Annotated in this window: 57 protein-coding genes and 3 tRNA genes (1 of these 60 running past the window's edge); 25 read left to right on the top strand and 35 right to left on the bottom strand. The window is 69.8% G+C overall.

Features of this window, described 5'->3' with window-relative positions:
- Together NON19_RS20280 and NON19_RS20275 are read right to left on the bottom strand one after the other, a co-directional pair.
- A protein-coding gene (locus tag NON19_RS20280) for a DUF1707 and DUF4190 domain-containing protein (protein WP_308213709.1) crosses the window boundary here: on the bottom strand, window positions 1-257 show its 5' portion. Its footprint begins 265 nt before the window's first position; 257 of the gene's 522 nt are visible here — the first part of the coding sequence; its start codon is at window positions 255-257; its stop codon lies off the left edge, out of view.
- Window positions 258-407: 150 nt separating this feature from the next.
- Complete coding sequence (locus NON19_RS20275) at window positions 408-815, bottom strand: hypothetical protein (RefSeq protein ID WP_255930049.1); 408 nt, start codon at window positions 813-815, stop codon at window positions 408-410.
- A gap of 216 nt (window positions 816-1,031) precedes the next feature.
- On the opposite strand from NON19_RS20275, the gene NON19_RS20270 reads away from it, so the two are divergent.
- From NON19_RS20270 to NON19_RS20255, 4 genes are all read left to right on the top strand, one after another.
- Entirely contained in the window at window positions 1,032-1,517 is a 486-nt protein-coding gene (locus tag NON19_RS20270; RefSeq protein ID WP_255930048.1) for a hypothetical protein, read from the top strand.
- A 4-nt stretch (window positions 1,518-1,521) separates the two neighbouring features.
- A complete protein-coding gene (locus NON19_RS20265) occupies window positions 1,522-3,189 on the top strand; it encodes a hypothetical protein (RefSeq protein WP_255930047.1) in 1,668 nt (555 codons plus the stop codon).
- An 83-nt stretch (window positions 3,190-3,272) separates the two neighbouring features.
- Window positions 3,273-4,166, top strand: coding sequence for a hypothetical protein (locus NON19_RS20260; RefSeq protein ID WP_255930046.1), 894 nt, complete (start codon window positions 3,273-3,275; stop codon window positions 4,164-4,166).
- A gap of 33 nt (window positions 4,167-4,199) precedes the next feature.
- Entirely contained in the window at window positions 4,200-4,442 is a 243-nt protein-coding gene (locus tag NON19_RS20255) for a hypothetical protein (protein WP_255930045.1), read from the top strand.
- 121 nt (window positions 4,443-4,563) lie between these two features.
- Here NON19_RS20255 and NON19_RS20250 read toward each other — a convergent pair whose 3' ends face one another.
- From NON19_RS20250 to NON19_RS33740, 8 genes are read right to left on the bottom strand one after another with little or no spacing between them, the layout of a single operon-like run.
- Entirely contained in the window at window positions 4,564-4,938 is a 375-nt protein-coding gene (locus tag NON19_RS20250) for a DUF4913 domain-containing protein (protein WP_255930043.1), read from the bottom strand.
- Window positions 4,938-6,704, bottom strand: coding sequence for a type IV secretory system conjugative DNA transfer family protein (locus NON19_RS20245; protein WP_255930042.1), 1,767 nt, complete (start codon window positions 6,702-6,704; stop codon window positions 4,938-4,940). The genes NON19_RS20250 and NON19_RS20245 overlap by 1 nt, the downstream gene beginning before the upstream one ends.
- Window positions 6,701-8,179 (bottom strand): putative type IV secretion/conjugal transfer ATPase, encoded by a 1,479-nt coding sequence (locus NON19_RS20240; protein ID WP_255930041.1) that lies wholly within the window; start codon window positions 8,177-8,179, stop codon window positions 6,701-6,703. The genes NON19_RS20245 and NON19_RS20240 overlap by 4 nt, the downstream gene beginning before the upstream one ends.
- A gap of 10 nt (window positions 8,180-8,189) precedes the next feature.
- Window positions 8,190-9,686, bottom strand: a complete 1,497-nt coding sequence (locus tag NON19_RS20235) for an SCO6880 family protein (protein WP_255930040.1) — start codon at window positions 9,684-9,686, stop codon at window positions 8,190-8,192.
- Complete coding sequence (locus tag NON19_RS20230) at window positions 9,687-10,988, bottom strand: TrbL/VirB6 family protein (RefSeq protein ID WP_255930039.1); 1,302 nt, start codon at window positions 10,986-10,988, stop codon at window positions 9,687-9,689.
- A gap of 29 nt (window positions 10,989-11,017) precedes the next feature.
- On the bottom strand, window positions 11,018-11,788 hold the full coding sequence (locus NON19_RS20225) for a DUF8175 domain-containg protein (RefSeq protein WP_255930038.1): 771 nt from the start codon (window positions 11,786-11,788) through the stop codon (window positions 11,018-11,020).
- Window positions 11,789-11,814: 26 nt separating this feature from the next.
- The gene (locus NON19_RS20220) at window positions 11,815-12,105 is read right to left on the bottom strand and encodes a hypothetical protein (RefSeq protein WP_255930037.1); all 291 of its coding nucleotides are present in this window, start codon (window positions 12,103-12,105) and stop codon (window positions 11,815-11,817) included.
- Window positions 12,098-12,526 (bottom strand): DUF6668 family protein, encoded by a 429-nt coding sequence (locus NON19_RS33740; RefSeq protein ID WP_372514206.1) that lies wholly within the window; start codon window positions 12,524-12,526, stop codon window positions 12,098-12,100. The genes NON19_RS20220 and NON19_RS33740 overlap by 8 nt, the downstream gene beginning before the upstream one ends.
- 459 nt (window positions 12,527-12,985) lie before the next feature.
- On the opposite strand from NON19_RS33740, the gene NON19_RS20215 reads away from it, so the two are divergent.
- Genes NON19_RS20215 through NON19_RS20205 form a run of 3 tightly spaced genes read left to right on the top strand, consistent with a single transcriptional unit; the run spans window position 12,986 to window position 15,413 of the window.
- Entirely contained in the window at window positions 12,986-13,966 is a 981-nt protein-coding gene (locus tag NON19_RS20215; RefSeq protein WP_255930036.1) for a C40 family peptidase, read from the top strand.
- On the top strand, window positions 13,963-14,568 hold the full coding sequence (locus tag NON19_RS20210) for a hypothetical protein (RefSeq protein ID WP_255930035.1): 606 nt from the start codon (window positions 13,963-13,965) through the stop codon (window positions 14,566-14,568). The genes NON19_RS20215 and NON19_RS20210 overlap by 4 nt, the downstream gene beginning before the upstream one ends.
- A gap of 20 nt (window positions 14,569-14,588) precedes the next feature.
- Window positions 14,589-15,413 (top strand): hypothetical protein, encoded by an 825-nt coding sequence (locus NON19_RS20205; protein WP_255930034.1) that lies wholly within the window; start codon window positions 14,589-14,591, stop codon window positions 15,411-15,413.
- A gap of 39 nt (window positions 15,414-15,452) precedes the next feature.
- Here NON19_RS20205 and NON19_RS20200 read toward each other — a convergent pair whose 3' ends face one another.
- From NON19_RS20200 to NON19_RS20150, 11 genes are all read right to left on the bottom strand, one after another.
- Window positions 15,453-16,118: a DUF4097 family beta strand repeat-containing protein gene (locus NON19_RS20200; protein ID WP_255930032.1), complete on the bottom strand. Its 666-nt coding sequence runs from the start codon at window positions 16,116-16,118 to the stop codon at window positions 15,453-15,455.
- Between the two features lie 153 nt (window positions 16,119-16,271).
- A complete protein-coding gene (locus NON19_RS20195; protein WP_255930030.1) occupies window positions 16,272-20,171 on the bottom strand; it encodes a DNA-directed RNA polymerase subunit beta' in 3,900 nt (1,299 codons plus the stop codon).
- 95 nt (window positions 20,172-20,266) lie between these two features.
- Window positions 20,267-23,752, bottom strand: coding sequence for a DNA-directed RNA polymerase subunit beta (rpoB, locus tag NON19_RS20190; protein WP_255930028.1), 3,486 nt, complete (start codon window positions 23,750-23,752; stop codon window positions 20,267-20,269).
- Window positions 23,753-24,387: 635 nt separating this feature from the next.
- Complete coding sequence (gene rplL, locus NON19_RS20185) at window positions 24,388-24,777, bottom strand: 50S ribosomal protein L7/L12 (RefSeq protein WP_255930026.1); 390 nt, start codon at window positions 24,775-24,777, stop codon at window positions 24,388-24,390.
- A 110-nt stretch (window positions 24,778-24,887) separates the two neighbouring features.
- Window positions 24,888-25,418 (bottom strand): 50S ribosomal protein L10, encoded by a 531-nt coding sequence (gene rplJ / locus NON19_RS20180; protein WP_255930024.1) that lies wholly within the window; start codon window positions 25,416-25,418, stop codon window positions 24,888-24,890.
- A gap of 282 nt (window positions 25,419-25,700) precedes the next feature.
- Complete coding sequence (locus tag NON19_RS20175) at window positions 25,701-26,567, bottom strand: SCO4651 family lipoprotein (RefSeq protein WP_255930022.1); 867 nt, start codon at window positions 26,565-26,567, stop codon at window positions 25,701-25,703.
- A 154-nt stretch (window positions 26,568-26,721) separates the two neighbouring features.
- Window positions 26,722-27,438, bottom strand: a complete 717-nt coding sequence (rplA, locus tag NON19_RS20170; protein ID WP_255930020.1) for a 50S ribosomal protein L1 — start codon at window positions 27,436-27,438, stop codon at window positions 26,722-26,724.
- 168 nt (window positions 27,439-27,606) lie between these two features.
- Window positions 27,607-28,041, bottom strand: coding sequence for a 50S ribosomal protein L11 (gene rplK / locus NON19_RS20165; protein WP_255930019.1), 435 nt, complete (start codon window positions 28,039-28,041; stop codon window positions 27,607-27,609).
- Between the two features lie 156 nt (window positions 28,042-28,197).
- Window positions 28,198-29,073: a transcription termination/antitermination protein NusG gene (gene nusG, locus NON19_RS20160; RefSeq protein ID WP_255930018.1), complete on the bottom strand. Its 876-nt coding sequence runs from the start codon at window positions 29,071-29,073 to the stop codon at window positions 28,198-28,200.
- 77 nt (window positions 29,074-29,150) lie between these two features.
- Window positions 29,151-29,465, bottom strand: coding sequence for a preprotein translocase subunit SecE (gene secE / locus NON19_RS20155; RefSeq protein ID WP_255930017.1), 315 nt, complete (start codon window positions 29,463-29,465; stop codon window positions 29,151-29,153).
- A gap of 103 nt (window positions 29,466-29,568) precedes the next feature.
- Window positions 29,569-29,641, bottom strand: a tRNA-Trp gene (locus NON19_RS20150).
- A gap of 226 nt (window positions 29,642-29,867) precedes the next feature.
- On the opposite strand from NON19_RS20150, the gene NON19_RS20145 reads away from it, so the two are divergent.
- Complete coding sequence (locus tag NON19_RS20145; protein WP_255930016.1) at window positions 29,868-31,103, top strand: pyridoxal phosphate-dependent aminotransferase; 1,236 nt, start codon at window positions 29,868-29,870, stop codon at window positions 31,101-31,103.
- A 127-nt stretch (window positions 31,104-31,230) separates the two neighbouring features.
- On the top strand, window positions 31,231-32,244 hold the full coding sequence (locus NON19_RS20140; protein WP_255930014.1) for an adenosine deaminase: 1,014 nt from the start codon (window positions 31,231-31,233) through the stop codon (window positions 32,242-32,244).
- Window positions 32,245-32,279: 35 nt separating this feature from the next.
- Here NON19_RS20140 and NON19_RS20135 read toward each other — a convergent pair whose 3' ends face one another.
- The 9 genes from NON19_RS20135 to NON19_RS20095 form a co-directional block, all read right to left on the bottom strand.
- Window positions 32,280-33,461 (bottom strand): hypothetical protein, encoded by a 1,182-nt coding sequence (locus tag NON19_RS20135; RefSeq protein ID WP_372514205.1) that lies wholly within the window; start codon window positions 33,459-33,461, stop codon window positions 32,280-32,282.
- 169 nt (window positions 33,462-33,630) lie between these two features.
- Window positions 33,631-34,686, bottom strand: a complete 1,056-nt coding sequence (locus NON19_RS20130) for a UDP-N-acetylmuramate dehydrogenase (RefSeq protein ID WP_255930010.1) — start codon at window positions 34,684-34,686, stop codon at window positions 33,631-33,633.
- A 90-nt stretch (window positions 34,687-34,776) separates the two neighbouring features.
- Entirely contained in the window at window positions 34,777-36,201 is a 1,425-nt protein-coding gene (locus NON19_RS20125; protein ID WP_255930008.1) for an MFS transporter, read from the bottom strand.
- 83 nt (window positions 36,202-36,284) lie between these two features.
- Window positions 36,285-36,866: a TetR/AcrR family transcriptional regulator gene (locus NON19_RS20120; protein WP_255930006.1), complete on the bottom strand. Its 582-nt coding sequence runs from the start codon at window positions 36,864-36,866 to the stop codon at window positions 36,285-36,287.
- Between the two features lie 70 nt (window positions 36,867-36,936).
- Entirely contained in the window at window positions 36,937-37,371 is a 435-nt protein-coding gene (locus NON19_RS20115) for a MaoC family dehydratase (protein WP_255930004.1), read from the bottom strand.
- A 1-nt stretch (window position 37,372) separates the two neighbouring features.
- Window positions 37,373-37,849: a MaoC family dehydratase N-terminal domain-containing protein gene (locus NON19_RS20110; RefSeq protein WP_255930002.1), complete on the bottom strand. Its 477-nt coding sequence runs from the start codon at window positions 37,847-37,849 to the stop codon at window positions 37,373-37,375.
- Window positions 37,850-37,966: 117 nt separating this feature from the next.
- Window positions 37,967-38,131, bottom strand: coding sequence for a 50S ribosomal protein L33 (gene rpmG, locus NON19_RS20105; RefSeq protein WP_004571794.1), 165 nt, complete (start codon window positions 38,129-38,131; stop codon window positions 37,967-37,969).
- A gap of 84 nt (window positions 38,132-38,215) precedes the next feature.
- Window positions 38,216-38,288: transfer RNA gene (locus tag NON19_RS20100), tRNA-Met, on the bottom strand.
- Between the two features lie 49 nt (window positions 38,289-38,337).
- A tRNA-Thr gene (locus NON19_RS20095) sits at window positions 38,338-38,410 on the bottom strand.
- A gap of 326 nt (window positions 38,411-38,736) precedes the next feature.
- Between NON19_RS20095 and NON19_RS20090 the strand changes: the two genes are divergently transcribed.
- The 4 genes from NON19_RS20090 to NON19_RS20075 all read left to right on the top strand — a co-directional run bounded on the left by NON19_RS20090 (window position 38,737) and on the right by NON19_RS20075 (window position 45,197).
- The gene (locus tag NON19_RS20090; protein WP_255930000.1) at window positions 38,737-40,038 is read left to right on the top strand and encodes an amidohydrolase family protein; all 1,302 of its coding nucleotides are present in this window, start codon (window positions 38,737-38,739) and stop codon (window positions 40,036-40,038) included.
- Between the two features lie 68 nt (window positions 40,039-40,106).
- Entirely contained in the window at window positions 40,107-40,766 is a 660-nt protein-coding gene (locus NON19_RS20085) for an SDR family oxidoreductase (RefSeq protein WP_255929998.1), read from the top strand.
- A 211-nt stretch (window positions 40,767-40,977) separates the two neighbouring features.
- On the top strand, window positions 40,978-43,449 hold the full coding sequence (locus NON19_RS20080; RefSeq protein ID WP_255929996.1) for an ArnT family glycosyltransferase: 2,472 nt from the start codon (window positions 40,978-40,980) through the stop codon (window positions 43,447-43,449).
- 146 nt (window positions 43,450-43,595) lie between these two features.
- Complete coding sequence (locus tag NON19_RS20075) at window positions 43,596-45,197, top strand: protein kinase domain-containing protein (RefSeq protein WP_255929994.1); 1,602 nt, start codon at window positions 43,596-43,598, stop codon at window positions 45,195-45,197.
- A 50-nt stretch (window positions 45,198-45,247) separates the two neighbouring features.
- On the opposite strand, the gene NON19_RS20070 is transcribed toward NON19_RS20075, so the two are convergent.
- Both NON19_RS20070 and NON19_RS20065 read right to left on the bottom strand, forming a co-directional pair.
- Window positions 45,248-46,321 (bottom strand): S1 family peptidase, encoded by a 1,074-nt coding sequence (locus NON19_RS20070; RefSeq protein ID WP_443729341.1) that lies wholly within the window; start codon window positions 46,319-46,321, stop codon window positions 45,248-45,250.
- 627 nt (window positions 46,322-46,948) lie between these two features.
- On the bottom strand, window positions 46,949-47,185 hold the full coding sequence (locus NON19_RS20065; protein WP_255929990.1) for a CsbD family protein: 237 nt from the start codon (window positions 47,183-47,185) through the stop codon (window positions 46,949-46,951).
- 309 nt (window positions 47,186-47,494) lie between these two features.
- Here NON19_RS20065 and NON19_RS20060 point away from each other — a divergent pair, with 309 nt between their 5' ends.
- The 10 genes from NON19_RS20060 (at window position 47,495) to NON19_RS20015 (ending at window position 52,969) form a co-directional block, all read left to right on the top strand.
- Entirely contained in the window at window positions 47,495-47,824 is a 330-nt protein-coding gene (locus NON19_RS20060; protein ID WP_255929988.1) for a gas vesicle protein GvpO, read from the top strand.
- A gap of 39 nt (window positions 47,825-47,863) precedes the next feature.
- Window positions 47,864-48,298: a gas vesicle structural protein GvpA gene (locus NON19_RS20055; RefSeq protein WP_255930109.1), complete on the top strand. Its 435-nt coding sequence runs from the start codon at window positions 47,864-47,866 to the stop codon at window positions 48,296-48,298.
- A 3-nt stretch (window positions 48,299-48,301) separates the two neighbouring features.
- A complete protein-coding gene (locus NON19_RS20050) occupies window positions 48,302-49,015 on the top strand; it encodes a GvpL/GvpF family gas vesicle protein (protein WP_255929986.1) in 714 nt (237 codons plus the stop codon).
- 41 nt (window positions 49,016-49,056) lie between these two features.
- Window positions 49,057-49,320, top strand: a complete 264-nt coding sequence (locus tag NON19_RS20045) for a gas vesicle protein GvpG (protein ID WP_255929984.1) — start codon at window positions 49,057-49,059, stop codon at window positions 49,318-49,320.
- A gap of 30 nt (window positions 49,321-49,350) precedes the next feature.
- The gene (locus NON19_RS20040; protein ID WP_255929982.1) at window positions 49,351-49,902 is read left to right on the top strand and encodes an ABC transporter substrate-binding protein; all 552 of its coding nucleotides are present in this window, start codon (window positions 49,351-49,353) and stop codon (window positions 49,900-49,902) included.
- On the top strand, window positions 49,895-50,926 hold the full coding sequence (locus tag NON19_RS20035; RefSeq protein ID WP_255929980.1) for an SRPBCC family protein: 1,032 nt from the start codon (window positions 49,895-49,897) through the stop codon (window positions 50,924-50,926). Before NON19_RS20040 ends, NON19_RS20035 begins: the two co-directional genes overlap by 8 nt.
- A gap of 79 nt (window positions 50,927-51,005) precedes the next feature.
- Window positions 51,006-51,500, top strand: a complete 495-nt coding sequence (locus NON19_RS20030) for a gas vesicle protein (RefSeq protein WP_255929978.1) — start codon at window positions 51,006-51,008, stop codon at window positions 51,498-51,500.
- A 5-nt stretch (window positions 51,501-51,505) separates the two neighbouring features.
- Window positions 51,506-52,321 (top strand): GvpL/GvpF family gas vesicle protein, encoded by an 816-nt coding sequence (locus NON19_RS20025; protein WP_255929976.1) that lies wholly within the window; start codon window positions 51,506-51,508, stop codon window positions 52,319-52,321.
- On the top strand, window positions 52,318-52,581 hold the full coding sequence (locus tag NON19_RS20020) for a gas vesicle protein (RefSeq protein ID WP_255929974.1): 264 nt from the start codon (window positions 52,318-52,320) through the stop codon (window positions 52,579-52,581). The genes NON19_RS20025 and NON19_RS20020 overlap by 4 nt, the downstream gene beginning before the upstream one ends.
- The gene (locus NON19_RS20015; RefSeq protein ID WP_255929972.1) at window positions 52,565-52,969 is read left to right on the top strand and encodes a gas vesicle protein K; all 405 of its coding nucleotides are present in this window, start codon (window positions 52,565-52,567) and stop codon (window positions 52,967-52,969) included. Before NON19_RS20020 ends, NON19_RS20015 begins: the two co-directional genes overlap by 17 nt.
- A gap of 68 nt (window positions 52,970-53,037) precedes the next feature.
- On the opposite strand, the gene NON19_RS20010 is transcribed toward NON19_RS20015, so the two are convergent.
- The gene (locus tag NON19_RS20010; protein WP_255929970.1) at window positions 53,038-53,733 is read right to left on the bottom strand and encodes a lysophospholipid acyltransferase family protein; all 696 of its coding nucleotides are present in this window, start codon (window positions 53,731-53,733) and stop codon (window positions 53,038-53,040) included.
- A 210-nt stretch (window positions 53,734-53,943) separates the two neighbouring features.
- The gene (locus NON19_RS20005) at window positions 53,944-54,390 is read right to left on the bottom strand and encodes an Lrp/AsnC family transcriptional regulator (RefSeq protein WP_255929968.1); all 447 of its coding nucleotides are present in this window, start codon (window positions 54,388-54,390) and stop codon (window positions 53,944-53,946) included.
- A gap of 142 nt (window positions 54,391-54,532) precedes the next feature.
- On the opposite strand from NON19_RS20005, the gene NON19_RS20000 reads away from it, so the two are divergent.
- Window positions 54,533-55,006 (top strand): rhodanese-like domain-containing protein, encoded by a 474-nt coding sequence (locus NON19_RS20000; protein ID WP_255929966.1) that lies wholly within the window; start codon window positions 54,533-54,535, stop codon window positions 55,004-55,006.
- 350 nt (window positions 55,007-55,356) lie between these two features.
- Here the strand turns inward: NON19_RS20000 and NON19_RS19995 are convergent, their stop codons facing one another.
- Entirely contained in the window at window positions 55,357-56,193 is an 837-nt protein-coding gene (locus NON19_RS19995) for a universal stress protein (protein WP_255929964.1), read from the bottom strand.
- Between the two features lie 547 nt (window positions 56,194-56,740).
- Between NON19_RS19995 and NON19_RS19990 the strand changes: the two genes are divergently transcribed.
- On the top strand, window positions 56,741-56,981 hold a 241-nt coding region (locus NON19_RS19990), incomplete at its 3' end, for a hypothetical protein (protein ID WP_255929962.1).

The raw sequence follows: 56,981 nt of genomic DNA, 5'->3' as shown, positions 1-56,981 counted from the left end.
ATCCGCTGCGGCCCGGCCGTGGGCATCGCCATCGGCACCGGCCCCTGCGGCAGATCGGCGACCAGGCCGCCCAGCTCGCCGTAGGTCATCGCGCGGTAGGCCGCCCCCACCCGCTGCTCGTACTCCTGCTGGCCCAGGCGGCCCTCGGCGAACGCGGCCTTGAGCACGTCCACCGTGCGCTCGCGGTCGGCGTGCGAGGCGCGCATGCCCGAGTTCGGGCCGTTGTCCCAGGGCTGCAGCCCTCCGTAGTGCGCCATCCGCCCGCGAACCTCCCCCACTTGTAGGGACCATTCTCCCCCGCCAGGGATCGTGTGCCCCCCATAGTGCTTGACGCGGCAGCGCCGCGTGGAGTTCCGCGCGAACAGCCTCCCGCGGCGTTGACGGATATCGACGGATGTTTCCGCGGGCTACGCCCCCAGGCTCCCCAGCCGCCAGGTCTCCACCCGCCCCGGTCCCGCCGCCGTCACGGTTTTGAACTCCCCCCGCGCGCTGGCCACCCAGAACCGCTGCCCCACCATGGCCGCGGAAACCGGCAGGCCGCGCCGCCGCCCCTCGAAGGCCACCGCGGGCGCCCGCCCGTCCGCCCCCACCCTCCCCCAGGCCAGCGCCCAGGCCTCGCCAGGCCGCCGTCCGCGCAGCGCGCCGAGCAGCAGCCCGCTGAACGCGGTGTCGACGTAGACCCCCAACACCCCGTCACTGTCGAAGAGTTCGAGCGCGGCCCGGCCCCGAGTGCCGAGCGCCGGGCGGAAGGCGAGCCCTCCGGGCGCGGCCAACACCGCTGGCCGCGGCTTGAGTTCCAGGTGCTCCTGCTTCATCGGACCCCCCATTGGCAACGCGGCAACTGGCAACCAACAGCCTCCGCCCAGGTCGGCGCCCAGCAGATCCTCCCCAGGTACGGGCGAACCCTGAGGCTCACCCGGGGCAGGCGCGGTAGGGACACCGTCCGCCCAGCCCCGGCGCAACGCCGGTGGCCGTGCGGCGAGTTGCACGGGTACCGTGCGACCCGGAACCCCACACAGGAACGCGAGCGAATGGCAGACACCGACGACTTCCCGGAGCCGGACTTCGGGGACTTTCCGGAACCGGACTTCGACTCCGTCGCCGAGGAACACGAACAGCAGCGCAGGGCCGTCGAGGCCATGGCCCGCCAGGGCGACATCCCCGCCGACATCGCGGCGGCGCGCACCGCACCGGACGCCGGTGAGTGGCTGCTGTTCAACGGCTTCGAGGTCGTAGCGGACCTGGCGCTGCTGTGCGGCCCCGCCGAAGGCCCCCTGGACGTTCCGGCCCATCTCGCGGACCGGGAGCTGCCCGAGCACATCGCCGAGCCCACCGCGTGGCAGCGCGCCTCCCTGTACCGGCGGCTGCTGCTGGAGGGAACCGCCGCCGAGCAGGCGCGACTGCTCAACCGCGCCCAACTGCGCCGCCTGTGGCCGTCCCGTCTCGGGCCGCCGCAGATCCTGAAGGTGTGGGAGGAACGGTTCCCCGAACTACGCGCCACGGCCACGGACGGATAGGGCCATGGAGACAGCACACAAGGCGGCCATCGCCCGTACGGCGTTGGCCGCCTGCGCCGACCAGGGCTACGCGGTGGCGGGGAGTCTCGCCATGTGGCTCCACGAGGTCGACGGCGCCCGCGTCCCCGACGACATCGACCTGTTCACCAACAAGTTGGTGAATGGTGAGGAGGTACGGGGGAACGTCCGCGCGGCCCTGGAGGCCGCTGGTTACCGCACCGAGCAGCTCGTCGCCTGGAGCACCCACCCCGACGCCGTCGGCCCGCAGAACGCCAAGTTGCGTGTCAGCCACCCCGAACAGGGCTCGGTCGTCATCGACATGATCCGCGGCCCGCGCTACGTGCCCCTCACGGAACAGAGCGGTATGCCGGTCCGGGCGGTCCCGGAGCTGCTGTACAGCAAGCTGCAGACGCTCGACAACCGGGTGGCGGCCAAGGACTTCATCGACCTCGCCGCCCTGCACGCCCGCCTCGGTGACCGTACCGACCGTTACCTCGCCAACTACGTCAACGGCTACGGCACGAAGGTCCGGCGCCTGCCGCCGGAACGGTTCGCCGAGGAACTGCGCGGTCGGCTGGGGCAGATCCAGCAGCCGCCGGACGAGGCGTTCGCCGCCTACGGGCTCACGGCCGAGCAGACGTCGCGGGTGCGCGAGTCCGTGGGCGGCCTGGCGAACCGGCTCGCCCCCGCACAGGCGCAGCCGCAGCGCGGCGCCGACCAGGCGATCGACGCGAGCCGGGAGCCACGGCAGCACGACCAGGTCGCGGCCGCGCTGTCCGACCAGCAGTTGGCCGTCTGGCGCGAGCAGACCACGCAGACCCTGCGCCAGGCCGAAGCCATGGTCCGGCAGGCACCCGACGAGCACGCGCTGGCCCAGGCCCGGCAGTTCGTCGGCGCCAACCAGGCCCAGATACAACGGATCGACGGCGAGATCAGCCGCCGCGCACAGGCGGCAAGCCCAGGCCCGCACCCTGAACAGGCGGCACACGTCGCACAGGCCGCAAGCCCCGGCCCGCGCCCTGAACAGACGGCACACATCGCACAAGCGGCAAACCCCGGCCCGCGTCCTGAACAAACGGCACACATCGCACAGGCGCCGATCCCTCCCGGCACGCAGGCGGCACCGTCCAACGCGTCCGGCGTGTCAGCCGACGCACAGTGGCTGTCGCAGTACCGGGCCGCCGTGATCGGCCACGCCGTGGGCGGCCGGGGCGACGAGGCCGCCCTGGGCGCGATGCGACGCCTCACCGAACAGGCGGACGCCGTGGCCGCCAGGGCCTACCCGGATCCGCACAGCCCGCCACGCGTCGAGCACGACGCCGCGCAGCCGCTGCTGCGGATGCTGGCCACCGCGCCCCCGGTCGGGGCGAACGGCAGCCTGCCGCCCCAGCTCCTGACGGACGAGGCCCTCGCCCAACGGCACGCACGCCTCGCCCGCGCGTACCAGGCGGCCGGGCAGGCCGGGCTGCCGCAGCTGTGGCAGCAGGGGCAGTTGACCGACGCGGAGGTGCGACGCCGTCAGCAGCTCTCCCCGGCGCAGCGGGCAGCCGAGGACGGTGTCCGCCAGAGCCTGCAGGCCGCGCGGCAGACACGGACCACGATGGCCGGACCGGGCGCGGCCAGAGCGCTGGGACCGCGCGGCGTTCCCCAGGCTCGCGGCCTGTCTCGCTGAGCCGCCTGCCTGGTCGTTGGGCGAGGGTGTGGCGATATCCGGATCGCTAGGATCGGCCGCAGACGAACAGAGGGGGACATGCGGTGAGTGAGCACTCGACGGACGAGGTCCACCAGGCGATGAGCGCGGCTCTGCACAGCGGCATCAAGGCGGCCATGGAGGTCGCGGAGATGACCGCGATGCGCCGCATGGAGCGACTGCGCGAGGCACAGTCGAGGTCTGACGCGGAGCGGAACGAGTTCCTGTCCCGGCTGAGCGCGGAACGCGACAGGGCGTTGCCCACCATGCGCCAGCCGTGGGACGAGGCATGGTGGCAGCAGGCCCGTCCCCAGCAGATCGCCCAGACCTGGGAGGTCACCCAGGGGTGGGCCCAGGCTGGCGACCCGTACGCGCAGTCGACGTTGGAGCACATGAGTCAGCAGTTGAAGGAACGTCACGGCATCGAAGTCCCCCACCAGTGGCTCGCCGACCCGCGAACCGACCACCAGGCATCACGGACGAGCGGCGAACAACGCTCCCCGAACGCCGAGCGGACCACTGAGGACCGCGACGGACGCACGACCGACGCACCCGGCAGCAGCCAGGAACGCGACGCCCGCGACCGGAACCTCCCCGGAGACCGCGACGAGGACCGGCTGCGGGACCGGGCCCGCGGCGAGGACGCCGCCGCCCTCGGGTCGGACGAGACGGCCGCGGGCCTGGCGCAGATCCACGCCCCCGCCGAGGACGTGCGCGCCGAGGCGGAGCACGCGGACGACATGCGGGCCGCCGCCAGCCAGGACCGCGACGCGGCGGCGGCCCTGGCCACCGTGGAGGACGCGGAGGCGGCGGAGGCCGTCGCGGTCGCCGCCCAGGGCTACTCCGGCACCCCCTCGGCGCGTCTCACCGCCAGCCGGTCGGCGGCGCGGTCCCAGTCGGCGTCGCACAACGCCCTGCGGTCACGGATGCAGGGCGCCGCGACCGGGATCGCGCGCTGAGCCGTCGCAAGGCCCGCCGAGTGAAAGGAAGAAGTGGGCGAGAGCAACGACGACGACCGGACAGTGAGTGAACTGCGCGAGGAGTGGCGCAAGCGGGCGGAACTCGGCGAGAAGTTCCCGGAGTTCGCGGCCGCGAGTGAGCAACTGCGCAAAGCTCCCTGGCCGGAGGACCTGCGCAACGCGCCGCTGATCATCGGCACGGACATCGGCGGGGACGCCGACGACGCGCTGGCCGTCGCCGTGACCGCCCGCAAGGTGCCGCTGCTCTCCCTGTGATCACCGCCGACGGGACCGGTCCAGCGGCCGGTCCCGGCCACGGCGGTTGGGGCGCGAGGGCGGCGTCGAGCACTGACGACGGCGAGCCGGTCGGCGCCGCGCTCACCGCGGCGCCGACCGGTCAGTCACCAGCCGGATTGCTGAACGCCGACCCCAGCCACAGGCGGGCGTCGGACTCGGCGACCGGTAGGGGCTCCAGGGTTCGGTGGTCGCCCGGCTTGCAGGCCATGAACGGGCCCGCGTCCTTGGACATCAGGACGTTCAGGTGTGGATCGCAGTGGTAGAGCCACCAGTTGGACATCGTGGCCTCGGCGACGGCCGCCTCCCACTCCTGCCACATGGCGTTGAGGCGGCTGACCGCCTCGGCGTGCCGGTACCACTGGGTGCACCAGGTCAGGCTTCCGCCGAGGCGGCGCTGGACGAGTTTCGCCAGGTGCTCCTCGACCCATGTCGGCAGATCGGGATAGACCGTCTCGACACTCTCCGCCGGTTCCATCACGCCCTGCTTTCCGGCTCGTTGGCCAGTGTGTGGGCGTGCGCCTGCTCGGCCGGGGCGTACCGCGCCAGGGAGGCGTGCACCTGTGCCGCGTGCGGTCCACGCTGCCATGGCTCGGTCTCGATGAGGATCGGCCGGGTGCCGGAGGCGAACAGCACCGCCCGGCCCCTCGGCAGTGCGGCGAGGTCGGAGACCTCAAGGATCTTCTCCACCCTGGTCGAGACCTGTGTGGAGCGCGACCGGCCGTCGCCGCGCGATGTGCTGAAGCTGGTGGTCTCCGGCTCGAAGTCGCCCAGCAGTTGGCTGAGATCGCTGAGGAACTGCGTTTCGGAGACACCACCGCCGTAGACGCGGATGTTCGCCGCGCTCCACAGCTTCTTCATGCCGTTCTCGCCCCAGACCACGACGCCCTGCGCCCAGGACTGGAGGATCGTCATCAGCACGATGCCGCGTGAACCGTAGTGGCTGTAGAGGTCCGGCAGGTCCTTCCAGCGGCACACGTTCGCCGCCTCGTCCAGCACGCCGAGCAGCGGCGTGGTCAGGCGCCCACCGGGGCTGCGGGTGGCGAGTTCCTCGGCCGCCTCGATGGTGGCGACGGTCAGCGCGGTCACCAGCGGCCCGGCCGTGCCCTGGCCCTCACGGGACAGCGAGTACAGGGTGCCCCTGCCCGCCGCGAAGGCGTGCGGGTCGAACTGCAGGCGGTGCGGGTTGTGCGGATCCGGGGTCACCCATCGGGTCACCGACGGGTTGACCAGGAAGTTCACGGACTTCTTGCACGTGCCGTAGATGCCCGCCCGTTGCTTGTCCGGGGAGTTGATGACGCCCTGCACGCCGTCGGCGGGCAGATGGTGTCCGGCCGCCCGAAGGATCTCCACCGGCCTGGTCTCGGTGGGGTCCGCCGCCCAGCTGAAGACCGTGGTGATGGGTTCGTTCGCCTCGGCCGCCGCCAGCAGCAGGAAGGACAGCAGCGACTCGCCTTCGGGGTCGAAGTACGAGTCCGTCTTGGCGTCCGCGTCCTTGCCGTACGCCGTGAAGATGGCGGCGAGCCGGGTGGCCTTCTCGATGTCCGTCACGTAGGAGAGCGGATTCCACCACCAGGTGGGCTCCTCCCCCGCCACCTTCTGCGGGTCGAAGACCCACACCCCGCCAAAGCCCTCGCGGATCAGGCGGGTGGCGTCCACGATGTCGCGCTTGTTCGAGGTGACGAGAACGGATCCGGGGGCATCCAGGATCGCGGGGATGGCGCGGGACGTCGTCTTGCCGGTCCGGGGTCCCCAGACGTCTATCTGCATGTCCTCCCACGACCCGTACAGCGGCTGGCCGGTGCCCCGGGCCCGGCCGATGCGCACACCGGGATGGCTCTGCGGAGCGCCGAGCCGGGCGGCGGTGGCCGCCACCCCCTCGCGGGAGAGCATGGACTGCTCGTTGCGGTTGGCCAGATGGCGGGCGGCGGCGTCGACCCGGACGCGGGGGTTGCGGCCACGCCGCACCAGCGCCCGTACGGCAACGACCAGGGCCAGCACGACCACCAGCTCGGCGACGGCGATGAGCGTCGCGTCCGTGCCCGGCCAACGCTGCTTGCCCGCAGCCAGGTTGATGACCACGGCCACCGGATTGCCCGCGGGCTCGGGCTGGTTGGCGATGGCGGCACCGCCGAGCATCGCACCCCAGGTGCCCAGTACGGCCGCGATCAGCGTGGCCAGACCCACGACGACCAGGACCGGCGTGAGGTCGGACGGGCCACGGCTCTTGTTGGTGACGCTCATTGTCCAGTCCCCGTTCCCATCACCCATCGTTTGTTGGTGTTGTTGACGTCGAGTTCCGCGTTGGTCAGCTCGACGTGGAACGGGATGCCCGGCCGCCCACCGACCTTGACCAGGAACTTTCCGCGTCCCGGCGGATCGCCCTCCCGGCCGAGCAGGGAGTCCCAGGACGGTGGGGTGGACCAGTCGACGATCATGCGCTGTTCGCGTTGGGACATCCGCACCACCTGCGTCAGCGACGGCATCTCGGCCTCCGGCAGCCCACCGCAGACGACCATGCCGGAACGCTCCGCGAAACCACGGGCCTTGAGCCGGTCCGCCTCGTCCGGCAGTGCCAACAGGTCCGCCATGGTGTGCGTGATCATCGCCTGGCCGAGGCCCTGTTGACGGTTGAGGCGGGTCAGCGCGTCCACCCGGTCGACAAGCCCCTTGCCCGCGCGCAGCACGCGCCACAACTCGTCAAGCACCACGAAGAAGTGGCGCTGCGGGCCGAGCCCGGCGTCGGCAAGGGCGTGCGCCGCCTCGATCGCGCCGAAGCCGTCGCTCCAGCAGGCCAGCAGCACCGCGGCCTGGAGCTCGGCGTCCGCCTCGTCGATACCGCTGATGTCGATGCACACACCGCCCGGCGAGTCCAGACGGATCGGCGTCGAGGTCGGCCGCGCGAACGCCTCGCCCATCGGTCCGTCGAGAAGCCCGAGCAGGGAGGCGTGCAGACCGTCGACCGCCACCCGGTAGCGCTCCTCGCTGCCACGCGACAGGGTCACCGCGCGAAGCTCCTCCGGTCCCTCATCGATCACCCGGATCAGGTCCGGGAGGATCGGCACCCCCTTGTGGCGTTCTTCGAGCACCCGCAACGCGGTGTTGATGATCGTGCGTTCCTGGTCGACCACCGGACGGTTGCGCAGGATGGTCACCAGCGCCGTGACCATGTTCAGGCGTCGGCCCCGGCCCTGGGAGATCAGCCGTTCCCGGTCGGCGCCGGACAGCTTCGCGGCGGCGGCCGCGGTCTCCCCCGGGTCCAGGACGTTCAGACTCCCCAGCCCACGGCCGAGCTTGACGATCTGTCCGCCCATCGCCCGTACCAGGTCCGCGTAGTCCGGCTTGAGGTCGCCCAGGACCATCGGGTAGACGCCGTAGCCGGTCAGGCCCAGCACCAGGCGCCGCACCAGGGTCGACTTGCCGAGTCCCGGCTTGCCGAGGACCAGCATCGAGGGGTTGTTGATCAGGCCCGCGCGTGAGAACCACGAGATGGGGTCCATGCACAGCGTCGCCCCGTTGTCGAGCACCCGGCCGACCGGCACCCCGGACATCGGCGTACCCGACCCGGCCGCGAACGGCCACAGGCCGCACACCTGAACGGTCGTGCCACGCCACTCCGGCGGCGCCTCCACCAGGGAGGCCTTGCCGCCGCCGCGTCCCGGAAAGCCACGCGCCCCCGGCCGTGCGACCAGCGGCCTCGGCGCCTTCTCCTTCGCCACAGGTCCCCTCCTACGTCGCCTCGCGGATCGCCTGCGGAACCAGCAGGTGATCCGGAAGCACGATCCCGATCGGCAGGGCCGCCGCGAACGCCGACGCCTGCGAGCCATACATCCGCCGCAGTTGGACACGCGCCGGCGGCGCCAGCACATCGATCGCCGCCGCGGCGTTCGGCAGTTCCTCAAGGGAGTTGACCGTCGCGGTCACCAGCATCGCGAACCGGACCAGCCCCGCGCCCTTCGCCTCCTCCTGCGCCGACTGCTCGGCCGCGGCGACCGCCACCGTGTCGCGGGCGGCTGGCTTGTTGCCGCCCAGCTTGAAGCGCGCGTCGCGCCGGTCGCGCTCGACGAGTTGGGCGGCCTGTGCGGGGTCGTGCGGCCGGTACATGAGGGTGACGCGCTTACGGGCGATGTCGCGGTGCGGCGCGAGCAGGCCGGTCAACACGGTCGAGAGGACCTCACCGCGCGGCGCCTCCGACATGCCCCAGGTGATCGAGGCGGCCGAGTCGTGGATGTAGTGGCCCCACGCCTCCTGCGCGGCGACCGGCCCCGCGTCAGACCAGGTGAGCCCCGAACCCCCGGACGCCTGTGCCTGCTCGATCAGTACCTGCACCGAGGGGTCGTAGGCGACCCGCACCATCTCGGCCAACTGCTGGGGGGTCATGGGCCGTGCCTCACCCGCCCCGGTCATCCCGAGCCGGGCCGACAGGCCGGGCAGCCGGGTGCCGATCTCACGCGCCATCTCCGCCCGGTCGCGACGCTTGGCACCTGGCCGGGGCGCGGCGGAGTACGTCACCGAGACCCGCGCGCTCACCTGCGCCGAACCGGTGGGGTAGCTCTGCACGACCTCCTGGAGCATGGCTCGCGCCAGCGGGGGTGCCTCGGCCTTGAGGTTGGCCTCCACCTCGCGCGAGAGCCGGGTACCGGGGTCGGGCGCGGTCTCGATCGAGACCGAGGCCGCCACCAGCGACGGCTCGTGCGCCAGCGAGGCCAGCCACGCGCCCCAGTAGGCAACCCATGTGTCGACCTGGTCGGTGTCGACCAAGGCGGCGCCGTCCGCACCGCAGGCGAAGACCGCGGAGTAGTGGCCGGTGGAGGGCACCTCGATCAGACCGAACGGCCGACCGTAGGAGTCCCGGGCCTCGTGCACGGTGGACGCCGCCGCGAGCCCCGGCAGACGGAAGCTCCCCGAAGCGGTCAGACCGAGCGGGCCGGACCGGTAGATGTGCTGCCCGGCCGAACGGCCGCGGTTGAAGGCGATGCGTGCGATGGCGCGCTGCAACAGAGTCCTCCCATGGCGGTCACGAAAGAAGAGCGGCGCGAGCATGAGGCCGACCAGGCCGAGGATGACCACACCCGCGACCAGCGAGATCATCATCGCGATGACGGTGAGGACCAGGCCCCCGAGCAGGACGATCGTCCCCGCGAGGCCCAGACTCCCGATCCCCGGCGATGTCGGTTTGCGCCAGTTCCCGTATGTACGCGGCCCGGCCTCTTCGACGGCGGCCACTTACGATCCCTCCCCTGTCGTGTGCTGAACGGCGCCCTGAGCGGCTCCCTTGATCTTTTGGGCCGCCTGCGCGCCTGCGGCGACCGCGATGCCCGCCGGGCCCGCCGCGGCTCCCGCTCCGGCCGCGCCGCCCGCTGCCGCGCCGCCACCGGCGCCTGACGCCGCACCGGCGCCCGCACCGCCTGCGCCCGCACCGCCAGCTCCGGCTGCTTCGGCTCCGCCCTCGGCGCCCATGGGAGCACCGCCGCCACCGCCGCCTTGGCCCTGGCCTTGGCCGCCGCCGCTGCTGGTCGGAGTCTGGTTCGAGCCCGTGGGGCCGCTGTCGTCACCACCACCGCCGCCACTACCGCCACCACCGCCGCCACCGCTGCTGCTCTGAGCGCCCTGACCCAGCATCCGGGCACCGGTCGCGATACCCGCACCGGCCAGGGCGGCCCCGGCGCCGCCGCCACCGCCGCTCACGGCGCTGACGGCCGGGACGATGAACCGCATCAGGGCGGGGAGGGCTACCACGGACATGATGATCATCGCGAGACCGGAGAGCACGTCCGTGAGGCCCTGCTGTTTCATACTCACGATCGCGTAGGCGTAAATCGTCGCGGCGACGGGCTTGTAGAGCACGAACGCCAGAAGCCAGCCACAGGCCTTCTTGAAGGCCGCTTGACCACTCTCTGTTCCTGATACGGACGCTGTGACCGGCAACAATCCCGTGAGCAGTCCGAGCATCGCGAAACGCACCAGCATGAGCATGAGTTGGACGATGCAGGAGAGGATCGCGATCAGGCCCATCACGATCACCAACATGAGAGACATGCTGCTGGTGGACAGCACCGTGAGGTTCTTCATCGCCGAACCGAAGTCAGAACTGGCACTCGTTTGCAGGGACTGCTGCAGTATCCATTCCGAGAAGTCGTCGCCGGCTTTCGTGAGGAGCTCGATGACAGCCACGGAACAACCGGAGACCACAACGAGGTTGAACAGCCCCCGAAAGGCTGCCTTCGCTGGCTCGGCTCTACGCTGCCATGCGAGCTTTCCCGCTGCGATCAGCAGGCCCAGCACCGCGAAAGCACCGACCAGCCAACTCGTGTCGGTCCACAGGAACGCCACCGCTCCCACGGGCTGCCCAGTGTCGGTTGACCCGACCGTGGGCGTCGGCACATGGGTCCACAGCGACGCCAACGCCCCGATCATGTCTGCCTCGGCTGTCTGGACAGCGGAGGCGATGTCATTGATGATCCCCGAAGTGACCGCGTGGGTCGTGCAGTTGATGGGGTGGATAATCCAGGAACCGACACCACACATCGTTCACACCCCCCGGAACTGTATTGCGGTCATGAGAGGCCACTCCAAGGGACGTAGCCGTCCAGGCTGGTGATCTGGGAAACGTTGGAGCTGTCCGCCCCGGTGCTCTGCAGTTGGATCTTCCAGTCCCCCTGATACCAACGCAGCGTGAAGGTCGCCGTGTTCATCGAGGAGTCGGGCATCTTCACCACGATGTTGATGGTCGCGGTATCCGGCTGGTAGCTGACGAACTGGAAGCCAGCCAGTTGACCACTTGGAGAGTTGCCGCCCTGGTCGGTCATCGAAGAAAGCCGGGCGATATCGCTGTCCAACACCGGTCCCGGTACCGCAGCCGACTTGAGAATCGCGACGATTTGGGAGTTTGTCGCCACCCCCATCCGCTGACCGATCTGGGAGACGGCGAGGAGAGCGCCCAACGGCGTATGAGCAAAGCAGCTCGGCACACCGCCGCTCTCCTTCCCCGGCCCCGCGATCGACGATGTCGGCACCGCCGTGCCAGAGACCAGTTCCCACTTGATGTTGGGGGGCGTACTCGTCGGCACGGTCTGGCTGGTGTCGCTCAGGCCACATGCGTTGCCCAGCGCGCCCGGGGCGCTGGTGGCGGTCGACTGGCCGCTGGCCGTCGGCTGCCCGCCGCTGGCCTTCGCGACCGGTGTGGTGGCCTTGCCACCGCCGTTCGCGATGACCAGGACGGCAGCCAGCACGACCACAACCGCCAGGAAGACAGCCGCCGCGAGGAACCCGGGGCGACGGAATGGACTGGTCCGCTCTTCTCCGGTGGGGAGGTCGTCAATGCCCATGGAGATTTCCTCCTCCTCTTACCTGGTCAGACCAGCGCGCCAACAAGTGCCGACGCCGCACCGACCAGGACGCAGGCACCCAGCACGTAGGCGATGCCGACCATGTGCTGACCGCCCTCACCGCGGTTGTGCATCACGGCCATCCGGCCCGCGACCATCAGGACGCCCGCGACGCAGACGCCGCACACGATCCAGGCGACCCATCCGAGGACCGTGGTCAGCTTGTCCCCGCCGGGTGGCTGGGACCCCTCGCCGGGGTTGACCACGGCAAGGACCTGGTAGCCACGGCTCACGGCGGCCAGGGCGAGTTCACGCATGGGGAGTACCTCCAGAGACAACACGGGAAAGATCTTGTTCGATCCGGCGGAACGCCGGGTGCTGGGGGGCGGGGGGAGCACCGCATCGGAACTCCTCGACCCAGGGAATCTCCCATACGCGCGGGAAGCCACCGGAGACCAGGTGCGCGAACTCGCGTAGCGGCTTTGGCAGTTTGCCAGGCGCGTCGATCACCAGAACCAGCCCCAGGACCTCGACGCCCTCCGGCGTGCTCCCGGAGGCCCACTGGCGTGCAGCCGCCTGAGCCATCGTCAAACCGTGGAAGTGGGTGCGGGCGACCACCACGACCCTCGCGAGGTCGGGTCGTTGCGGAGCTGGCCAACGACCGTGCGCGTCGGCGGCGTTGGTGTGCGCGAGCGCGGTGGCGAGGGTGCTGGCTCCAGCACCTCCGTGGCAGCCCACCCACCACCACGAGGGCGGGGCGACGTCCCTGGACGCCGATACCGGAAAGGTCGGCAGTCCGGTATCGGGCGCGTCAACTGCGTTGGGTTGCGGACGAGTTGGACCTGCGTGGGTGACAACAGACTGGGGAATTGCACCTTGCACAGGAGACACTGCCTGTGTGGGCCTGGTCACCCATGGGTTGACTTCCTGCAATTCGACTCCTCCCCCGTACTGGCCTGTGAGTGTAAAGGAAGTCACTGACAGCAGGGAGCCGGGCTTAGCGGATTGGGCACGGTTGCGGCTATCGTCGTTGCGATTGCCCCGCTCGGGCGGAGCAATTCACGGTCATTCAGCGTCATTTGGGGGGATGATGGTCGACGTCGGCGACATAGCCCAACTCGGCAAAGTTGACACATGCCGCCGTTTCGGACAAGTCGAGCTGTCCAGCGCAACCCGCCATGAAATGAGGCGCGTTACGTGGGCGGTGTGAAGGGCTGCGGACTTTTCGCGAGCGGCGGTGTCTTCTTCTTCATCTTCTGCCTGCTGATGCTGTTCATGATGGCGGGCGGAGGCGACTCGGCGAGCGCCGGTGGTCTGGGGCTCGCCACCAACAGCGTGCCGACGGCTTATCTGCGGTGGGTCCAGGCGGCGGGAGCCGAATGCAAGGCAGTCTCCGCTCCGCTGATCGCCGCTCAGATACAGCAGGAAAGCGGCTGGAATCCCAACGCGGTCAGCCCCGTCGGCGCCGAGGGCATCGCCCAGTTCATGCCCGAGACCTGGCCGAACTGGGGCAAGGACGACGACGGCACCCACAACGTGAGCCCGTTCAACGCGGCCGATGCCATCATGGCGATGGGGCGGTACGACTGCGCCATCGCCAAGGAGGTGGCGAACGTGCCCGGCGACCCGATCGCCAACATGCTGGCCGGGTACAACGCGGGCTCCGGAGCCGTCGTGCGGTACAACGGCGTTCCGCCCTACGCGGAGACCCAGGGGTACGTCACCTCGATCGAGGCCCTGATGAAGAAGTTCGAGGCACCACTCGCCCCCGGCGGCGGTGGTGGAACAGCCTTCGGCCAGGCCGAGATCGCGGCGGCCGAGAAGTACATCGGTCTGCCCTACGTCTGGGGCGGCGGTGCGCCCTCCGGCCCGACGGGCGGCGGCTTCGACTGCTCAGGACTGGTGCTGTACGCCGTCTACCAGGCATCCGGCGGAAAGATCGAACTGCCGCACTCCTCCGAGGAGATGGCCACCATGGGTACCGAAGTCCCCAGGAATCAGATGCAGCCCGGTGACGCGATCGTTATCCAAACGGAGGGCCCCGGCGACTACTCCCACGTCGTGCTGTACATCGGCGGCGGCCAGATCGTCGAGGCACCGCACACCGGGGCTTTCGTGCGCACCGCCCCGCTCAGCCAGTACGACGGCATGGTGCAGGACGTCAGGAGGTTCGGGTGACCGCCGCACATCGACGCTTCGCAGCGACGGCCGTCGTGTCGTTGGTGCTGGTCACCGCGGTCGGCTGCGGCGGCGGCCGCGCCGCGTCCACCTCACCGGGCCCAACGGCCGCCACCGGGCTGCCCAGTTCGCAACCGCTGCCCTCCGGCAAGGCGGGGAGCCCTCCGGTGCCTCTCCCCGCGCCGTCCGGTGTCGACCGGCAGGACCCGACCGCGGTGAGCAAAGCCGTGATCACCGTCCAGTGGACGGTCGACACGACCATCGACGCCTCCCAGTACCAGGCCGAGCTGCGCTCCGGCCCGTTCCTCGCCCCCGACTACCTGGCCGGCCTGAAGTCCATCCCGCCCGTCGCCGCGCCCGGAGCGCAGTGGAGCCAATGGGCCCAGCACCGCGCCTACACCACCGTGACCGCGCGTGCGGAGCACGACGACCAACCGGCCGACTCTGCCACTCTGGCCCGTCGCCAGTGGGGCATTATCGTTACCCCGCACGGCCGCGACGGCTGGACCGGAAGTCCGACGACCGCGACCGTGTTCGTAACCATGACCCGCGCTGACACCAGATCTCCCTGGCTCGTCTCCGCGGTCAACGTCTCCTCCTGAGCCGAGCACGCGACGCGACCATGACCAGACCCCGCTTCGAGGACGTACCGCGCCATCCCCGCCTCTCCCTGATCGTCACGGCGGACCGTCAGGCGTCCCTCGACGGCACCCCCGTCGAGGTGCCCGACGGCACCGACCCCCGGGTCGCCGTCTGCAAGGCGGCGGTCGCCCGGGCACGAGAACTCGGCCGTCCCGTGAGCGCCGTGCTCCGGGAAGCGGACGGCCAGCGCTGGCCCATGATCATCACGCCGGAGGGGGGCGTCTTCCAGGGGGAGCGGCCACTGCGACGGCGTGACGCGTCGCAGGCCCCGTCCGGCCTCCCGCAGTCACCGCCCGCGCAGGAGCAGCCGGACACCGCACGGCCCCCCGCCGCGACGTCGCCCGCCGTCTCCGCCGAACAGGCCCCGCGAGCGTCGGAGTACCTCCCGGCCGAACCGCTCGCCGCGCCGCCCCCGAGCGGTGCCCAAGCCCCGCCGGAGGCCGCCCCTCCCGTCGTACCGCCGGTCCGCGCGCCCAGTGAGGAGCACCCGGCGCCCCAGGACGTGGACCCCGACAGCGTGCCCGCCTGGCCACTGCTCACCATCACCCTCACCGCGGAGGGCACGGCCCTGGTCAACGACGTGCCCGTGCCGCAGCCGCCGGGCGTCGACCCCCGCGCCGCGGCCGTCGCCGCGGCGGCCGGTCACATCGGGCAGCTCGGCCTGGCCCGTCCGGTCCGCGCCAACGCCACCGACCCGGACGGCACCGTCTGGCCCCTGATCATCCATCCCAACGGGACCGCGACCGCAGCCGGTCCCGCTATCCGCCCGGAGCGCGGTCGCCGCTGGTTGCGCCGCAAGGGGTGAGCAGCCCGCTCCCGCAACTCACCGCGCCTCAGCGGCGGTTCACACCGCCCTGACCGTCACGTCCCCGGTCTCGGCCTTCGCCGTGATGGTGTGCGGGCTGTGGTCGTCCCGGGTGACGTCGACGCTGACCTTGCCGGTCTGGGCGCTGGCCTGCACCGCGTACGGCGTGCCGCGCGGCACGGTGACGTGGACGCTGCCGGTCTGGGAGGTGGCGTAGACGGTGGACGGGGTGTGGTCGAACGTCGCCCGTACGTCACCGGTCTCGGACGTCAGGTGTGCCTGGCCGCTGGCCAGCCGGTCCCCGGTGACCGATCCGGTGTCGGTGCTGGCCGTCACCAGGCCGCCCATCGCGCTGATCGTCACGTCGCCGGTGTTCGCGGTGACGGAGACCGCCGTACCGGTCGGCACGCGCACGTCGTAGTCGACGCCGCAGTCCTGGCAGTCGTAGGTCAGGGTCAGCGTGCCGTCGGCGGTGGTGTGGGTGGTGTGTGGGGGGGCGCTTTGGTAGTTCTGTCTCTCGGTGACGCTGACGGTTGAGCCCCCGCCCGTCACTCTCACGTTCCCGGTGTGGCCCTGGATGACCAGCTTGCGCACCGAATCGCGCACCCCGTAGCTGACCGTGCGGTGCTTCTCCGGAGCGGGCCCTGAGCAGGCGGACAGCAGCACGGCGGCACCGAACAGCAGGATCACAGGACGGCGGATCATCACGATTCCCCCTCGACGGGCTTACTGGATCGTCACAGGGTGCCATGGGCCGCCCGAAAACGTAGGCCCGGGCAACGGGTGCCCGCAAAACGGCCGAGCGGCCGACCCCCGGAGGGGTCGGCCGCTCGGTGCGATGCTCGCCTGGAGGCGACGTCAGGCGTTGTACGGCCCGTAGTCGTAGTCCTCCAGCGGGACGGCCTGGCCGGAGCCGGTGCCGAACGGCGAGTAGTCGATGTCGTCGTAGCCGACGGCCGAGTACATGGCGGCCTTGGCCTCCTCGGTCGGCTCGACCCGGATGTTGCGGTAGCGGGACAGACCCGTACCGGCCGGGATGAGCTTACCGAGGATGACGTTCTCCTTCAGGCCCAGCAGGGAGTCCGACTTGGCGTGGATCGCCGCGTCGGTGAGCACCCGGGTCGTCTCCTGGAAGGAGGCGGCCGACAGCCAGGACTCGGTGGCCAGCGAGGCCTTGGTGATACCCATCAGCTGCGGACGGCCGGAGGCGGGGTGACCGCCCTCGGCGACGACCCGGCGGTTCTCCTGCTCGAACCGGCCGCGCTCGACCAGCTCACCGGGCAGCAGCTCCGCGTCGCCCGACTCGATGATCGTCACCCGGCGCAGCATCTGCCGGATGATGATCTCGATGTGCTTGTCGTGGATCGACACACCCTGCGAGTTGAAGACCTTCTGGACCTCGCCCAGCAGGTGGATCTGCACGGCCCGCTGGCCGAGGATCCGCAGCACGTCGTGCGGGTTCTCGGTACCGGCCATCAGCTTCTGGCCGACCGTGACGTGGTCGCCCTCGTCCACCAGCATCCGGCCACGCTTGGAGACGCTGTAGGAGATCTCGTCGCTGCCGTCGTCCGGGGTGATGACGATCTTGCGGGTCTTCTCGGTCTCCTCGATGCGGACCCGGCCCTCGGCCTCGCTGATCGGGGCCAGACCCTTCGGGGTACGGGCCTCGAAGAGCTCGACCACACGCGGCAGACCCTTGGTGATGTCGTCACCGGCCACACCACCGGTGTGGAAGGTACGCATCGTCAGCTGGGTGCCGGGCTCACCGATCGACTGGGCCGCGATGATGCCGACGGCCTCGCCGATGTCCACCAGCTTGCCGGTGGCCAGCGAGCGGCCGTAGCACATGGCGCAGGTGCCGACGGCGGACTCGCAGGTGAGGATCGAGCGGGTCTTGACCGTCTCGACACCGTGCAGGATCAGCTGGTCGATGAGCACGTCGCCGAGGTCGGTACCGGCCGGGGCCAGCACCTTGCCGTCGACCACGATGTCCTCGGCCAGGCTGCGCGCGTACACGCTGGTCTCGACGCCGGTCGCCTTGCGCAGCACGCCGTCCTCGCCGCGCTCGGCGATGGCCAGCTTCAGGCCGCGGTCGGTGCCGCAGTCCTCCTCGCGGATGATCACGTCCTGCGAGACGTCCACCAGACGACGGGTCAGGTAACCCGAGTCGGCGGTACGCAGCGCGGTGTCCGCGAGACCCTTACGGGCACCGTGGGTGGAGATGAAGTACTCCAGCACGGTGAGACCCTCACGGAACGACGCCTTGATGGGCCGCGGGATGGTCTCGTTCTTCGCGTTGGACACCAGACCACGCATACCCGCGATCTGACGCATCTGCATCATGTTTCCACGAGCACCCGAGTCGACCATCATGAAGATCGGGTTGGTCTTCGGGAAGTTCTCGTTCATGGCCTCGGCAACCTCGTTGGTCGCCTTGGTCCAGATCGCGATGAGCTCCTGGGACCGCTCTTCCTTGGTGATCAGACCGCGCTCGTACTGCTTCTGGACCTTCTCGTCCTGCGCCTCGTAGCCCGCGAGGATGGTCTTCTTCGCCTCGGGGACGACGACGTCGGAGATCGCGACGGTGACACCGGAACGGGTCGCCCAGTAGAAACCGGCCGACTTCAGGTTGTCCAGCGTCGCCGCGACGACGACCTTCGGGTAGCGCTCGGCGAGGTCGTTGACGATCTCGGAGAGCTGCTTCTTGCCCACCGAGTAGTCGACGAACGGGTAGTCCTCGGGCAGCAGCTCGTTGAACAGCGCCCGGCCCAGCGTGGTGGTCAGCCGGAACGGGTCACCCTGCTGCCACTCCGGCTCACCCTCCTCGGCCACCGGCGGGGTCCAGCCACGCGGCGGCACGGTGCCGACCGGGAACCGGATGTCCACCTTTGCCTGGAGCGACAGCTCGCGGGCGTCGAGCGCCATGATGGCCTCGGCGACCGAGCCGAACGCCCGGCCCTCGCCCTTGACCTCGCGCTCCTCGGAGTCCGTGGTGAGGAAGAACAGACCCAGGACCATGTCCTGCGTCGGCATCGTCACCGGACGGCCGTCGGCGGGCTTGAGGATGTTGTTCGAGGACAGCATCAGGATGCGGGCCTCGGCCTGCGCCTCCGCGGACAGCGGCAGGTGCACGGCCATCTGGTCACCGTCGAAGTCCGCGTTGAACGCGGTGCACACCAGCGGGTGGATCTGGATGGCCTTGCCCTCGACCAGCTGCGGCTCGAACGCCTGGATGCCCAGACGGTGCAGGGTCGGCGCACGGTTCAGCAGCACCGGGTGCTCGGCGATGACCTCTTCCAGCACGTCGTACACGACCGTGCGGCCGCGCTCGACCATGCGCTTGGCCGACTTGATGTTCTGCGCGTGGTTGAGGTCGACCAGGCGCTTCATCACGAACGGCTTGAACAGCTCCAGCGCCATGGCCTTGGGCAGGCCGCACTGGTGCAGCTTGAGCTGCGGGCCGACGACGATGACGGAACGGGCCGAGTAGTCGACGCGCTTACCGAGCAGGTTCTGCCGGAAGCGGCCCTGCTTGCCCTTGAGCATGTCGGACAGCGACTTCAGCGGACGGTTGCCCGGGCCGGTGACCGGACGGCCGCGGCGGCCGTTGTCGAACAGCGCGTCGACGGCCTCCTGGAGCATCCGCTTCTCGTTGTTCACGATGATCTCGGGGGCACCGAGGTCAAGGAGACGCTTGAGACGGTTGTTCCGGTTGATCACACGGCGGTACAGGTCGTTCAGGTCGGAGGTCGCGAAGCGGCCACCGTCCAGCTGCACCATCGGGCGCAGGTCCGGCGGGATCACCGGGACGCAGTCCAGCACCATGCCGTTGGGGCTGTTGCGGGTCTGCAGGAACGCCGAGACGACCTTGAGGCGCTTGAGCGCACGGGTCTTCTTCTGGCCCTTGCCGGTCCGGATGATCTCGCGGAGCTTCTCGGCCTCCTCCTCCAGGTCGAAGGACTCCAGGCGCTTCTGCAGCGCCGCGGCGCCCATGCCGCCCATGAAGTAGGTGCCGAAGCGGTCGCGCAGCTCGCGGTAGAGCAGCTCGTCGCCCTCCAGGTCCTGGACCTTGAGGGACTTGAAGCGGGACCACACCTCGTCGAGACGGTCGATCTCGCGCTGCGCGCGGTCGCGCAGCTGCTTCATCTCGCGCTCGGCGCCCTCGCGCACCTTGCGGCGCACGTCGGCCTTGGCGCCCTCGGCCTCCAGCTCGGCCAGGTCGGCCTCGAGCTTCTTCTGCCGGGCCTCGACGTCGGCGTCACGGCGCTGCTCGATCTGCTGGCGCTCGACGGAGACCTGGGCCTCCAGCGACGGCAGGTCGCGGGTGCGGCGCTCCTCGTCCACCCACGTGATCATGTAGGCGGCGAAGTAGATGACCTTCTCCAGGTCCTTCGGCGCCAGGTCCAGCAGGTAGCCCAGGCGCGACGGGACGCCCTTGAAGTACCAGATGTGCGTGACGGGCGCGGCCAGCTCGATGTGGCCCATCCGCTCACGGCGCACCTTGGCGCGGGTCACCTCGACACCGCACCGCTCACAGATGATGCCCTTGAAGCGGACGCGCTTGTACTTGCCGCAGTAGCACTCCCAGTCCCGGGTGGGGCCGAAGATCTTCTCGCAGAAGAGGCCGTCCTTTTCGGGCTTGAGCGTGCGGTAGTTGATGGTCTCCGGCTTCTTAACCTCGCCGTGCGACCACTGACGGATGTCGTCCGCGGTGGCCAGGCCGATCCGCAGCTCGTCGAAGAAGTTGACGTCGAGCACTGGTCGTCAATCCCTCTTTCGGGGTCGAAAGTCAAACATGGTCTGGACGGGTCCGGGGAGGGCGGCCGGGGGCTCCGCAGAGCCCCCGGCCCCCGTCAGACCTCTTCGACGCTGCTCGGCTCGCGCCGGGACAGGTCGATACCGAGTTCCTCCGCAGCGCGGAAGACATCCTCGTCGGTGTCACGCATTTCGATGGACATACCGTCGCTGGACAGCACCTCCACGTTCAGGCAGAGCGACTGCATTTCCTTGATGAGCACCTTGAAGGACTCGGGAATGCCGGGCTCGGGGATGTTCTCGCCCTTGACGATGGCCTCGTAGACCTTCACACGGCCGAGAACGTCGTCGGACTTGATGGTCAGCAGCTCCTGGAGGGCGTACGCGGCGCCGTAGGCCTCCAGCGCCCACACCTCCATCTCGCCGAAGCGCTGGCCACCGAACTGGGCCTTACCACCCAGCGGCTGCTGGGTGATCATCGAGTACGGACCGGTGGACCGGGCGTGCAGCTTGTCGTCCACCAGGTGGTGCAGCTTCAGGATGTACATGTAGCCGACGGAGATCGGCGCCGGGAACGGCTCGCCGGAGCGGCCGTCGAACAGCCGGGCCTTACCCGAGGGCAGCACCATCCGGTCGCCGTCCCGGTTCGGGATCGTCGACTCGAACAGACCGGCGATCTCGTCCTCGCGGGCACCGTCGAAGACCGGGGTGGCGACGTTGGTGCCGGGCTCGACCCGGTCGGCCTCGATGGCCTGCAGGCGGCGCGCCCACTCCTCGGCGATGCCGGAGACGTCCCAGCCCTGCTTGGCCAGCCAGCCCAGGTGGATCTCCAGGACCTGTCCCGGGTTCATTCGGGACGGCACACCCAGCGGGTTGAGGATGATGTCGACCGGGGTGCCGTCCTCCAGGAACGGCATGTCCTCGACCGGGAGGATCTTGGAGATGACACCCTTGTTGCCGTGCCGGCCGGCGAGCTTGTCACCGTCGGTGATCTTGCGCTTCTGCGCCACGTAGACGCGGACCAGCTGGTTCACGCCCGGCGGCAGCTCGTCGCCCTCCTCGCGGTCGAAGACGCGCACGCCGATGACCTTGCCGGTCTCACCGTGCGGCACCTTCAGCGAGGTGTCACGGACCTCACGGGCCTTCTCACCGAAGATCGCGCGCAGCAGGCGCTCCTCCGGGGTCAGCTCGGTCTCACCCTTCGGGGTGACCTTGCCGACCAGGATGTCCCCGGCGACGACCTCGGCACCGATGCGGATGATGCCGCGCTCGTCGAGGTCGGCCAGGACCTCCTCGGAGACGTTCGGGATGTCCCGGGTGATCTCCTCGGGGCCGAGCTTGGTGTCACGGGCGTCGACCTCGTGCTCCTCGATGTGGATCGAGGAGAGGACGTCGTCCTGCACGAGGCGCTGCGACAGGATGATCGCGTCCTCGTAGTTGTGGCCCTCCCACGGCATGAAGGCGACCAGCAGGTTCTTGCCGAGCGCCATCTCGCCCTGGTCGGTGGACGGACCGTCGGCCAGCACCTGCCCGGCGACCACCCGGGCGCCCTCGTCCACGACGACCTTCTGGTTGAAGGACGTGCCCTGGTTGGAGCGGTTGAACTTGGCGACCCGGTACGTGGTGTACGTGCCGTCGTCGTTGGCGACGGTGACGTAGTCCGCGGAGACCTCCTGGACCACACCGTCCTTCTCAGCGGTGATCACGTCACCGGCGTCGACCGCGGCGCGGTACTCGATGCCGGTACCCACCAGCGGCGCCTCGGCCTTCAGCAGCGGCACCGCCTGGCGCATCATGTTCGAACCCATGAGCGCGCGGTTGGCGTCGTCGTGCTCAAGGAACGGGATCATGGCGGTCGCGACCGACACCATCTGGCGCGGCGAGACGTCCATGTAGTCCACGTCCTGCGACGGCACGAGGTCGACCTCGCCGCCACGGCGGCGCACCAGCACACGGCCCTCGGCGAAGGTGCCCTCGTCGGTCAGCGCGGCGTTCGCCTGCGCGATGAGATAGCGGTCCTCCTCGTCGGCGGTCAGGTAGTGCACCTCTTCGGTGACCCGGCCTGCCTCGACCTTGCGGTACGGGGTCTCGATGAAGCCGAACGCGTTCACCCGGCCGTACGAGGCCAGCGAGCCGATCAGACCGATGTTCGGGCCTTCCGGCGTCTCGATCGGGCACATGCGGCCGTAGTGCGACGGGTGCACGTCACGGACGTCAAGACCGGCCCGCTCACGGGACAGACCACCGGGACCCAGCGCCGACAGACGGCGCTTGTGGGTCAGACCCGACAGCGGGTTGGTCTGGTCCATGAACTGGGACAGCTGGCTGGTGCCGAAGAACTCCTTGATGGAGGCGACGACCGGCCGGATGTTGATCAGGGTCTGCGGCGTGATCGCCTCGACGTCCTGGGTGGTCATCCGCTCGCGGACGACGCGCTCCATCCGGGCCAGGCCGGTGCGGACCTGGTTCTGGATGAGCTCGCCGACGTTGCGCAGACGGCGGTTGCCGAAGTGGTCGATGTCGTCCACCTCGACCGGAATGGTCTCGCCGTTGGCGGCGACCGTCTCGGTCTCACCGGCGTGCAGCTTGACCAGGTACTTGATGGTGGCGATGACGTCCTCGGTGGTCAGCACACCGGCGTCCAGCGGCTGGTCGGCACCGAGCTTCTTGTTCACCTTGTAGCGGCCGACCTTGGCCAGGTCGTAGCGCTTCGGGTTGAAGTACAGGTTCTCCAGCAGGGTCTGGGCGGCCTCGCGCGTCGGCGGCTCGCCCGGACGCAGCTTGCGGTAGATGTCGAGCAGCGCGTCGTCCTGGCCCTGGGTGTGGTCCTTCTCCAGGGTGGCGCGCATCGACTCGTACTCGCCGAACTCCTCGAGGATCTGCTCGGTGGTCCAACCGAGCGCCTTGAGCAGTACGGTGACGGACTGCTTGCGCTTGCGGTCGATGCGGACACCGACCATGTCGCGCTTGTCGATCTCCATCTCCAGCCAGGCACCCCGGGACGGGATGATCTTGGCGGAGAAGATGTCCTTGTCAGAGGTCTTGTCGATGGTGCTGTCGAAGTACACACCGGGCGAGCGGACCAGCTGGGAGACCACGACACGCTCGGTGCCGTTGATGCAGAAGGTGCCCTTGTTCGTCATGAGCGGGAAGTCGCCCATGAAGACCGTCTGGGACTTGATCTCACCGGTCTCGTTGTTGGTGAACTCGGCGGTGACGAAGAGCGGAGCGGCGTAGGTGAAGTCGCGCTCCTTGCACTCGTCGATCGAGTTCTTCGGAGGCTCGAAGCGGTGGTCGCGGAAGGTCAGCGACATCGACCCGGAGAAGTCCTCGATCGGGGAGATCTCCTCGAAGATCTCCTCCAGACCGGACTTGGTCGGCACATCCTGCCCGTTGTCGAGAGCCGCCTCGACACGAGCCTTCCATGCGGCATTGCCGAGCAGCCAATCGAAGCTCTCGGTTTGCAACGCAAGAAGGTTCGGAACCTCAAGCGGCTCCTTGATCTTCGCGAAGGAGATGCGCAGCGGGGCGGTGCTTGCGCCGTTGTTCGTATTGGCAGTCGAGGCGTTGCGCGAGGCGGCCAAGAGGGGGTCCTTCCGAGGGCTCGGACTCACTACGCGCGTACCGGTCCACCCCTGGGCACACCGGTGACATCCTGGTCTTGGACATCTCCGTTTGTCGGTGCTCAGACTCGGGCTTGCCGCTGGTGACGGGCCAGGCGGCAGCTAACAGGCAGCGCAAAGGGTCAGTGTAGCCACTCGGCACACTGATGTCCAGAGCAGAGATTCGGAGACCGAATCTTCTCCCCCTCGTCATCCATAGGCCCGGCCTCGGCCGGGCACTATTCCGTGGATCCTGCCTGCTGGATCCTCTGTGGGTCCTGCTGGGTGCTGCGCTCGACCTCAGTCATTCCCGCATCGCCCGCGATCCATGCCTCGACACCCGGACCGACATCGCGACGCGTCCTGAGAATTGCGCGCTGCGTCCGGTTCGTCAAGGCCCCCGCCCCTCGGAGATCCTCACATCGGACCCCGCGACGGACCCTCGCGGCGGGACTCGGCGAACCGGCGAAGATCACCATACCCGGGTCCACCGACAACGGCGCGGAACCGGGTGGCCGTGGAGCGGAAGACCGCAGGGCGGCCACCCGAAAGGGTGACCGCCCTGCGGCTGAACAGCCCCTCGAAAGGGGCACACGCGGCCTGTGCCGCGTAGGGCCTTACTTGACCTCGACGGAGGCGCCAGCGGCCTTGAGGGACTCGGCAGCCTTGTCGGCCTGCTCCTTGTTGACCTTCTCCAGGACCGGCTTCGGGGTGCCGTCGACCAGGTCCTTGGCCTCCTTCAGGCCGAGCGAGGTCAGCTCGCGCACGACCTTGATGACCTGGATCTTCTTGTCGCCAGCGCCGGTGAGGATGACGTCGAACTCGTCCTTCTCCTCCTCGGCGGCAGCCTCGCCACCGGCGGCGGCGCCACCGGCGACGACGACCGGCGCGGCAGCGGCGGCGGTGACGTCGAACTTCTCCTCGAAGGCCTTCACGAACTCGGAGAGCTCGATGAGGGTCATCTCCTCGAACTGCGCGAGCAGCTCGTCCTGGGTCAGCTTCGCCATGATGGCGGGTCCTTCCACTAAGTCGGCAGGTGCCGGATGTACATGTCGGCGGGCGTGCGGCCCGCTGTGACCGGCGCGTTCAGGTAGCGCTGGTCAGTGCGCGAGCCGAATTACTCGGCACCGCCCTGCTCGGCCTGCTTGGCGCGCAGCGCGTCCACGGTGCGGACGAGCTTCGACGGCAGAGCCTGGAAGAGCGAGGCAGCCTGGGACTGCTTGCCCTTCATGGCACCGGCCAGCTTGCTGAGCAGCACCTCGCGGGACTCAAGGTCCGCGAGCTTCTTGATCTCGTCGGCGGACAGCGCCTTGCCCTCAAGGACACCGCCCTTGATCACGAGCGCGGGGTTGTCCTTGGCGAAGTCACGCAGCGCCTTCGCCGACGTCACCGGGTCACCGGTAACGAAAGTGATCGCCGTCGAACCCTTGAACAGGTCGTCGAGCGTGGTGATCCCGGCCTCGTTGGCCGCGATCTTGGTCAGCGTGTTCTTGGCCACGCTGTACTGGGCGTCCTCACCGAGCGAACGACGCAGCTGCTTGAGCTGCGCCACGGTGAGACCGGTGTACTCGGTGAGCACAGCGGCGTTGGAGTTGCGGAACTTGTCCGTCAGCTCGGCAACCGCGGCAGCCTTGTCGGGCCTCGCCATGAGCCTCGGCCTCCTTCCGGGTGATTGCGGACCGCTCGGAAGGGGCTTCGAACGTACGAAACGCCCCGGCGCAGGGGCGCACGGGGCGTGGCTCTACCGGACGTGAATCCGGGAGCTGGTCCTCAAACACACCTGCGCGGGCCGTCCGCATCTAGCGGATCCTTCGGTCACCACACCCGGAGATGGGCACGGCGACGACCAGCGGTCTCTGGCTTCTGAGTGAGAGTACGCGACGGTCTCGCCGGGAGGCAAATCGCCTCCCGGCAGGGCACGCGGGCGGCCTCAGCCCTGCTTGGGCATGCCGCCGGAGAGCGCTGCCGACGCGTCGGTGGTGTCGGCGGCCGGGGGCGGCGTGACAGTCACCGTCGTCCCGTAGTCCGAGTAGTAGACGGTCTGCTTGATTTCGCCCTTGGCGGAGTGCATCTGCTCGGTCTTCTTGACCATCAGGTTGTCACCGTTGACCCAGATGTCGATCTGGTCAGTGGTGATCCCGGCCGCGGACATCTGCTGCTTGAGCTGGTCCTGGTCGGCCTGGCTCAGGCCCGGGGTGGTCTGCGTGGTGAGCTTGGCCACGTCCACGGTGCCCGAGTAGTGCGTGGCGTCGACGCCCTTTACGTTCTCCTTGCCGACGACCTTGACGTCACCGCTGGCGATCAGCATCTCGACTGTCTGGTTCGGGTTGCCGTTGTTGATCTGCTGGTGCATCGCCTTGCCCGCGGGCCCCTGCTTGTCCAGCTGGTCGTAGCTGTACTTCATCCAGTGCTTGCCGCCCATGGACTGCGCCATCTGGTCACCGAAGTGCGAGTACATCGCGTCCTTGGCGTAGCGGTACTCGGTGATGCCCATCGCTCCGGCAAGCGACGAGGAACCGGACGAGGTGAGCAACAGGTCGCCCTGCATCCCGTCCGACCAGTCGAGCGCGCCCGAGAAGTGCATGGTGCCCATGGCACCCATGGTGCTGTCCTCGTCCACCTTGGCGGACTTCGCCTGGTCCGTGCTGCTCTTGACCTTCAGCAGGGCGCTGATCGCCGAGCCCACCACCGGCTGCTGCCCGGCGGACGGCGCGCCGGACTGCTTGGCGCCGGTGGACGACTTACCGCCGCCGCAGGCCGAGACCGTGCCCAGCGCGGCGATGACGGCGACCGCCACGGCCACCTTGCGTAGTTGGGTACTGCTCCCGCTTCTCCCCCATGATCGATGTGCGAGGAAGAACGCTAGCGCATGCCCCTGACAAGACGGCCGGACCCCCGGTCACCCGTGGTGAACGGGTGGCCGGGGGTCCGGAAAGCGGCGCGCCGCAGGCTCAGACGGCCTCTTCCTCGACGAGGAGGTTGCGGGTGCGGTTCGGGTCGATCTGGATGCCGGGGCCCATCGTGGTGGTGATGGCGGCCTTCTTGATGTAGCGACCCTTGGCGGCGGACGGCTTCAGCCGGAGGATCTCCTCCAGCGCCGCGCCGTAGTTCTCGACCAGCTTCTGCTCATCGAAGGAAACCTTGCCGATGATGAAGTGCAGGTTCGAGTGCTTGTCGACGCGGAACTCGATCTTGCCGCCCTTGATGTCGGTCACGGCCTTGGCCACGTCCGGCGTCACGGTGCCGGTCTTCGGGTTCGGCATCAGACCACGCGGACCGAGCACCCGGCCCAGGCGGCCGACCTTGCCCATCAGGTCCGGGGTGGCGACGACGGCGTCGAAGTCCAGGCGGCCCTTGGCGACCTCGTCGATCAGTTCGTCGGCACCGACGATGTCGGCGCCCGCGGCACGCGCGGCCTCCGCGCGGTCACCGGTCGCGAAGACCAGGACCCGGGCGGTCTTACCGGTACCGTGCGGAAGGTTCACGGTGCCACGGACCATCTGGTCGGCCTTGCGCGGGTCAACGCCCAGGCGCATGGCGATCTCGACGGTCGCGTCGAACTTGGTGGTCGAGGTCTCCTTGGCGAGACGGACGGCCTCGAGCGGGGCGTAGAGCCGCTCCCGGTCGATCTTGGCGTCCGCAGCCTTGAGGTTCTTGCTGCGCTTCACTGCTGCTCCTACGAGTTAATGGGAGTCGTGGTACGGGCCAGCGCTGGCCCTTCCACGGAAGACCTGGGGGTGGCCGTCAGCCCGCGCCTTTTGATGCTCGGGCTTCCTGCTCACTCGCTGCGCGGACGACCTCGCTTCGCTCGGTCGGCCACTACGCGAGCTCGTGCGTCAGCCCTCCACCGTGACGCCCATGGAACGGGCGGTGCCGGCGATGATCTTCTCGGCGGCGTCCAGGTCGTTGGCGTTCAGGTCGGGCATCTTGGTGGTGGCGATCTCGCGGACCTGGGCGCGGGTGATCTTCGCGACCTTGGTCTTGTGCGGCTCGCCGGACCCCTTGTCCACGCCCGCGGCCTTCAGGATCAGCTTGGCGGCCGGCGGAGTCTTGGTGACGAAGGTGAAGGAACGGTCCTCGTAGACCGTGATCTCCACCGGCACGACCATGCCGCGCTGCGACTCGGTCGCGGCGTTGTAGGCCTTGCAGAACTCCATGATGTTGACGCCGTGCTGACCCAGCGCCGGGCCGACCGGCGGAGCCGGGTTGGCCGCACCAGCCTGGATCTGGAGCTTGATCAGCCCCGTGACCTTCTTCTTCTTGGGAGGCATCTGCTCTCTCCGGGTCCTAGTCGAGAGTGTTTATGCCTGCTGACAGGCATACCGAGCCACGATAACGGGTAGCCCGGCGAAACAGGAAATTGGGGCCCGAGGCACAGCCTCGAGCCCCAACGGGCATGGGTCAGTGAACCCCCGCGCGCCCCTGTCTCAGTTCTTCTGGATCTGGTCGAAGGACAGCTCGACCGGGGTCTCCCGGCCGAAGATCTCGACCAGGCCCTTGACCTTCTTCGAGTCGGCGTTGATCTCGTTGATCGTCGCCTGGAGGGTGGCGAACGGACCGTCGGTCACCGTCACGGAGTCGCCGACCTCGAAGTCCAGTACCTGGACCTCGACCTTCTTCTTCGGCGCGGCCTCGCCGCCCTCGGCGGTCGCGGCGGCCTGCTCCTCGACCTCCGGCGCGAGCATCTTGACGACCTCGTCCAGGGTCAGCGGGTACGGGTCGTAGGCGTTGCCGACGAAGCCGGTGACACCCGGGGTGTTGCGGACGACGCCCCAGGACTCGTTGGTCAGATCCATGCGGACCAGCACGTAACCGGGGAGCTTGTTCTGCTTCACGGTACGGCGGTCGCCGTTCTTGATCTGGACTACCTCTTCCTGCGGCACCTCGGCCTGGTAGATGTAGTCCTCAACGTTCAGCGAGACGGCGCGCTGCTCCAGGTTGGACTTCACGCGGTTCTCGTAGCCGGCGTAGGTGTGGATCACGTACCACTCGCCGGGCTGGCTGCGGAGCTCCTCACGGAACGCGGCGACCGGGTCGACGGGCTCCTCGGCGGGCTCGGAGGCCGCCTCAGCGGACTCCTCGTCGGCAGCGGACTCCTCGTCGGCGACCTCGTGCAGCGCGGCCTCTTCGGCGGGCACACCGGCGACCGCGTCCTCGGCGTCGAGCTCGTCGGTCTGGTCGACTCCCTCGACGATCTCGCGTTCGGTGTCGTCGCCCTCGACCTCGGCCGAAACGGCAGCGTCAACGTCGGCCTCCGCCGCCGCTGCGGTCTCATCGGCGTCGTACAGGTTCGGGTCAGACACGATGGCTGCTTCTTCCTGACTTCAAGGGGTTGAACATGCGAACAGGCGCCCCGCTCGGGCGCCCTTCGCGGGGGTTGTTAACCGAAGACGTACTTAACGAGCTCGGTAAATCCCCAGTCAATCACAGTCACGATGCCGATCATCACAGCAACGAAGGCGATCACCACAGTGGTGTACGACATGAGGTCGTTGCGGTTGGGCCAGACCACCTTGCGCAGCTCGGCGACGATCTGCCGGTAGAACAGGCCCATGCGCGCGAAGGGGCCCTTCTTGCCGCGCTTGCCGCCGCGCTTCTTCTTCGCCTGCGAGTCCAGAGCGCCTTCGGTGGCTTCGGTGGACCGACCACTTTCAGGCGTCGCGGTGGAGCCAGTGGAGCCAATGGCTTCCGTCACTCGTCCTCACCTGAATCCGGGTCATGGCCGGTGCCGCGTCCGGCCCGGCCAGGTGCGTTGTTACGTACGTACGCGCACGCACCCTGGTGGCGAATGCGTGTAGCAGGGCCGGAGGGACTTGAACCCCCAACCGCTGGTTTTGGAGACCAGTGCTCTACCAATTGAGCTACGACCCTTTGGTTCCCCCAACGTACCGCACCCGAACCACCGCACAGAGTGCGCGGCCCGGGGCTGCCCTCGGAGGTCACGAGGGATGAGTGTACGTGTTCAGGGCCCAGCCGTCGAACGAGCAAGGCCGAGCGGGTCGTTCCGGCCACCGTGGACACCGCCGTCCCACGAGTCGACGAGACCATCCACAAACCACCGTGCCACCTCCGGCACCGGTCTGCGACGATGGCAGCCATGACCGCAACTTCCCCCGAAACGTCTCCCACCGACCGACGGGTCTCGGCCCGCATCGGCGCGATCTCCGAGTCCGCGACCCTCGCCGTGGACGCCAAGGCGAAGGCGCTCAAGGCCGCCGGACGCCCGGTCATCGGCTTCGGCGCGGGCGAGCCGGACTTCCCGACGCCCGACTACATCGTCGAGGCGGCGGCCAAGGCCTGCCACGACCCCAAGTACCACCGCTACAGCCCCGCCGGCGGCCTGCCCGAGCTCAAGCAGGCCATCGCCGCCAAGACCCTGCGTGACTCCGGCTACGAGGTCGACGCCTCCCAGGTGCTGGTGACCAACGGCGGCAAGCAGGCGATCTACCAGGCGTTCGCCGCGATCCTGGACCCGGGCGACGAGGTGATCGTCCCGACGCCGTACTGGACCACCTACCCGGAGTCGATCCGGCTGTCCGGCGGCGTTCCGGTGGAGGTCGTGGCCGACGAGACCACCGGCTACCGGGTCACCGTGGAGCAGCTTGAGGCGGCCCGCACCCCGAACACCAAGGTCCTGCTGTTCGTCTCCCCGTCGAACCCGACCGGCGCGGTCTACTCGCGTGAGCAGGTCGAGGAGATCGGCCGCTGGGCCGCCGAGAAGGGCCTGTGGGTCCTCACCGACGAGATCTACGAGCACCTGGTGTACGGCGAGGCCACCTTCTCGTCGCTGCCGGTGGTCGTCCCCCAGCTGCGGGACAAGTGCATCGTGGTCAACGGTGTCGCCAAGACCTACGCGATGACCGGCTGGCGGGTCGGCTGGCTGATCGGCCCGAAGGACGTCGTCAAGGCCGCGACCAACCTGCAGTCGCACGCCACCTCGAACGTGTCCAACATCGCCCAGGTCGCGGCGCTGGCGGCGGTCTCCGGTGACCTGGACGCGGTCGCGAAGATGCGCGAGGCCTTCGACCGGCGGCGCCGGACGATGGTGCGGATGCTCAACGAGATCGACGGCGTGCTGTGCCCCGAGCCGGAGGGCGCGTTCTACGCGTACCCGTCGGTCAAGGGCCTGCTCGGCAAGGAGATCCGCGGCAGGCGGCCGCAGACCTCGGTCGAACTGGCGGCGCTGATCCTGGAGGAGGTCGAGGTCGCGGTCGTCCCCGGCGAGGCCTTCGGCACCCCCGGCTACCTGCGCCTGTCCTACGCCCTGGGCGACGAGGACCTGGTGGAGGGCATCTCCCGCGTCCAGAAGCTGCTCGCCGAGGCCCGCGCCTGATCAGGTCGCGGGCAGCCGTTCCCCCGTTGTGCCCCCGGGCCGCACCGGCCCGGGGGCACGGGGGCGAAGCCCCCGGAAATCCCCAAAAAGGTTCCCCAAGCGGGAGTCGCTACGGCAAGATCTGGGAATGGCGCGCGACGTAACCCAGCTCCCCAAGGCCCACCTCCATCTCCACTTCACCGGCTCCATGCGCCCCACCACCCTGCTGGAGCTGGCCGACAAGTACGGCGTCCACCTCCCGGAAGCCCTCACCGCCGCGGAGCCGCCCAAGCTGCGCGCCACCGACGAGCGCGGCTGGTTCCGCTTCCAGCGGCTGTACGACATCGCGCGCTCCGTGCTGCGCGCCCCCGGGGACATCCAGCGACTGGTCCGCGAGGCCGCCGAGGAGGACGTGCGCGACGGCTCGGGCTGGCTGGAGATCCAGGTCGACCCCACCTCGTACGCCCCGCGGCTGGGTGGGCTGATCCCGGCGCTGGAGATCATCCTGGACGCGGTGGAGACCGCCTCCCGGGAGACCGGTCTGGGCATGGCGGTGGTGGTCGCCGCCAACCGTACGAAGCACCCGCTGGACGCCCGCACCCTGGCCCGCCTCGCGGTGCGCTACGCGGACCGGGGGGTGGTCGGCTTCGGGCTGAGCAACGACGAACGGCGCGGCCTGGCAAGGGACTTCGACCGCGCCTTCGCCATCGCACGGGACGGTGGACTGCTGGCGGCGCCGCACGGCGGTGAGTTGTCGGGCCCGCACAGCGTGCGGGACTGCCTGGACGACCTGCACGCCGAGCGCATCGGCCACGGGGTACGGGCCGCCGAGGACCCCCGGCTGCTGGCCAAGTTGGCGGAACGGGAGATCACTTGCGAGGTGTGCCCGGCGTCCAACGTGGCGCTGGGCGTCTACGAGCGTCCGCAGGACGTACCGCTGCGGACGCTGTACGAGGCGGGCGTGCCGATAGCGCTCGGCGCGGACGACCCGCTGCTGTTCGGCTCCCGGCTGGCCGCCCAGTACGAACTCGCCCGCACCGCGCACGGTTTCACCGACGAGCAACTCGCCGACCTGGCAAGCCAGTCGGTACGCGCCTCCCGGGCCCCTCGGGAGACCCAGGAGCGCCTACTGTCCGGCATCAAGGAATGGCTGGCGTCGTAACACCCAACGGGGGTCCGGGGATTGCCCCCACCCCCTCAACCCGCGGGGTTCGCGTACAGCGGGTACTCGTCCACCGGCGTGCGCTGTTGCGGGATGTCCGTGGCGGCGCCCCGCTTCCCGCCACGCCGGTTGCGCGGCTCCCGCATCGGCCACAGCAGCACGTACGCCGCCGAGCCGACCGCGAAGGCCAGCCTGATCAGGCCCCGGGTGGAGTCCGACGGCACGATCAGCGCGCTGCCGTACAGCGAGATCAGCGCGATCCAGCTCACCCACGGCACCAGGCGCCGCTGCCCGATGGCGTCCCAGATCAGGGTGCCGAGCAGCACCGAGGCGTTGTAGTACGTGTACACGCTGGGGTCGAGCACGATCCGCGCGTCGGCCGCCAGCAGCACCACGGCGGGCCAACGCCCCCTGCGCACCGCCAGCGCGCCCAGGCCGAGGCCCAGCGCCATCTGCGCGGGCCGGTCCCACCACGGGGTGACCGGGTCGTTCACGCCGAACCAGCGCAACGAGGTGGCGGGCTGGTTGGGGATGGTGAAGTGGGCGGCCGCCAGGGTGTTCATGTTGCCGAGGTAGAACGGCAGCCAGGCGACGGCCACCAGCCCGACCGTCCAGGCCGCCGACCGCAGCCAGGTGCCCCTCGGCAGCGCGAGCAGCAGCGGCAGGAACGCCACCGCCCACGGCTTGGAGTCACAGGCGAGGGCGAGGAAGACACCGGTCGCGGTCGCCTGGCCGCGCACCAGCGAACGTACCGCGAGCGTGGTGAAGAACAGCGCCAGCACGTCGTCGAGGTGGGCGAAGCGCACCGAGACCTCGACCCACATCGGGATGAACGCGGCCCCGGCGATCAGCACCCGCTGCTGCAGCCGCTTGTGGTTGGTTCCGGTGCCCAGGTAGTGATCGGCGGCGGCCCGGCCGATCAGCACCACCATCCACAGCCCGAGGCCCGACATGGCGGCCTCGGCGAACTTCTCGCCCCCGTCGGCCGGGAACGGCGCGAACAGTCCGGCGACCAGGAAGCTGACCGGACCTATCTGCAGTTCGGGGTGGTTGGCGTACAGCGCCAGGCCGCCGCCCTGCTCCTGGCCGAACAGCAGTTCCTCACCCTGCTTGAGGTAGTGCCAGGACACCGCGCCGTGCCGGGTGGCCACGAAGAACCAACACACCGTCCACAGCGTCAGTAGTGCGTGGTGCCACCGGACCGGCCCGAGACCGATCCGGCCGATGTGTGCCGCGTTCTGGGCCGCGCTGACGGCCGTACCCGCGTTCCGCACGTGTCTTGTCCTCCCCACCTGCCCGCCTGCCGGCGTTGCGATGAGAATCTCATGAGTACTCAGTCGACGGTTAACGGGGCGAGACCGGCGGGCTCACCGTTGCCGCCCCCTTTCACAGACGGACGCCGACCATAACGGGTTCATTCACGAGCGTCACACCGAACGTGTTCCGTACCCCGTCCCTGACCTCGCGGGCCAGCGCGAGCAGGTCCTCGGTGGTGGCGTCTCCGCGGTTGGTGAGCGCCAGCGTGTGCTTGCTGGAGATGCGCGCCGGGCCGGTGCCGTAGCCCTTGGTGAACCCGGCCTTGTCGATCAGCCAGGCCGCGGAGGTCTTGGTGTGGCCGTCGCCCGCCGGGTAGGCGGGCGGGCGCACGCCGTCGCCGAGCCGGGCCCGGACCCGGTCCAGGAACTCCTGGTACGCGCGCTGGTCGAGCACCGGATTGGTGAAGAACGATCCGGCCGACCAGGTGTCGTGGTCCTCCGGGTCGAGCACCATGCCCTTGCCCGCGCGCAGCTTCAGCACCGTCTCGCGGGCCTGTACCACGGACGCCCGCTCGCCCTGCTCGACGCCCAGGGCGCTGGCCACCTCGGCGTACCGGATCGGCGCGGACAGCCCGCCCGCGTCCTCCAGCCGGTAGCGCACCCGCAGCACCACGTAGCGCTGCGGGTCGGCCTTGAAACGGCTGTGGCGGTAGCCGAAGCCGCACTCCTCGTTGGCCAGGGTCACCGTCTCGCGCGCGGTGCGGTCGTACGCGATCACCTCGGTGATCGTGGTGGCGACCTCCTGGCCGTACGCTCCGACGTTCTGGATGGGCGTGGCGCCTGCGGAGCCGGGGATTCCGGCCAGGCACTCCACTCCGGCGAGGCCCGCCTCGACGGTGCGAGCGACGGCGTCCGACCAGTTCTCACCGGCGGCCAGCTCCAGGTCCACGCCGTTGAGGGCCAGGCCCCTGGTGGCGATGCGCAGGACGACGCCGTCGAAGCCGCTGTCGCCGATGACGAGGTTGCTGCCGCCCGCGATGACCAGCAGGGGCGTGCCGGATTCGTCCGCGGCGCGGACGGTCTCGATGACCTCTTCGTCGGTGGTTGCCGTCACCAGGCGGGCGGCCGGGCCGCCCAGGCGGAAGGTGGTGAGGGGGGCCAGGGGGGTGTTGTGGGTTTCCTGCACCCCACCACACTACGGGGCGGCGTTTCGCCCACCGCCCACCCGTCGCGGTCAGCCCTCGCCTGGCGCTGCCGGGCGGCCCGGTGGAGTGCGTCAGGAGACGGGGACGGGCGGATGGGCGGGCAGATCCGCCGTGTGCGGGCGTGCAGCGGTCGGCAGGGCCGCCACCGCCGCGGCGACCGCCACCGCCGCCGCGCCGACCCACAGCGCGGGAGTCAGACCGTCCACGAAGGACTGCGCGGAGGTGTAGCCGCCCTGGGCGGAGAAGACCGAGGACAGGACGGCCACCCCCAGCGAGCCGCCCACCTCGCGCATCGCGTTGTTCGCGCCGGAGGCGATGCCCTGCTCGTCGGGGCGGACGCTGCTCATGACCAGGTGCGCGCTGGGCGCGAAGTACAGCGCCATCCCCGTACCGCTCACCACGAGCGCCGGTATCAAGGTGGCGTACGACACGTTTGTGGCGGCGACGAGCGCGAAGAGCGCCAATCCGATCGCCTGAAGGGCCAGGCCGACGGCGACGACGGGCCGCCCGCCGATCCGGTCGGAGACGAACCCGGCGAGCGGCGCGACGATCATCGGCATGCCGGTCCACGGCAGCATCCGCACCCCGGCCTGGACCGGCGTGTACCCCTGAACGCCCTGCATGAACTGGCTGAGCAGGAAGATCGACCCGAACATGCCGACGAACATCAGCAGGCTGGCCACATTGATGGTGCTGAACGCACGGCTACGGAACAGCCGCATCGGCAACATCGGGTTGGCCGCCCGCAGCTCGTACCAGACGAACGCCCCCAGCACCAGCGGCCCGGCGATCAGTCCGGTCAGCACGGGCGTGCTGGTCCAGCCGTCCGGCTGGCTGCGCACCAGCCCGTAGACGATGCCGAACAGACCGGCGCTGGCGAGCACGGTGCCGGGCAGGTCGAGCCGAGGGTTGGGGCCGCGGCTCTCGCCCAGCCGCAGCAGCGCGAGCGGCAGCAGGAGCAGGCCGATCGGAACGTTCAGCCAGAAGATCCACTGCCAGGAGAAGTGCTCGGTGAGGGTGCCGCCGATCAGCGGACCAGTGGCCACCGCAAGGCCGTTGACCGCGCCCCAGATGCCGAACGCGGTACCGCGCCGCTCGGCCGGGACGGCCGCCGAGAGCAGGGTGAGGGTGAGCGGCAGCAGCATCGCGGCGCCGACGCCCTGCACCGCCCGCGCGGCGATCAGCTCTCCCATGCCGGACGCCAGCGCGGCCCCCGCGGAGGCGGCGGTGAAGACCGCGAGGCCGACGGCGAACATCCGGCGGCGGCCGAATCGGTCACCGAGCGCGGCGCCGAACATCAGCAGCACGGCGAAGGTGAGTGTGTACGCGCTGACCGTCCACTCCAGGTCGGTCAGGCCGCCGCCGAGGTCCTTGCGGATCGACGGCAGCGCCGTGGTGACCACGAGGTTGTCGAGCGCCGCCATGAATCCGGCGACGCTGGTGACGATCAGTGCCCATATCGCGGTGGCTCTGGACGTACCGCCTGGTTGTGCCATGGGTTCCCCCTGGGAGATTAGTTAGCAGTCACTAAATTTCTGGCCGGTGAAAAAGCCCTCCCGAGTCGGGAGGGCGTCGCGGCTCATCGCCGCTGTGCGTAGACCTCCGCGGCGGCGAGCTTGCAGGCGCCGTCGAAACCGTCCCAGCAGCGGTCCTCGGCCGGGATGCCGAGCGCCAGCAGGGTGTTGATCAACATGCCGTGCCCGAAGAAGCCGGTCAGTTCCTCGTCACTCGCGCCGGTACGGCTGCGCACGATGTCCCACAGCTCGGTCCAGCGCCGCCGGATGAAGTCGGCCAGCTCCGGGTCCTCGGCCGAGGCCGCCGCCACGTACAGCTGCATCTGGAGCATCAGCACGTCGCGGTCGCGGATCAGCAGGGAGTACGCCTCCCCCATCGCCTCCAGGGCCTCGGCTCCGGACAGTCCGTCCGCCGCCACCTCGAAGGTCTCGGCGGTGCGGTCGAAGCAGCGCTCGGCGGCGGCCCGGAACAGCGCCTGCTTCCCGGGGAAGAGCCGGAAGAGGTACGGCTGGGAGACGCCCACCCGGCGGGCGATCGCCTCGGTGGAGGTGCCGTGGTAGCCGGTGCGGGCGAACTCGACGACCGCCGCACGGATGACGCTCTCGCGCCGCTCGTCGGCCGACATCCTGGGTCCGGAGTTCACCATGGGCAGTAAGTTAGTACTCAATAACTTCGCGCGTCAAGCGGTGCGGGAGGACTCGAAGCCCTCCCGACCGTCAGCCGAGCCGGACGACCGCCCGCGACTGCCCCAGCACCTTCTGCCCGGCCGCCGTCACCGTCAGGTCGACGCGCACGGTACGCGCCTCGTCGTCCAGCTTCGCCGCGACCTTGCCGGAGACCTCGATCAGCGCGCCGTTGTCGTCGTTGGGCACCACGACCGGCTTGGTGAACCGCACCCCGTACTCGACCAGCGCACCCGGGTCGCCCACCCAGTCGGTGACCACCCGGGCCGCCGACGCCATGGTGAACATGCCGTGCGCGATCACATCCGGCAGCCCGACCTCCTTGGCGAACCTCTCGTTCCAGTGGATCGGGTTGAAGTCGCCGGACGCGCCCGCGTACCGCACCAGCGTCGCGCGGGTCACCGGGATGGTCAGCGACGGCAGTTCGGCACCGGCCTCGACCTCGTCGTAACGCACCTTCGCGGCCACGTCAGCCTCCCACCTTCTGCTCGGCGGACTCCGCCTCGACCGCGCGCACGACCAGCATCATCAGCGCCGTCACCACGTGCTCGCCGTCCGCGTCGTACACCTCGCCACGCACCGTCAGGAAGTCGTTGCCCGCCATCGACTTGATCGCCTCGATACTCACCGTCACCGAGAGCCGGTCACCGGCCCGCACCGGGCGGGTGTAGGTGAACCTCTGGTCACCGTGCACCACCCGGCTGAAGTCCAGCCCCAGCTCGGGGTCGTTGACCACCTGGGCGGCGGCCCGGTAGGTCAGCGCGAACGGGAAGGTCGGCGGGGCGATCACATCGGGGTGCCCGAGCGCCCGGGCGGCCTCGGCGTCGTAGTACGCGGGATTGGCGTCGCCCACCGCCTCGGCGAACTCACGGATCTTCTCCCGGCCCACCTCGTAGGCCTCGGTGGGCGGGTACGTACGCCCGACGTAGGACGGGTCGAGCGGCATCGGCACCTCCAGTGCTCCGGTGTGGGTCCGGTACGGCCGGTGACGCGAGACACACGGACCGGCTCAACGCCGTAAGGCCGCCCCCTGGCTGGGGGCGGCCTTACGGTGGTGTCTTGGTCAGCGCGTCTCGCGGTGCGCGGTGTGCGCGTTGCAGCGCGGGCAGTGCTTCTTCATCTCAAGACGGTCCGGGTCGTTGCGCCGGTTCTTCTTGGTGATGTAGTTCCGCTCCTTGCACTCCACGCAGGCCAGCGTGATCTTCGGGCGGACGTCGGTGGCAGCCACGTGAGTGCTCCTTGACGGACGGACGGATTTAACGCAGCAAGAGTAGCCGATTGAAGGACCGATCCCGCAATCGGCTACACAGGGTAGCGGCGACCGGACTTGAACCGGTGACACAGCGATTATGAGCCGCTTGCTCTACCGACTGAGCTACGCCGCTGTGATGAACGGTTACCCCCGCCGCCAGGCGGGGAACCCCGTCACATCAGAGCCCCAATACGGAATCGAACCGTAGACCTTCTCCTTACCATGGAGACGCTCTGCCGACTGAGCTATTGGGGCGAGCGAGGAAGACATTACACGCTCCACCCGCGATACGTGAAATCCGTATCCAGGCCGCACAACCCTCCCACCCGCCAGCCCACCACCGCCCTCAATCGAGGGCACTACGCGCCCGCCGCAGAGCCGCCCGCGTCCCACGGGAGACGGCGCCCGACCAGCGGCTCCGCCGCGCGCACACCGAGCGTGTACGACAGCGCCGGTACGACTATTCCCCTCCTGCGCGATCGGCCGCTTCACGGCCCATAGGCTCATGCCGAGTGATCTTGCGCAGTTACTCCGCGTGATCTTGCGTACCGACCCGCCGCCGCCCCCCACCGAGGAGCGCGATGACCGAGAGCGTGCCGTCGCAGCCGCACCAGCCCAAACCCCAGGGAAGGCCGGAAACCGACGACGCCCCGGACGATCGCGCCCCCGCCCTGCTGCTCAGCGGCGCCCGGCTGGGCGACGGGCGGGTGGTGGACGTACGGCTCAGTGGTGGCCGGATCGAGGCGGTCGGCACGGCGGGCAGCCTGGCCGCGCCGGACAGCACCGGCGGCACCCGGGTGGACCTCGCGGGCTATCTGCTGCTGCCCGCCCCCGCCGAGCCGCACGCCCACCTGGACACGGCCCTCACCACCGACTGCCCGGGACCACCGAGCGAGGCGCCGCAGGACGTACAGCGCCGGGTCACCGAGGCCGCGCTGCTGCAACTCGGCCATGGCGCCACGGCGTTGCGCACCCACGTACGCGTCGGCGACCTGCGCGGTCTCGGCGCGCTGGAGGCCGTTTTGGAGGCCCGGCGGGCGCTGCGCGGCCTGGTGGAGGTGACGGCGGTGGCGATGCCCCGGGTACTCACCGGAGCGGCGGGGGCGGAGGGGCTCGCGGTGCTGCGGGACGCCGTGAAGACCGGCGCGGGCGTGGTCGGCGGTTGCCCGGACCTGGACCCCGATCCGACCGGCTATGTGGAGGCGGTGCTCGGGGTGGCCGCCGAGTTCGGCTGCGCGGTCGACCTGCACACCGAGGGCGGCGACCCGGCCAAGCTGGCCCGGCTGGCGGCCATGGCGGGCGGGCTGCGGCCGGGGGTGACGATCGGGCCGTGCACCGGTCTGGCCGCGCTGCCGCGCGAGGCGGCGGAGCGGGCCGCCGCCCGGCTCGCCGCCGCCGGGGTCTCGGTGGCCTGTCTGCCCCAGGGCGGTTGCGGGGCGCTCGCGAGCGGCGCGTCCAACGGCTACACGCCGGGGGTCGCACGACTGTTGCGCACCGCCGGGGTACGGGTCACGGCGGGCGGCGGTGCGCTGCGGGACGCGGCCAATCCGGTCGGCCGGGGCGATCCGCTGGAGGCGGCGTTCCTGCTGGCCTCGTACGGCGAGTGCGGGGCGCAAGCCGCGTACGAGGCGGTGAGCGGCCGGGCCCGCGAGGTGCTGGGGCTGCCCGAGGTGCGGGTGGAGGCGGGTTTCCCGGCGGAGCTGCTGGCGGTGCGCGGGCAGCGGATCGACGCGGTGCTGTCGCTGGGGTACAGCCGGATCGTCATCCACCGGGGCCGGGTCGTCTCGCGCACCAGCGCGGTGCGCGAGTACGCGGACTGTGCGACGACCGCGGCGCTCGACCTGCCGCGGCAGTCCCGCAGCGGCGGCCCCTCCAGCGCCTGAACTGGGCCTTCCCGTAAGGGCTTTCACTCCGGCGGCGAGTGTCAGTGGCCGGGCGTACGGTCGGGGGTATGCGCATCGTGATCGCTGGTGGACATGGCAAGATCGCGCAGCGGCTGGAGCGTCTGCTGTCCGCGCGTGGGGACACCGTGGCCGGGATCATCCGCAATCCCGACCACGCCGAGGACCTGCGGGCGGGCGGCGCCGATCCGATCGTCTGCGACCTGGAGCGGGCCAGCGTCGAGGAGGTGGCCGGTCATCTGCGCGGCGCCGACGCCGTGGTGTTCGCCGCGGGCGCCGGAGCGGGCAGCGGCGCGGGCCGCAAGTGGACGGTGGACCACGCCTCCGCGGTGCTGTTCGCGGACGCGGCGGAGCGGGCCGGGATACGCCGCTATCTGCTCGTCTCCTCGATGGGCGCCGACACCGAACCGGCGCCGGGCACCGACCCGGTCTTCGCCGAGTACCTACGGGCCAAGTCCGCGGCCGATGACGACATACGGCGCAGGTCCGGCCTGGACTGGACGGTACTGCGCCCCGGGCACCTCACCGACCAGCCGGGAACCGGCCATGTCACGCTCGCCGACCGCACCGGCCAGGGCTCGGTGCCCAGGGACGATGTGGCGGCGGTGCTCGCCGCGCTGCTGGACGAGCCGCGCACGGTCGGCCGCACGCTGGAGCTGACAGGCGGTCCGGTGCCGATCGCGGAGGCGGTCAGGGCGGCCGCGCACTGAACCTTTTCCATGGAATTCCTGTGCAATCCCTGTGCAATTCCCGTGCATCGACCAGGCGTGCCGGAAAGTGTGCGGTGAGTAATGGGCCGCGCCATGCCGATTAAAGGCAGGACCAGGTCTCCTAAAAGCTTTCTCTTCTTCTGATGAGAAGTTCCTTGAATGCGGCCGCCATGGCATAGGGGGCCGTCCCGGGTGACCAAGACTGCGGTACATGGCTACAACAGTCCTCGACCCGGCCGTCCCCGCAGGCGCGGCCCGGCGCGCGCCCTGGAGATCGCCGGTGGACCAACCCGCGTACGCGCGGCCGACCCTGCTGGCCATCACCGTGCTCGCCGTCGTGCTGTACGCGTGGGGGATCAACCACAGCCAGTACCACACCTTCTACGCGAGCGCCGCGCGCAGCATGACCGAGAGCTGGAAGGCGTTCTTCTACGGCTCCTTCGATCCGGGCAATTCCATCACGCTGGATAAATTGCCTGGATTCCTCTGGCCACAGGCCATTTCAGCTCGCATCTTCGGTTTTCACCCCTGGGCACTGACGCTTCCTCAGGTCATTGAGGGGGTGGCCAGCCTCCTGGTGCTTTACCGGATTGTCCGCCGCTGGGCGGGGGTGAACGCGGCGCTGATCGCCAGCGCGGCGTTCCTGGTCACGCCGGTCGCCGTGGGCCTGTTCCGCACCGCGGTGGAGGACCCGCTGTTCACGCTCTGCGTGCTGCTGGCGGCGGAGGCCACCCAGCGCGCCGCGGCGGCGGGTCGGCTGCGTCCGCTGCTCATGGCCGGGGTCTGGGTCGGCGTCGGCTTCCAGTCCAAGATGCTGGAGGCGTGGGCGGTGCTGCCCGCGCTCGCGCTGGTGTACCTGATCTCGGCGCCGATCACGCTGCGCAAGCGGCTGGCGCACCTCGGGCTGTCCGCCGTCGTGATGGCCGCCGTCTCCTGCTCGTGGATGCTCGCCGTCACCCTCACCCCGGCCAAGGACCGGCCCTATGTGGACGGGACCACGAACAACTCCGCTTTCAGCATGGTCGTGGGCTACAACTTCCTGAACCGCTTCTCGTCGCTGGGGATCAGCGCCGCGTCCACCGGCAGCATCAGCGCCACCCAAGGCGGCGGAGGCCACGGCGGCGGCCAGCACGGCGCGACCGGCTTCCCGGGCGCGGGCCAGAACGGCGGCCAGTCCGGCGCGGGCCAGAACGGCGGCCAGTCCGGCGCGGGCCAGAACGGCGGCCAGTCCGGAGCCACCGCGCCCGGCCTGCCCGGCACCTCCGGTATGCGCCAGCACTCCGGCACCGGCCAGCGCTCCGCGGCGGGGCACTACGGTTCCGGGGCCCACCACCGCCAGGGCGGCTTCGGCGGCGCCTCCGCTTCCGCTTCCGCCCCGGGGCAGAACGTCGGTTCCGGTTCCGGCCAGTGGGCAGGGGGTGCCGCTCAGCACGGCGCCGGGCAGCAATCGGCCGCCGGGCACGGTGGCCAGCAGGGCCGCGGCGGTGGCGGCTGGGGCGGTGACCAGAACGGCTGGTCGAAGATGTTCGGCTCGTCGCTCGCCTCGCAGACCGGCTGGCTCTATCCGCTGGCCGCCATAGCCATCGTCTGCGGCCTGTGGTGGCGCCGCGGCAAGCCCCGCACCGACCGGATCCGCGTCGGGTTCGTCCTCTGGGGCACCTGGCTGACCACGTACTTCCTGGTCTTCAGCGCGGGCAGCGTCGGCGGCCACACCTACTACATGGGCGTCATCGCGGTGCCGCTGGCGGCGCTGGCCGGTGGTGGGATGACGCTTCTGTGGCGCGCGTACCGGGCCGGTGGCCGACGCGCCTGGGTGCTGCCGGGGGCGGTCGCCGCGACGGGCGCGTGGGGTGGGTACATAGCCAGCGAGTTCCCGACCTTCCTGCCGTGGCTGGTGCCCGCCGTGGGCCTGCTCGCGGTGGCCGCCGTCGTGCTGCTCGCCCTGGCCCGCCCGGGCGGCGTCCGGTCCGGCGGGCGGCTCGCCCTCGCGGGGCTCGCCGCGTCGCTGGCGGCGGTGCTGCTGGCGCCGAGCGCGTGGGCGGTACAGGTGTTCAACCCGTCGTACGGCAGCTCAGGCATGGGCTCCGTGGGTCCGTCCGGCATGAGCCACAGGGGCGGCGGGCACGGCCAGCCCAAGCTGGCGGGCGGCCGGATGGGCCAGCTGCCGTGGGGCGGCGCCGGTGGCAAGGGCGGTACGCGCGGCGGCATGGGCGGCTTCGGCGACGGCGGCGGCCAATTGACCGCGCAGCAGCGGAAGTTGCTGGACTACACGACCGCGCACCGCGGCTCCGCGCAGTACGTGTTCGCCACCACGAGCTGGAGCGCCGCCTCCCCGTACATCCTCGCCAAGGGCGCCGAGGTGCTTCCGCTGGGCGGCTTCACCGGCCAGGTGCCGTTCCCCACCCTGAGCCAGTTCCAGCAGCTGGTGAACTCCGGCAAGCTCAAGTACGTGCTGGTCAGCGGCAGCGGCCGGGGCATGGGCGCGATGTTCGGCAACAGCGCCGCCGGTACGACGAGCACCACCCGGATCACCAACTGGGTCAAGTCCGGCTGCACCCGGGTCCCGGCCTCGGCCTACGGCGGAACGCAGTCGTCCGCGGCGGCCGCGAACGGGTTCCCCGCACCCGGCATGGCTGAGGCCAGCGCGGCGCAGGCCCTCTACGAGTGCAGCCCGGCTCATTAACCGGGCCGCCCGCTGGTACACCACCGCCCCCGACCGAGTTCCACGGCCGGGGGCGGTGCCGTGTCCGTACCTCCGCGACGCGCTTCGGAGCGCCGCTCGAACGCAACGTAAGCTGCACGCAAAGCCGCTGCGGTGAGGAGGAGCGGGTGGGGCGGGACGCGATGCTCGGCGGGCGCTACGAGTTGGTCGAACGGCTCGGTCATGGCGGCATGGGCACGGTCCACCGTGCCGTGGACCACCGGCTGCGGCGCACCGTGGCCATCAAGCTGATGTCCGCGGAACTGGCCCACCACGCCGAGTCACGCGCCAGGTTCCAGCGCGAGGCACACGCCGTCGCGGCGCTCAACCACCCGGCCGTGGCCACCATCCACGATGTCGGAGAGGAACCGGATCCGGAAGGTCCGCGCCCGTACCTGGTGATGGAGTATGTGCGGGGCGGCACGCTCGCCGAGGCACTGCGCGACGGCCCGCTACCGATCCCCCGGGCGGTCGCCCTGGCCCGCGAAGTACTGGACGCGCTGGCGCACAGCCATCAACACGGCATCGTGCACCGGGACATCAAGCCGTCGAACATCATGCTGACCGGCCCGACGACGGTGAAGGTCCTCGACTTCGGCATCGCCAAGGCGCTCACCGAGGCCGCCACCCGGCTCACCGGCAGCGGCGCCGCCCCCGGCACGCCCGCCTACCTCTCGCCCGAGCAGATCAGCGGCGCGGAGATCGACCACCGGGCGGACCTGTACGCCATGGGCTGCCTGCTGTACGAACTGCTCACCGGGGCACCGCCGTTCCGCGCGGAGTCACCGTTCGCCGTGATGCACCAGCATGTGTACGCGGAGCCGGTGCCGGTCTCCCGGCGGCGGGCGCAGGTACCGCCCGCACTGGAGGCGGTGATCGCACGGGCGCTGCGCAAGGACCCCGCGGAGCGCTTCGCCGACGCGGAGTCCATGCGAGCCGCGCTGGCACAGGCGGCGCCCACACCGGTGGCGGCAGATGAACAGGCGGTGCCCACACCGGTGGCGGCAGATGAACAGGCAGCGGCCATCCCGGCACGGGGGTCCGAACAGGTGGCGGCCGTCCCGGAACCGGCGCCCGAACAGGCGGCTGCCGTGCCGGAACTGACACCTGCTCAGGACCTGCCCGGCACACCGGAGGCGCCCGTACCGGAACGCGAAACGGAATCCCCGTTCGGCGCCGCGAGGCGGGCGCTGCGTCCCTCCAGCGCGGGCGCGTTGGCGCTCCTGGGATGCGTGCTGTCGTTCCTGTGCGCCCGCGCGCATGCGGTGGAGACCGCACACTTCGGCCAAGTCGCCCTAGCCGCTGGCCTGTTGGGGCTGGCGGTGCTACCGGCGTCCCGCCGACTGTCCTGCGTGGTCGCCTGGGGGCCGGTGGCGGAGGCCGTCGCCGTCAACTCCGAGCTGCGGCGGGCGAACCTCGGATGGGACAGCTCGTACTCCAGCATCGCCCTGTTGCTGGCGATGGCCGCCGCCGTCTGCCTCGCCCGAGCGGCCCGCGACCGCGACGACGCCGCCTTGGCCGTGGTCGCCTTCTGGTTCACCGCCACTTCGGCGATCTGGTACTTCCTGGACGACCTGAACAAGCTCTTCGTCTTCTACCTGCTGCTGGCCACGGCCACCACCGCGGCGGGCGCCCAGCGGCTCGCCGGTTGGTACCGCCGCCGCACGGCGAGCCGCCGCGCCGCCGCCCCGTCGCGCCGTACGCCCGTCCGCGTACCCACCGGCGGGTGACGCCGTCGCGGCGGCGGGAGTCGTCCGCCGCGACGGCGCGTGGCCGCGGGTCAGCCGAGCTGCGCCCCGTACGCCTGCAGGGCCTGCGGCACCGGCTGGTAGAAGGTCTCGCCGCCCGAGGTGCAGTCGCCACTGCCGCCCGAGGTGAGCCCCAACGCGGTCGCACCGTCGAACAGCGGGCCGCCGGAGTCGCCCGGTTCGGCGCACACATCGGTCTGGATCAGGCCGTTGACCTGGCCCTCCGAGTAGTTGACCGTGGCGTTCAGACCGGTGACATGGCCGGAGTGCACCCCGGTGGTGGAGCCGCTGCGCCGGACCGCCTCGCCGGTGATCGCGTCGGCGGCCTTGGAGATGGACTGCGTGCCACCGTTGTAGAGGTTCACCGCGCTGGGGTGGTCGACGACACCGGTGTACCGCACCAGCGAGTAGTCGTGGCCCGGGAAGGTGGATGCCGCGGTGGCCGCGATCTGCGGGCCGTTCTGGGTGGCCGACCAACTGCTGACGGCGTTGCCGCAGTGCCCGGCGGTCAGGAAGTACGGCTGGCCGCCCCTGACGACGTTGAACCCTAGCGAGCAGCGCGCGGTGCTGCCCCAGATGGCGTCGCCGCCCTCGATCAGCGGTCTGAACTTCGCGGAGGTTCTGCGCACCGTCACCGCGTCACCGAGTGACCTGGCGACCGCGGTCAGTTTCGCCATGTCCGCGTCCGAGACCGTGGGGTCGGCGGTCACCACCACCTGGTTCACTCGCGGGTCATCGGCCCACGCGGTGCCGGGAATGGCGGCCTCGGCGTTGAGCGCCTCACGGTCCGCGTCCAGCCGGGCCTGCGGGTTGCGCACCAGCTTCGGTACGGCGCCCGCTTCGCGCACGGTGGCGGCGGAGCCGTCGTCGAGGACGTTGACCACGAGGCGGTGTGTCGTGGCGTCGTAGTAGGAACCGGCCGCGGCGCCCTTCAGCTTCGCGGCCAGTGTGGTGGCCAGGTGTGCGGCCTGAACTGCGGAGACGGGGTGCGGGGCGGGGGTGGGAGACGCGATGGCGGGCGGCGGGGTGAGCGTCACAGCCATGAGGGCGGCGGCCGCCGCACCGAACAGGGCCGCGCGCCGCGCAGGCATCCGACGGTTCTTCAACTCAGGACCTCCAGAAGGCAGTTGGCCTGACAACGACGCCGCCCAGCACCGGGGAACCGGCAAAACCGTATCCCCGACAAAGCCGCGCCTGTGCTCAGAATCTGCCGTCCAGATCTCCCCGCCCCCACCGTCAGCACATCAGGTACGCACCACGTTCACCCGTACGTGGCCCTCCGCGTTCCCCCACCTTCCCGCTCCGCCAACGCGAACGGCCCATCCGCGCTTCCGCCTCCGCGTGACGCTTCCGGCCCCACTCGCCAAGGTCCCGCCTGGCGACACCTTCAACGCTGGCCCGACCGGGCTTCTGCTCGCGAGACAGGAGGGGCGGTCACCGCCTCCCCAGCGGCCGACCCTCGCAAGGCGGCTGACGGCGCCCCTCCACACAAGAGGCCCCCGGCCCGCGTTTCCGCAGGCCAAGGGCCTGTTCTTCGGTCTGGCGGCGGCTCAGCGGCCGTGACCGAACGTAACGAACCGTCGTCGAACCCCGCAGGCGAGGCCACCGACGGAGCAGCCTGCGGCGGTTCCGCGAGCACGATGACCCCGACCAGGCCATGGAACAGGCCATGGAACAGAACGACCGATGCGGAATCGTCGGCCGGGTTCACGCGCTCCTCGGACGGCTGGCCGTCACATGTTCTTGCGTGCCCTACCCTTCAACTGTTCTGCCTTGCCCTTCACTTCCTCCGTAGTCCCATGCGCCTTCTGGGCCGTCTCGCCAGCTGCCTTGCGGGTCTTTCCCTCGGCGCGGTCGCCCATGCCCTTGACGCGCAGGCTCTCGTCAGCGGTGACATCTCCGGCCGCTTCCTTGGCCCTGCCCTTCATCTCCTGGGCCTTGCCCCGAATCTTCTTTCCCTGAGCAGCCACACGGATCAACTCCTCGGTCGACGACTTCCGACTTGTTTCCTGGTGTCGCTTGTTTCCTGGTGTCGCCCAATTACTCAGCCGGATAAAGCGTCCCAAATGCGACTATATTGCTTTGCCGCCGCCTGCGACATGGGGGAACGTTCCCTCCGTGGCGTGTGGAGCCGCAGCTGATCCCGACCAGTAGCCCGAGCCCGTTCGTCTCCGATCCGGACGGTGCGGCAGGTACGGAAGGCCCGAAGACGGTCGCTGACCAGCGGCCTTGGCATATCCCCGGAGAGGGTTGATGCTTGACATAGAGCTGGAAGGTGAATGATCACGAGCGACCGTGAGCCGAAGAAAGCACCTGCCTCGTCGCAGGAGGCGTCCTCCGCGCAGCGCGTCTCGGCGCCCGAGGCCATGCGGAGCGCGACCCAGCAGCTCACCGAGCTACTGGGGCGGGCTCCCGAGTCTGTTTCGGCGCTGAAACCGACCGAACAGGGCTGGGAAGCCGAGGTGGAGGTCGTGGAGCTGGAGCGCATCCCGGATACGAGCAGTGTGATGGCCAGCTACCAGGTCGTTCTGGATCCTGCGGGCAAGCTGATGGCGTACGAGCGCGCACGCCGCTACACCCGCGCACAGGTCGACAGAGAGGGCCGCTGAGAAGCGCCCCCCTTCGCTTGAAGGGAAGAGACCGTGACTATGGTGCCGCAGGGCGGCGGCGCCGTCGCCCAACCCGCTGGTGGCACAGGCAATCTCTACGACGTACTGGAACTGGTCCTGGACCGGGGCCTGGTCATTGACGCCTTCGTACGGGTGTCCCTCATCGGCCTGGAGATAGCGAAGGTCGACGCACGCGTGGTCGTGGCCAGTGTCGACACGTATCTGCGCTTCGCCGAGGCCTGCAACCGGCTGGATCTGGAGGAGGGCCGCAAGGCTCCCGCACAGCTGACGGACGTCGTCCAGAGCGTCGAGGAGGGGGGCGCCAAGGGCAAGAGCAAAGGCGCCCTGACGGGCGCCGTCGAGGCGTTCACGGAGTCGTTCCAGAAGCGACGCGGGGACGACGAGCGCGAGAAGGAGCACGAGCAGGTCGAACGCGGCTCGAGCCGCCGTTCCTCGGAGGACCGGGAGGACTGAGCCGTGTCCGTGTACGTGTACGCGATCACCAAGGACTCGCATCCGCTGGACCTGAACGGCGTCAAGGGCGTGGGCGAGTCGCCCGCCGAACTGCGCACGGTCCACAGCGGCTCGCTGTGCGCCGTCGTCAGTGAGGCCCCGGAAGAACTCTCGGTCTCCCGCCGCGACCTGGAGGCGCATCACGGGGTCCTGGGCCATCTGTGGGCAGACGGCACCATCCTGCCGTTGAGCTTCGGGTTCGTCGCCCAGGACGAGGACGCCGTACGCACCGTGCTGGAAGAGCGTGCCGAGCAGTTCTCGCAGCGCCTTGAGGAGTTCACCGGGCGGGCGGAGTTCAACATCAAGGGCCTTTACGACCAGGACGCGCTGCTGCGCGCCATCCTGGAGACGTCGGAGCAGGCCCGTGCGCTGAACGAGGCGACCCGGGAGGGCGGCGGAACGTACGAGGACCGCCTGGCGCTCGGGGAGCTCGTGGCCCAGGAGGTGCAGACCCGACAGGATGCGATCGCCGCCGAGGTACTTACCGCGCTGCGGCCGCTCGCGGCGTCCGAGAAGGTCGCGGAGCCGTCCCAGCAGTACTTCGTGAACGCGTCCTTCCTGGTCGACAGCGAGCGGGCCGACGAGTTCACCCGGACCGCCCAGGAACTGGCCGAGCGGTACGGAAAGGACGTCGAACTGCGGCTACGGGGACCGCTGCCGCCGTACAGCTTCGCGTGATCCGCTGCCCATGACCTGTCCGGACGGCACGAGGAGGCGGTATGGGACTGGTCACCGACATCCTGACGCTGCCGGCCGCGCCCGTGCGGGGCATCTGGTGGGTCCTCGACAAGGTCGTCCGTGCGGCCGAGGACGAGTACTACGACCCCGCGCCCGTGCAGGAGGCGCTCGTGAAGCTGGAGGACGCGCGGATCGAGGGCCGTATCGACGACGAGGAGTTCGCGCGGCGCGAGGACGAACTGATGCGCCGCCTGGAGGAGATCAGGGCCTACCAGCTGCGGAGCGGCGGGCAGGGCGGTCTGTGAGGAGTGGGAAAGGAAAAGGGGTTCCAGATCATGAACAACGCCAAGATCGGCGCGGCTGTCCTGGGCGGATATGTGCTGGGACGGACGAAGAAGGCCAAGCTCGCCCTGAGCGTGGGTTCGCTGCTGGCCGGATCGCGGATGAGGCCCGGACAACTCGTCAAGGCCGTCCAGGAGTCCCCCTTCCTCAGCGGCATCACTCGGCAGGTACGCACCGAGCTGACGGGCGCGGGCAAGGCCGCGGCGACGTCTGTGCTGACGGCGAAGGCGGACAGTCTCGCCGACGCCATCCACGAACGCACCACGGGACTGCACGAAAGGGCGCATCCGGACGATGAGCGGGACCGCGGTGAAGGTGGCGTCCGGTCCGACCGGTCCACGGGACAGGACAGGGCCCGCGAATCGCGCCGCGGCGAAGACCGCGAGGAAGAGGGGCGCCGGGGCGAGGAGCGCCGGAGCGAGGGGCGCCGGAGCGAGGGCCACGAACACAAGGCGCGGCACCGCGAGTCGGATCGGGAAGAGAGCGAGCCGCACAGCCGCCCCAAGAGCGGCTCCGCACGATCGAGGAGGCCGGACGATGGCTGAGGGCGGCACCGGGACTCTCAACAAGGTCCGTGAACAGACACTGCACAACCCTGCCACGAACCGGCTGAAGGAGGAGCTGGAGGACTATGTGGAGGCCCGCCTCGACTTGATGTTGGAGGGCGTGGGCCGCCGACTCGGTGAAGGAGCACGCAAACTGACCGAGACACATCTGGGCCCCGGCGCGCTGACCACCGCCGTGACCAAGGGCGGCAAGATGCTCCTCCAGCACGCTCCGGCGGGCGAGGTGCTGACGTCGACCGTGTCCCACGCCAAGGACGCGCTGATGGACAAGACCAAGGACCTCACGCAGAAGCGGCACGAGAAGCCCTCCGACGGCGGCGCGGGTAAGGGCCTGACGATCATCGAGGACATCGACGTGGGCGTGCCCCTGCGCGAGGCCTACAACCAGTGGACGCAGTTCACTGAGTTCGAACGGTTCGCCAAGGGCGTCGTGAACGTCGAGCAGGAGGACGAGATCACCACCCACTGGGAGGTGAAGATCGCCAAGGCGTCCCGTCGCTGGCGGGGCATCGTCACGGAGCAGGTGCCCGACGAACGCATCGCCTGGACGTCCGAGGGGGCCAAGGGCACGACCAAGGGCGTCGTCACCTTCCACCCGCTCGCGGAGAACCTCACCAAGGTGCTGCTCGTCCTGGAGTACTACCCCAAGGGCGTGGTCGAGAAGGTCGGCGGCCTGCTGAGGGCCCAGGGCCGCAGGGCCCGGCTGGATCTGAAGCTTTTCCGCACGTTCGTGATGATGCGCGGAGAGGCCACCGGTGCCTGGCGCGGAGAGATCCGCGAGGGCGAGGTGGTACGCGGTCACGAGGAGGCCGAGCGGGCCGAGGACCAGCACGAGGACGAAGGGGAAGAGGAAGAGGAACCCGAAGAACCCGAAGAACCCGAAGCTTCCGCGGAGGAGGACGAGGAGGAGGACGAAGAAGACGAGGAGAAAGGCGGAGAAACCGACGACCGCTACGACGAGCCGGAGGAAGAAGCCGCCGAGAGTCGTCAACGCCGCCGGTAGATCCGACTGCTGACGTGCGCGAGCCGCCGGTTCCCCCGTCGCCGACATCGGCTCCCCAGGGAAACGAGGTCGTGGTGCCGTGACCCAGTACGAGCCCGCCCCCAGATCGTCGCGAGCCCTCTCTCCCTACGAGCAGGGGTCCGGCGCGAACCTAGCGGACATTCTTGAACGCGTGCTCGATAAGGGAATCGTCATCGTCGGTGACATCAAGATCAACCTCCTTGACATCGAGCTGCTCACCATCAAACTCCGGCTTCTGGTGGCGTCGGTCGACAAGGCCAGGGAGATCGGTATCGACTGGTGGGAGCACGACCCCGCCCTCTCGTCTCGCGCCGACCGCGGACGCACGCTCCAGGAGCAGAACGACGAGTTGCGCGCCGAACTGGAGGTGCTGCGCAGACAGGTCAGGGAATCCCAGCCGGAGCTGTCCGAGGCCGGATCCGGCAGCCGCCACCGGTCGCGTGACGCCGACGACGCCGATGGCGCCGATGAGAGGCAGCGGGAGACACGTGCCGAGCCGCGCCGCAAACGCCGCAGAGTCGAGGACGACGAGGACGACGAGGACCGGAGCTGAGAACGGTGGACGAGCAGCTGTGCTACGCGTACGCCGTGGTGAGGTCGTCCGACCCGCCGGAGCGGACGGCGCTCGCCGATGTCCGAGGGGTGGCGGGCGCCCCTGTCACCCTGGTCCGCTCGGGAGCGGTGGCCGCCGTGGTCAGCGCGGTGCCCCGCGAGGAGTTCTCGGAGGCGGCCTTGAAGGTCGGCCTGGAGGACATACGGTGGCTGGAAGCGACGGCCCGGGCACACCACCTGGTCATCGAGACCCTGGCCGCGCACACCACCGTCCTCCCCATGCGGTTGGCCACCGTGTATCTCGACGAGGACCGGGTCCGGGAGATGCTGCGCGAGCGGGAGACGACCTTCACCACGTTGCTGGACCGGCTCGCCGACCACGTGGAGTGGGGCGTCAAGGTGTACGCCGAGGTGCCGCCCGCGTCTCCGCCCGACCCGGTGGCAGCTGGCCGCCCGGCCGACGAGGCGAACCCCGGACGCGCGTATCTGCGCAGCCGCAGGCATCAGCGGCAGGAGCGGGAGGACGCGTGGCGGCTCGCCGAGGAAGCCGTCCGGCGGACGGAGGAGCAGGCTCGTGGCCTGGCGGTGGAACGCACCCGGCACCGTCCACAAGAGGGCGGACTGGCCCAGGCGCCGGGTGAGAACGTCTCCAACGACGCCTATCTGGTCCCGCGCCGTCTGTCCGAGGAGTTCCGCAGCCGGATGCTGCATGCCGCGGACGGCCTGCACGGGATTCGCGTGGAGGTCACCGGTCCTTGGGCGCCGTACTCCTTCACCGCCCCGCTCGCACCCGACGCGCAGGAGGAGGCCAGGCGGCGGTGAGCGAGCACGGTAATTACGACGACCGCCCGGCCCGTCAGCAACAGGTGGCCCTGATCGACCTGTTGGACCGGCTGCTGAGCGGTGGCGTGGTGCTCACCGGAGATCTCGTGCTGTCCATCGCGGACATCGATCTCGTGAGGATCTCGCTGCGCGCCGTGGTGGTCGCCGTCCGCGAGCAGTTGGACGAGCAGTGGGCGACGTTCCTGCCGCAGCGGCGGACGCTCACCGGGCACGGCGGTTACGGTGACGAGCCCCGCTGACCGCCCGCCTGCGGATCGCCTGCATGAGGTGGCCCAGGCCGCGAACCGGGCGTTCTCACTGCTTCCCGCCCGCCCCGAGGAGGTCTCCCCGTCGCCTGGCGGCCGGAGCACGGGCGCCGCGCGCCAACTGCGCGCCGACCCGGAGACGGTGGAACGGGACCTGGTCAAACTGGTCCTGACCATCGTCGAGTTGCTGCGGCAGCTGATGGAGCGACAGGCCCTCCACCGCGTCGACGAGGGCGACCTGACGGAGGAGCAGGAGGAACGTCTCGGGTTGACCCTGATGCTCCTGCACGACCGGATGGTCGAACTGTGCGACCACTACGGCCTCACCATGGCCGACCTCAACATCGACCTGGGGCCGCTGGGCACGCTGCTTCCACCGTGAGGGCGGATCGGGCAGCCCGGCCGATCCACCTCGCGCTCGCACGTCCCCGCCCCCGGCCCCCCGGAACCTCAGCCCCGCGACACCTTCGCCTGGCTGGCCTTCACGTCGGCCGCGTACCGATCCACGTACTCCTGGCCCGACAGCCGCAAGATCGCGTACATGATCTCGTCGGTGACGGCCCGCAACACGGCTTCCTGGTCCCCCATCCCCGCGAAGCGCGTGAACTCCAGCGGTTCCCCGAAACGGATCGTGACTTGCCGGAGCCTCGGCAGGAGACGTCCTGGAGGCCAGATCTCGAAGCTCCCCACCATCGCGCACGGAACCACCGGAACCCGCGCGGCCAGGGCCATCACCGCCGCCCCGACCTTGCCCTTGTACAGGCGGCCGTCGGGGGAACGCGTGCCCTCCGGATAGATCGCGAGTACCTCTCCCTTCGCCAGTACCTTTCTCAGCCCCTCCCCGATGGCCCGCTCCCCCGTGGCCCTGCCCGACCGGTCCACCGAAATCTGCCCGGCACGGCGGAGAACGAGCGCGGTCAGTCGCCCCTTGGGACCCGGCGCCGTGAAGTACTCCGCCTTGGCCAGGAACGTGACGCGCCGTTTCAGGACCGTGGGCATGAGGAGGGGGTCCACGAAGGACAGGTGGTTCCCGGCGACGATCGCCGCGCCTTCCGCCGGAACGTGCTCGATCCCCTCAACCCGCGGCCGGAACAGCAACCGAAGCAACGGCCCCAGCAGGACGTACTTGAGCACGTAATAGAACACGGGCGGCTCCCAACTGCCGAATCGCCTCCCGGGTATGTCCGTACCGGGCTGGCAGCCCAGATCCTCCCCGCCCCGACCCAACCGCACGATCACCGACGCGTGGCGGCTGCCAAGTCGCCCCCAGGCAGGCCATTACCGCGGGCCTGGGTGACCGGCGAAGTGGTCGCTTACCCGAGAATTCGCGGCGGCTCCAGCGGATCGTCGGGGGTGTCAGTGACCGACAGGGCGCCGGGGAAGCGGGGACGAGTACACGACGCTCGTCGTGACGGAGCCCAGGCCGCCGATTCGGCCGGAGACCTCTTCCAGGTGGCGCATGGAACGCGCCGCGACCTTGATGATGAAGCAGTCGTCGCCTGTCACATGATGGGCTTCCAGGATCTCCGGCATCGCCTTGACCAGGTCGTGGAAGGGCTTGTAGTTGCTGTTCGGGTAGCGCAGCCGCACGAACGCCATGATTGTCAGCCCGACCTTGTCCGGGTCCACGACCGCCGCGTAGCCACTGATGATCCCCGCCTCCTCCAGTCGGCGCACGCGCTCGGTAACCGCGCTGGCCGACATGGAGACGGCACGTGCGAGGTCGGCGAAGCTGGCCCGGCCGTCGCGCTGGAGGACGTCGAGGATGCGCCAGTCGATGGCGTCCAGGGAAATCGCGGTCATGGCCGTGAATTAGCACGGATTCCCCGGCCACGGCAATGAGAGGCCGTGGATATCGCCTTCATCCTGCCGCTCCCGGCCCTTAGATTCGAGGTCGTAGACAGCAACCGGGCCGTGTCGCCCGGCACCAGGAAGGCTCCATCCCATGAGCACGACCGTCCCGAACCCCGTCCTGCACGTCGCCCCCGCGGCACCCGCCGAGGCCACCGCCCACTTCCGCACATCGCTGCGCTTCCACGCCGATGTGGCGGACGTCGCCGCCGCGCTCACTGCTGGCGACGACCCCGGATTCGTCATCCTCGACTCCCGTTCCACCCAATCCTGGGATCAGGGACACATCCCCGGCGCGGTCCACCTGCCCACCGCGCTCATCCACGAACGGGCCGGGGACTTGCTCGACAAGTCGGTGCCTGTCGTCACCTATTGCTGGGGGCCCGGCTGCAACGGCGCCACCCGTGCTGCCCTTGCCCTCGCCGAACTCGGCTACCAGGTAAAGGAGATGCTCGGCGGGTTCGAGTACTGGGTGCGCGAGGGCTTCGCCTACGAGACCTCGCAGGGCCCGCAGCGCCACGGCGCCGACCCCCTGACCGCCCCGGCCGCGGGCACCTGCGGCTGCTGACGCCCGCCCCGGCACCGCGGCCGCCGCACTCCCGCGCTCCCGCGCTCTGGACGGAACTCGCCGACCGGCTCTGCATTCCCTGACCAGCGCCCTCGGCCTGCCGGGGCAGCGGACGAACGGCTCTCGGCTTGTGCGCGCCTGATCGCGGCGACGAAGGAAGAGAGGCAGCCTGCTATTTGCCCTTGACCTCCAGGGCCCCTCGGGCCAGGCCGATGAACGTAGCCAAGCGGCTCGGCCGGTCGGCTACCCACTGGACATACCCCGTCAAGGCCGACTCGGGGCGGGTCCTCCACAGAGCACCGGCATGTCACCTGAACCCATGTGCACACCTTCCCGCACCCGCAGGGCTGTCAGGTGACGGGAACGATGGCTACCGGGCAGGGCGAGTGGTGGAGCATCGCGTGGGTGACCGGCCCCAGTTGGCCATGGCGTTTACGGGAGCCGAGTACCACCAGGTCGGCGTCGGCTGCGGCGTGCAGCAGGGCCGGGGCTGGTGCGCCGGGAACCGGGCACGGGCGTACCCGGATGCCGGTGGCGTCCTGTTCCAGCGGTGCGGTCACTGCGGCCAGCAGCACTTGTGCCCGTTCCTGGGCGGTTCCGCTGTCCATCACCACGGACAGACCCGACAGGTCCAGGTCCGGCTGCCAGGCGTACACCACGTCCAGTACGGCCTTGCGGCGGATGGCTTGGTCAAGGGCGAAATCGGCGGCGCGTCCCGGCGGATAGTGCGCACCTACCCCCAGCACCACCCGGCCCCGCGTGGGGGCGATGCCGTCTCCGCGTACCACCACCACGGGGAAGTCGGCCCGACCGACCACGCGCAGGCTCACCGAGCCCAGCAGCATGCCCTCGAAGCCGCCGCGGCCTCGGGAGCCGAGTACCAGCAGGTCCGCAGCGGCCCCCTCCCGCAGTAGCGCTGTGACGGTCTCCTCGCCCACAGCCTCGGTGGAGACTTCAAGTCGCGGGCAGCGCGCCAGGGCACGCCTGGCCTCCTCGGCCACCAGCTCCCGGGCAGCCTCGCCAGCCCCCGTTACGACGTTGATGTCATCGCCGAACGCGTATGGCTCCCACCGGTCGGCGTGGACCACCTTCAGCGGCACTCCTCGCCGTTCGGCCTCGTCCGCTGCCCACTCCAGGGCCAAGCGGGCGGCTTCGGATCCGTCAACCGCTACCACCACGCGACTCATGCCAAGACCACACCTTTCCGCACCCAGGCAGGTCAGCCGTTGTCACATCTCGAACAACACAGTGCACCCCACAGTCCACGTTAGAGCCGATAGTCCTTGCGGTGAGGTGCTGAAACGGTGACCATTCACCCGACGGCCTTGTGACGCACTGTTGTGCCACCGGCCTGTCGAGTAGTCAGGGCCGTAACTCCGTCCAAATCGGGGGATGTTCCCCGAGTTCGCCGCCCATAACGGAGACGCGACACGTGACCCATTCCCATCTGCAAATCCGGCGATTACGCGGAGGAGCGAGGAGATGCGGAACGTCACGGCACATGTGACGGCGATCATCACGCCATTCGCGGCCGGAGGTGTGCGGGGCGGCCCTGACCAGCGGGTTCGTTGTTGACGGAGCGGTAGTCGACGGCGTGGCGAGGCGGCGATGCGCCAGGATTTTCCAATTTATGGCAGTTTTATGGTGATTTGCTTGTAGGTGGGTGAGAAGTGGACGCACCCTGGCGGTGAGGAGCGGCAATCCGCCGCGCTCGCACAAGTTAGGAGAAGCGCCATGCGTAAGCCGATACGGCGTCTCGCCGTGGCTGCCGCCACGGGGATGCTCACTGCCGGTGCGTTCGCGACCGCTGGCGGTCTGTCCACCGCGTCAGCGGCTCCCCAACACCCGACCCACGTTGCGGCCGTCAGCATTCGTGGCGGAGGCGGCGGCTGGGGCGGCGGCTGCTGCGGCGGCTGGGGCGGCGGCTGGGGCTGGGGCCCCGGTTGGGGCTGGGGCGGCGGCTGGGGTGGGGGCT

Source organism: Streptantibioticus rubrisoli (assembly GCF_024436055.1).
Lineage (GTDB): Bacteria > Actinomycetota > Actinomycetes > Streptomycetales > Streptomycetaceae > Streptantibioticus_A > Streptantibioticus_A rubrisoli.
Note: the sequence above shows the minus strand (reverse complement) of the source record. Positions and strands in the feature narration are given on the sequence as shown.

Bases quoted from the DNA above. Each gene is read 5' to 3' on its own strand.
- NON19_RS20275 (WP_255930049.1), bottom strand. From the start codon at position 815: ATGAAGCAGGAGCACCTGGAACTCAAGCCGCGGCCAGCGGTGTTGGCC.
- NON19_RS20270 (WP_255930048.1), top strand. From the start codon at position 1,032: ATGGCAGACACCGACGACTTCCCGGAGCCGGACTTCGGGGACTTTCCG.
- NON19_RS20265 (WP_255930047.1), top strand. From the start codon at position 1,522: ATGGAGACAGCACACAAGGCGGCCATCGCCCGTACGGCGTTGGCCGCC.
- NON19_RS20250 (WP_255930043.1), bottom strand. From the start codon at position 4,938: ATGGAACCGGCGGAGAGTGTCGAGACGGTCTATCCCGATCTGCCGACA.
- NON19_RS20245 (WP_255930042.1), bottom strand. From the start codon at position 6,704: ATGAGCGTCACCAACAAGAGCCGTGGCCCGTCCGACCTCACGCCGGTC.
- NON19_RS20230 (WP_255930039.1), bottom strand. From the start codon at position 10,988: ATGTGTGGTGTCGGTTCCTGGATTATCCACCCCATCAACTGCACGACC.
- NON19_RS20225 (WP_255930038.1), bottom strand. From the start codon at position 11,788: ATGGGCATTGACGACCTCCCCACCGGAGAAGAGCGGACCAGTCCATTC.
- NON19_RS20220 (WP_255930037.1), bottom strand. From the start codon at position 12,105: ATGCGTGAACTCGCCCTGGCCGCCGTGAGCCGTGGCTACCAGGTCCTT.
- NON19_RS20205 (WP_255930034.1), top strand. From the start codon at position 14,589: ATGACCAGACCCCGCTTCGAGGACGTACCGCGCCATCCCCGCCTCTCC.
- NON19_RS20200 (WP_255930032.1), bottom strand. From the start codon at position 16,118: ATGATCCGCCGTCCTGTGATCCTGCTGTTCGGTGCCGCCGTGCTGCTG.
- rplL (WP_255930026.1), bottom strand. From the start codon at position 24,777: ATGGCGAAGCTGACCCAGGACGAGCTGCTCGCGCAGTTCGAGGAGATG.
- rplJ (WP_255930024.1), bottom strand. From the start codon at position 25,418: ATGGCGAGGCCCGACAAGGCTGCCGCGGTTGCCGAGCTGACGGACAAG.
- rplK (WP_255930019.1), bottom strand. From the start codon at position 28,041: ATGCCTCCCAAGAAGAAGAAGGTCACGGGGCTGATCAAGCTCCAGATC.
- NON19_RS20145 (WP_255930016.1), top strand. From the start codon at position 29,868: ATGACCGCAACTTCCCCCGAAACGTCTCCCACCGACCGACGGGTCTCG.
- NON19_RS20140 (WP_255930014.1), top strand. From the start codon at position 31,231: ATGGCGCGCGACGTAACCCAGCTCCCCAAGGCCCACCTCCATCTCCAC.
- NON19_RS20125 (WP_255930008.1), bottom strand. From the start codon at position 36,201: ATGGCACAACCAGGCGGTACGTCCAGAGCCACCGCGATATGGGCACTG.
- NON19_RS20120 (WP_255930006.1), bottom strand. From the start codon at position 36,866: ATGGTGAACTCCGGACCCAGGATGTCGGCCGACGAGCGGCGCGAGAGC.
- NON19_RS20110 (WP_255930002.1), bottom strand. From the start codon at position 37,849: ATGCCGCTCGACCCGTCCTACGTCGGGCGTACGTACCCGCCCACCGAG.
- NON19_RS20090 (WP_255930000.1), top strand. From the start codon at position 38,737: ATGACCGAGAGCGTGCCGTCGCAGCCGCACCAGCCCAAACCCCAGGGA.
- NON19_RS20085 (WP_255929998.1), top strand. From the start codon at position 40,107: ATGCGCATCGTGATCGCTGGTGGACATGGCAAGATCGCGCAGCGGCTG.
- NON19_RS20080 (WP_255929996.1), top strand. From the start codon at position 40,978: ATGGCTACAACAGTCCTCGACCCGGCCGTCCCCGCAGGCGCGGCCCGG.
- NON19_RS20060 (WP_255929988.1), top strand. From the start codon at position 47,495: ATGATCACGAGCGACCGTGAGCCGAAGAAAGCACCTGCCTCGTCGCAG.
- NON19_RS20055 (WP_255930109.1), top strand. From the start codon at position 47,864: ATGGTGCCGCAGGGCGGCGGCGCCGTCGCCCAACCCGCTGGTGGCACA.
- NON19_RS20045 (WP_255929984.1), top strand. From the start codon at position 49,057: ATGGGACTGGTCACCGACATCCTGACGCTGCCGGCCGCGCCCGTGCGG.
- NON19_RS20040 (WP_255929982.1), top strand. From the start codon at position 49,351: ATGAACAACGCCAAGATCGGCGCGGCTGTCCTGGGCGGATATGTGCTG.
- NON19_RS20035 (WP_255929980.1), top strand. From the start codon at position 49,895: ATGGCTGAGGGCGGCACCGGGACTCTCAACAAGGTCCGTGAACAGACA.
- NON19_RS20005 (WP_255929968.1), bottom strand. From the start codon at position 54,390: ATGACCGCGATTTCCCTGGACGCCATCGACTGGCGCATCCTCGACGTC.
- NON19_RS20000 (WP_255929966.1), top strand. From the start codon at position 54,533: ATGAGCACGACCGTCCCGAACCCCGTCCTGCACGTCGCCCCCGCGGCA.
- NON19_RS19995 (WP_255929964.1), bottom strand. From the start codon at position 56,193: ATGAGTCGCGTGGTGGTAGCGGTTGACGGATCCGAAGCCGCCCGCTTG.